The 54921-nt window shown below is 71.6% G+C and carries 60 protein-coding genes (2 of these 60 cut by a window edge); 31 read left to right on the top strand and 29 right to left on the bottom strand.

Translation table 11 applies throughout. The annotated features are described in order from the left end of the window. Positions 1-206: the final stretch of a hypothetical protein gene (locus BLW09_RS17645; RefSeq protein WP_089915842.1), read on the top strand. Its footprint begins 1471 nt before the window's first position; 206 of the gene's 1677 nt are visible here — the last part of the coding sequence; its start codon lies beyond the left edge, outside the window; the stop codon is at positions 204-206. A gap of 330 nt (positions 207-536) precedes the next feature. Continuing rightward, positions 537-1541: a hypothetical protein gene (locus BLW09_RS17640; RefSeq protein WP_231946937.1), complete on the top strand. Its 1005-nt coding sequence runs from the start codon at positions 537-539 to the stop codon at positions 1539-1541. Positions 1542-1573: 32 nt separating this feature from the next. Here BLW09_RS17640 and BLW09_RS17635 read toward each other — a convergent pair whose 3' ends face one another. Genes BLW09_RS17635 through BLW09_RS17620 form a run of 4 tightly spaced genes read right to left on the bottom strand, consistent with a single transcriptional unit; the run spans position 1574 to position 4012 of the window. Then, on the bottom strand, positions 1574-2230 hold the full coding sequence (locus tag BLW09_RS17635) for an NUDIX domain-containing protein (protein WP_089915836.1): 657 nt from the start codon (positions 2228-2230) through the stop codon (positions 1574-1576). 48 nt (positions 2231-2278) lie between these two features. Continuing rightward, complete coding sequence (locus tag BLW09_RS17630; RefSeq protein WP_089915834.1) at positions 2279-3319, bottom strand: YihY/virulence factor BrkB family protein; 1041 nt, start codon at positions 3317-3319, stop codon at positions 2279-2281. Continuing rightward, positions 3309-3587, bottom strand: a complete 279-nt coding sequence (locus tag BLW09_RS17625; RefSeq protein WP_089915832.1) for a hypothetical protein — start codon at positions 3585-3587, stop codon at positions 3309-3311. Before BLW09_RS17625 ends, BLW09_RS17630 begins: the two co-directional genes overlap by 11 nt. Next, a complete protein-coding gene (locus tag BLW09_RS17620) occupies positions 3584-4012 on the bottom strand; it encodes a phage holin family protein (protein ID WP_089915830.1) in 429 nt (142 codons plus the stop codon). The genes BLW09_RS17625 and BLW09_RS17620 overlap by 4 nt, the downstream gene beginning before the upstream one ends. Positions 4013-4098: 86 nt before the next feature. Here BLW09_RS17620 and BLW09_RS17615 point away from each other — a divergent pair, with 86 nt between their 5' ends. From BLW09_RS17615 to crcB, 3 genes are read left to right on the top strand one after another with little or no spacing between them, the layout of a single operon-like run. Beyond that, positions 4099-4623, top strand: a complete 525-nt coding sequence (locus tag BLW09_RS17615; RefSeq protein WP_089915827.1) for a universal stress protein — start codon at positions 4099-4101, stop codon at positions 4621-4623. Beyond that, positions 4623-5066 (top strand): fluoride efflux transporter FluC, encoded by a 444-nt coding sequence (locus BLW09_RS17610; protein WP_089915823.1) that lies wholly within the window; start codon positions 4623-4625, stop codon positions 5064-5066. The genes BLW09_RS17615 and BLW09_RS17610 overlap by 1 nt, the downstream gene beginning before the upstream one ends. Continuing rightward, positions 5063-5440: a fluoride efflux transporter CrcB gene (crcB, locus tag BLW09_RS17605; protein ID WP_089915819.1), complete on the top strand. Its 378-nt coding sequence runs from the start codon at positions 5063-5065 to the stop codon at positions 5438-5440. Before BLW09_RS17610 ends, crcB begins: the two co-directional genes overlap by 4 nt. Before the next feature lie 36 nt (positions 5441-5476). Here crcB and BLW09_RS17600 read toward each other — a convergent pair whose 3' ends face one another. Beyond that, on the bottom strand, positions 5477-5839 hold the full coding sequence (locus BLW09_RS17600; RefSeq protein ID WP_089915816.1) for a nuclear transport factor 2 family protein: 363 nt from the start codon (positions 5837-5839) through the stop codon (positions 5477-5479). Between the two features lie 46 nt (positions 5840-5885). Between BLW09_RS17600 and BLW09_RS17595 the strand changes: the two genes are divergently transcribed. Next, the gene (locus BLW09_RS17595; protein WP_089915813.1) at positions 5886-6389 is read left to right on the top strand and encodes a hypothetical protein; all 504 of its coding nucleotides are present in this window, start codon (positions 5886-5888) and stop codon (positions 6387-6389) included. Here the strand turns inward: BLW09_RS17595 and BLW09_RS17590 are convergent, their stop codons facing one another. Beyond that, complete coding sequence (locus BLW09_RS17590) at positions 6390-6842, bottom strand: MarR family winged helix-turn-helix transcriptional regulator (protein ID WP_089915810.1); 453 nt, start codon at positions 6840-6842, stop codon at positions 6390-6392. It lies immediately after the preceding gene. Between the two features lie 122 nt (positions 6843-6964). On the opposite strand from BLW09_RS17590, the gene BLW09_RS17585 reads away from it, so the two are divergent. The 3 genes from BLW09_RS17585 to BLW09_RS17575 all read left to right on the top strand — a co-directional run bounded on the left by BLW09_RS17585 (position 6965) and on the right by BLW09_RS17575 (position 10714). Further along, positions 6965-8170 (top strand): MFS transporter, encoded by a 1206-nt coding sequence (locus BLW09_RS17585; RefSeq protein ID WP_089915808.1) that lies wholly within the window; start codon positions 6965-6967, stop codon positions 8168-8170. A 48-nt stretch (positions 8171-8218) separates the two neighbouring features. After that, a complete protein-coding gene (locus tag BLW09_RS17580) occupies positions 8219-9154 on the top strand; it encodes a hypothetical protein (protein ID WP_089915804.1) in 936 nt (311 codons plus the stop codon). Positions 9155-9244: 90 nt separating this feature from the next. Next, entirely contained in the window at positions 9245-10714 is a 1470-nt protein-coding gene (locus BLW09_RS17575; RefSeq protein WP_231946935.1) for a chaplin family protein, read from the top strand. A 111-nt stretch (positions 10715-10825) separates the two neighbouring features. Here the strand turns inward: BLW09_RS17575 and BLW09_RS17570 are convergent, their stop codons facing one another. From BLW09_RS17570 to BLW09_RS17525, 10 genes are all read right to left on the bottom strand, one after another. Then, the gene (locus BLW09_RS17570) at positions 10826-11110 is read right to left on the bottom strand and encodes a ParB family protein (protein ID WP_089915798.1); all 285 of its coding nucleotides are present in this window, start codon (positions 11108-11110) and stop codon (positions 10826-10828) included. A gap of 137 nt (positions 11111-11247) precedes the next feature. Further along, complete coding sequence (locus tag BLW09_RS17565) at positions 11248-12288, bottom strand: NAD(P)/FAD-dependent oxidoreductase (RefSeq protein WP_089915796.1); 1041 nt, start codon at positions 12286-12288, stop codon at positions 11248-11250. Next, complete coding sequence (locus BLW09_RS17560; protein WP_089915793.1) at positions 12285-12812, bottom strand: isoprenylcysteine carboxyl methyltransferase family protein; 528 nt, start codon at positions 12810-12812, stop codon at positions 12285-12287. Before BLW09_RS17560 ends, BLW09_RS17565 begins: the two co-directional genes overlap by 4 nt. Beyond that, positions 12809-13999: a type III polyketide synthase gene (locus BLW09_RS17555; protein WP_089915790.1), complete on the bottom strand. Its 1191-nt coding sequence runs from the start codon at positions 13997-13999 to the stop codon at positions 12809-12811. The genes BLW09_RS17560 and BLW09_RS17555 overlap by 4 nt, the downstream gene beginning before the upstream one ends. Positions 14000-14098: 99 nt before the next feature. Then, positions 14099-15271: a mannitol-1-phosphate 5-dehydrogenase gene (locus tag BLW09_RS17550; protein WP_089915787.1), complete on the bottom strand. Its 1173-nt coding sequence runs from the start codon at positions 15269-15271 to the stop codon at positions 14099-14101. Continuing rightward, complete coding sequence (locus BLW09_RS17545; protein WP_089915784.1) at positions 15268-15705, bottom strand: PTS sugar transporter subunit IIA; 438 nt, start codon at positions 15703-15705, stop codon at positions 15268-15270. The genes BLW09_RS17550 and BLW09_RS17545 overlap by 4 nt, the downstream gene beginning before the upstream one ends. Next, the gene (locus tag BLW09_RS17540; protein ID WP_089915780.1) at positions 15702-17219 is read right to left on the bottom strand and encodes a PTS mannitol transporter subunit IICB; all 1518 of its coding nucleotides are present in this window, start codon (positions 17217-17219) and stop codon (positions 15702-15704) included. Before BLW09_RS17540 ends, BLW09_RS17545 begins: the two co-directional genes overlap by 4 nt. After that, entirely contained in the window at positions 17216-18925 is a 1710-nt protein-coding gene (gene ptsP, locus BLW09_RS17535) for a phosphoenolpyruvate--protein phosphotransferase (RefSeq protein WP_089915777.1), read from the bottom strand. Before ptsP ends, BLW09_RS17540 begins: the two co-directional genes overlap by 4 nt. A 16-nt stretch (positions 18926-18941) precedes the next feature. Continuing rightward, positions 18942-19208: an HPr family phosphocarrier protein gene (locus BLW09_RS17530; protein ID WP_089915774.1), complete on the bottom strand. Its 267-nt coding sequence runs from the start codon at positions 19206-19208 to the stop codon at positions 18942-18944. A 63-nt stretch (positions 19209-19271) separates the two neighbouring features. Further along, a complete protein-coding gene (locus tag BLW09_RS17525) occupies positions 19272-19580 on the bottom strand; it encodes a PTS sugar transporter subunit IIB (protein ID WP_018189133.1) in 309 nt (102 codons plus the stop codon). A 198-nt stretch (positions 19581-19778) separates the two neighbouring features. Here BLW09_RS17525 and BLW09_RS17520 point away from each other — a divergent pair, with 198 nt between their 5' ends. Next, complete coding sequence (locus tag BLW09_RS17520; RefSeq protein ID WP_089915771.1) at positions 19779-21683, top strand: BglG family transcription antiterminator; 1905 nt, start codon at positions 19779-19781, stop codon at positions 21681-21683. 127 nt (positions 21684-21810) lie between these two features. Here the strand turns inward: BLW09_RS17520 and BLW09_RS17515 are convergent, their stop codons facing one another. The 4 genes from BLW09_RS17515 to nucS form a co-directional block, all read right to left on the bottom strand. Beyond that, positions 21811-22248, bottom strand: coding sequence for a hypothetical protein (locus BLW09_RS17515; RefSeq protein ID WP_089915768.1), 438 nt, complete (start codon positions 22246-22248; stop codon positions 21811-21813). 103 nt (positions 22249-22351) lie between these two features. Next, positions 22352-23029: an HAD hydrolase-like protein gene (locus BLW09_RS17510; protein ID WP_089915765.1), complete on the bottom strand. Its 678-nt coding sequence runs from the start codon at positions 23027-23029 to the stop codon at positions 22352-22354. A gap of 37 nt (positions 23030-23066) precedes the next feature. After that, a complete protein-coding gene (locus BLW09_RS17505; RefSeq protein WP_089915762.1) occupies positions 23067-23492 on the bottom strand; it encodes an SseB family protein in 426 nt (141 codons plus the stop codon). Continuing rightward, on the bottom strand, positions 23492-24187 hold the full coding sequence (nucS, locus tag BLW09_RS17500) for an endonuclease NucS (RefSeq protein WP_089915759.1): 696 nt from the start codon (positions 24185-24187) through the stop codon (positions 23492-23494). Before nucS ends, BLW09_RS17505 begins: the two co-directional genes overlap by 1 nt. A gap of 45 nt (positions 24188-24232) precedes the next feature. On the opposite strand from nucS, the gene BLW09_RS17495 reads away from it, so the two are divergent. Further along, entirely contained in the window at positions 24233-25279 is a 1047-nt protein-coding gene (locus BLW09_RS17495) for a lactonase family protein (protein WP_089915755.1), read from the top strand. 134 nt (positions 25280-25413) lie between these two features. Here BLW09_RS17495 and BLW09_RS17490 read toward each other — a convergent pair whose 3' ends face one another. Further along, positions 25414-26676 carry an MFS transporter gene (locus tag BLW09_RS17490; protein ID WP_089915752.1) on the bottom strand — a complete coding sequence of 421 codons (1263 nt, stop codon included), beginning with the start codon at positions 26674-26676 and terminating at the stop codon, positions 25414-25416. Between the two features lie 69 nt (positions 26677-26745). Between BLW09_RS17490 and BLW09_RS17485 the strand changes: the two genes are divergently transcribed. Further along, the gene (locus tag BLW09_RS17485) at positions 26746-27837 is read left to right on the top strand and encodes a LacI family DNA-binding transcriptional regulator (protein ID WP_089915748.1); all 1092 of its coding nucleotides are present in this window, start codon (positions 26746-26748) and stop codon (positions 27835-27837) included. Between the two features lie 4 nt (positions 27838-27841). Next, positions 27842-29050 (top strand): amidohydrolase, encoded by a 1209-nt coding sequence (locus BLW09_RS17480; RefSeq protein ID WP_089915745.1) that lies wholly within the window; start codon positions 27842-27844, stop codon positions 29048-29050. Positions 29051-29159: 109 nt separating this feature from the next. Here the strand turns inward: BLW09_RS17480 and BLW09_RS17475 are convergent, their stop codons facing one another. Then, entirely contained in the window at positions 29160-30500 is a 1341-nt protein-coding gene (locus tag BLW09_RS17475) for an MATE family efflux transporter (protein ID WP_089915741.1), read from the bottom strand. Between the two features lie 69 nt (positions 30501-30569). Between BLW09_RS17475 and BLW09_RS17470 the strand changes: the two genes are divergently transcribed. The 5 genes from BLW09_RS17470 (at position 30570) to BLW09_RS17450 (ending at position 35403) form a co-directional block, all read left to right on the top strand. Continuing rightward, the gene (locus BLW09_RS17470) at positions 30570-31193 is read left to right on the top strand and encodes a hypothetical protein (RefSeq protein WP_089915738.1); all 624 of its coding nucleotides are present in this window, start codon (positions 30570-30572) and stop codon (positions 31191-31193) included. 104 nt (positions 31194-31297) lie between these two features. Further along, a complete protein-coding gene (locus BLW09_RS17465; RefSeq protein WP_157696994.1) occupies positions 31298-32233 on the top strand; it encodes a hypothetical protein in 936 nt (311 codons plus the stop codon). Positions 32234-32288: 55 nt separating this feature from the next. Continuing rightward, on the top strand, positions 32289-33224 hold the full coding sequence (locus tag BLW09_RS17460) for an ABC transporter ATP-binding protein (RefSeq protein ID WP_172824249.1): 936 nt from the start codon (positions 32289-32291) through the stop codon (positions 33222-33224). Continuing rightward, the gene (locus BLW09_RS17455) at positions 33221-34915 is read left to right on the top strand and encodes an ABC transporter permease (RefSeq protein ID WP_089915732.1); all 1695 of its coding nucleotides are present in this window, start codon (positions 33221-33223) and stop codon (positions 34913-34915) included. Before BLW09_RS17460 ends, BLW09_RS17455 begins: the two co-directional genes overlap by 4 nt. A 14-nt stretch (positions 34916-34929) precedes the next feature. Beyond that, positions 34930-35403 (top strand): GbsR/MarR family transcriptional regulator, encoded by a 474-nt coding sequence (locus BLW09_RS17450; protein WP_089915729.1) that lies wholly within the window; start codon positions 34930-34932, stop codon positions 35401-35403. 22 nt (positions 35404-35425) lie between these two features. Here the strand turns inward: BLW09_RS17450 and BLW09_RS17445 are convergent, their stop codons facing one another. The 3 genes from BLW09_RS17445 to BLW09_RS17435 form a co-directional block, all read right to left on the bottom strand. Then, positions 35426-36334: a serine hydrolase gene (locus BLW09_RS17445; protein ID WP_089915727.1), complete on the bottom strand. Its 909-nt coding sequence runs from the start codon at positions 36332-36334 to the stop codon at positions 35426-35428. A gap of 158 nt (positions 36335-36492) precedes the next feature. Next, positions 36493-38469 (bottom strand): M13 family metallopeptidase, encoded by a 1977-nt coding sequence (locus BLW09_RS17440; protein ID WP_089915724.1) that lies wholly within the window; start codon positions 38467-38469, stop codon positions 36493-36495. Between the two features lie 16 nt (positions 38470-38485). Beyond that, a complete protein-coding gene (locus BLW09_RS17435; protein WP_089915721.1) occupies positions 38486-38887 on the bottom strand; it encodes a hypothetical protein in 402 nt (133 codons plus the stop codon). 121 nt (positions 38888-39008) lie between these two features. Here BLW09_RS17435 and BLW09_RS17430 point away from each other — a divergent pair, with 121 nt between their 5' ends. From BLW09_RS17430 to BLW09_RS17425, 3 genes are all read left to right on the top strand, one after another. Then, entirely contained in the window at positions 39009-40058 is a 1050-nt protein-coding gene (locus BLW09_RS17430) for a PrsW family glutamic-type intramembrane protease (protein WP_231946934.1), read from the top strand. Between the two features lie 122 nt (positions 40059-40180). Further along, on the top strand, positions 40181-40339 hold the full coding sequence (locus tag BLW09_RS19000) for a hypothetical protein (protein ID WP_157696993.1): 159 nt from the start codon (positions 40181-40183) through the stop codon (positions 40337-40339). 57 nt (positions 40340-40396) lie between these two features. Further along, positions 40397-40888 carry a DUF7402 domain-containing protein gene (locus BLW09_RS17425; RefSeq protein WP_442911295.1) on the top strand — a complete coding sequence of 164 codons (492 nt, stop codon included), beginning with the start codon at positions 40397-40399 and terminating at the stop codon, positions 40886-40888. A gap of 77 nt (positions 40889-40965) precedes the next feature. On the opposite strand, the gene BLW09_RS17420 is transcribed toward BLW09_RS17425, so the two are convergent. The 4 genes from BLW09_RS17420 to BLW09_RS17405 form a co-directional block, all read right to left on the bottom strand. Continuing rightward, positions 40966-43530, bottom strand: a complete 2565-nt coding sequence (locus BLW09_RS17420) for a bifunctional lysylphosphatidylglycerol flippase/synthetase MprF (protein ID WP_089915715.1) — start codon at positions 43528-43530, stop codon at positions 40966-40968. Between the two features lie 64 nt (positions 43531-43594). Then, entirely contained in the window at positions 43595-44983 is a 1389-nt protein-coding gene (locus BLW09_RS17415; protein WP_089915712.1) for a glycine--tRNA ligase, read from the bottom strand. A 62-nt stretch (positions 44984-45045) separates the two neighbouring features. Then, positions 45046-45672 (bottom strand): GNAT family N-acetyltransferase, encoded by a 627-nt coding sequence (locus BLW09_RS17410; protein WP_089915709.1) that lies wholly within the window; start codon positions 45670-45672, stop codon positions 45046-45048. Between the two features lie 38 nt (positions 45673-45710). Continuing rightward, the gene (locus BLW09_RS17405; protein WP_089915706.1) at positions 45711-47015 is read right to left on the bottom strand and encodes a glutamyl-tRNA reductase; all 1305 of its coding nucleotides are present in this window, start codon (positions 47013-47015) and stop codon (positions 45711-45713) included. Between the two features lie 98 nt (positions 47016-47113). On the opposite strand from BLW09_RS17405, the gene hemE reads away from it, so the two are divergent. From hemE to hemB, 10 genes are all read left to right on the top strand, one after another. Next, complete coding sequence (gene hemE / locus BLW09_RS17400) at positions 47114-48265, top strand: uroporphyrinogen decarboxylase (RefSeq protein WP_089915703.1); 1152 nt, start codon at positions 47114-47116, stop codon at positions 48263-48265. Further along, a complete protein-coding gene (locus tag BLW09_RS17395; RefSeq protein ID WP_331712807.1) occupies positions 48250-49932 on the top strand; it encodes a protoporphyrinogen/coproporphyrinogen oxidase in 1683 nt (560 codons plus the stop codon). The genes hemE and BLW09_RS17395 overlap by 16 nt, the downstream gene beginning before the upstream one ends. An 8-nt stretch (positions 49933-49940) precedes the next feature. After that, a complete protein-coding gene (locus tag BLW09_RS17390) occupies positions 49941-50261 on the top strand; it encodes a hypothetical protein (protein WP_089915700.1) in 321 nt (106 codons plus the stop codon). A 51-nt stretch (positions 50262-50312) separates the two neighbouring features. Beyond that, positions 50313-50798: a phage holin family protein gene (locus tag BLW09_RS17385; RefSeq protein ID WP_089915697.1), complete on the top strand. Its 486-nt coding sequence runs from the start codon at positions 50313-50315 to the stop codon at positions 50796-50798. Then, positions 50788-51003, top strand: a complete 216-nt coding sequence (locus tag BLW09_RS17380) for a DUF3618 domain-containing protein (RefSeq protein WP_089915694.1) — start codon at positions 50788-50790, stop codon at positions 51001-51003. The genes BLW09_RS17385 and BLW09_RS17380 overlap by 11 nt, the downstream gene beginning before the upstream one ends. 49 nt (positions 51004-51052) lie before the next feature. Then, positions 51053-51784 carry a hydrogen peroxide-dependent heme synthase gene (hemQ, locus tag BLW09_RS17375; protein WP_089915691.1) on the top strand — a complete coding sequence of 244 codons (732 nt, stop codon included), beginning with the start codon at positions 51053-51055 and terminating at the stop codon, positions 51782-51784. Beyond that, positions 51781-52962 (top strand): ferrochelatase, encoded by a 1182-nt coding sequence (locus BLW09_RS17370; RefSeq protein WP_089915688.1) that lies wholly within the window; start codon positions 51781-51783, stop codon positions 52960-52962. The genes hemQ and BLW09_RS17370 overlap by 4 nt, the downstream gene beginning before the upstream one ends. Beyond that, positions 52959-53960, top strand: coding sequence for a hydroxymethylbilane synthase (gene hemC, locus BLW09_RS17365; protein WP_089915685.1), 1002 nt, complete (start codon positions 52959-52961; stop codon positions 53958-53960). The genes BLW09_RS17370 and hemC overlap by 4 nt, the downstream gene beginning before the upstream one ends. Then, on the top strand, positions 53957-54757 hold the full coding sequence (locus BLW09_RS17360) for a uroporphyrinogen-III synthase (RefSeq protein ID WP_089915682.1): 801 nt from the start codon (positions 53957-53959) through the stop codon (positions 54755-54757). The genes hemC and BLW09_RS17360 overlap by 4 nt, the downstream gene beginning before the upstream one ends. Before the next feature lie 98 nt (positions 54758-54855). Next, a protein-coding gene (gene hemB / locus BLW09_RS17355) for a porphobilinogen synthase (RefSeq protein WP_231947190.1) crosses the window boundary here: on the top strand, positions 54856-54921 show its beginning. 861 nt of this gene lie beyond the right edge of the window; the window shows 66 of its 927 coding nt (coding positions 1-66); its start codon is at positions 54856-54858; its stop codon lies beyond the right edge, outside the window.

Raw genomic sequence — 54921 nt, 5'->3', positions numbered from 1 at the left:
CGAACGCTGTGCGGCACGGCGACGGCTCGCCTGTCGCTCTGGAGCTGCGCCCGGCCGACCCCGGAGGCGTCGAGGTCGTCGTGCGCTCGGGCGGAGTGCTCGCCGCGTCGGAGGCCGGCATCGGCCTGAAGCAGCTCTCGGAGCGCGGGACGGTCGCGCTGCGCGAGCGGTCCGGGCGTGTCGAACTCGCTGTCGCCATCCCCTGACCGGATGCTGAACGGCCGGTCGTGCCAGCCGTATCCCGTGGCTGCGCGATCCCTTGCGGCGCCTAGGTTCTCAGAGGACGGACGACGTTGCCGACCCCGGTCCCGGATGGGGGCCCCTGCGTGACCCGAACGCGCGGGAACGGCCCCCGGCCGGGATCTATTCGTCTGCATTGATGGAACATCCAGCCGGAATCGGGTAGAAAGGATCGGTACGCTTTCGCGCCCCACCCCCCTGGCGCGAACATCCGTCCGTCTCGCCAAGGAAGTACCAGCAGCTTGCCCCATCCCACTCCCTCAGTGCGGCCTCGCCGCAGTCTCAGGGCACCCGTCGTGGTGGATGTGGAGCAGCAGCCCGACTTGTCGGACGACCCGGTCAGCGCGTTCACGACCGCCGAGGAACTGACGGCGACGCAGACCTTCCCCAGCCGCCGCGCACGCCTCGAGGCCGAGCGCAGCAAGCCGGCGAAGCGCGAGCGCGTCATCGTGCGGCCGACCCGCGACGGACGTGACGCCACGACCGTCGCCCGCGCAGAGCGTGCGGCCCGGCCTCCGCGCCGCACCCGTGCCGTGCGACCGGCGCGTCCGGCCCGCAACGAAGGCCGCCGCTGGGGCGTCCACGCCGTCGTCATGCTGGCGCTGGCCGCCTTCTTCGGCACCGCGGCGCTCCCGGCCTACGCGACGACGGGCGAGGGCTCGACGGTCGGCGCAGCGCGCACCGCACTGGCGGTGCAGACGCTGACCGGCGGCGGTGTGACCCAGGTGGTCGCCCGCGACGGCCTCGACATCCAGGAGAGCCCGCAGGCGCTCGACTCCACCACCAACTCGACGGTGTCTCCGACGGTCCAGGCGCTCGCCGTGCAGCTCATGGGTGCTGTCGCAGCCGGCCGGCTGGTCGGCTCGACGCCCAACCACATCCCCGAGATCGCCGACCTCGCCGAGGGCCGGGCGGTCCCCGGCTGCGGCGTCGACTACCGCGTGCTGCAGGCGATCTCGATCGCGCTGGACAACTTCAACCAGGTGGGCGTCAGCGACATCAACCGTCGCTGCACCGGCCAGATCGAGGGAGCGGGCACCGAGTCGGCCCACTACGCCGACGGCGGCGGTCACGCCCTCGACTTCTACCTGCTCAACGGTTCCCCGCTCACCGGCGGCGACGCGAAGTCGGTCCAGCTGATCAAGATCCTCGACCCACTCGTGCCGGACGGCACGGGCCTCGGTCAGATCGGCTGCCGCTCCTCGATGGACCTCACGAACTTCAAGCCGTTCGACGACACGTGCAACCACCTGCACATCGACTTCCTCAAGTCGGCCGGCTCCGCGCTCCGCTACGGCTGATCCCGGCCCCGACGGACCGACCCCCTCCGCGCTCAGCCGAAGAGGGTGAGCGCCGCCCACTGCAGCAGGATGACGGTCTTGCCGTCGACGATCCGGCCGTCCGCGACCAGCTGGAGGGCCTCGTCGTAGCCGATGACGACCGGCTCGATCTCCTCGCCCTCCTCCTCGACGCCTCCGCCGCCGGCGACGTCGGCGGGCACGTAGGGCGCGGCATAGAAGTGCACCCGCTCGGTGACCGACCCCGGGCTCATGTAGAGGTCGAAGAGGTGCGTCAGCTCGCCGATCCCCACGCCGAGCTCCTCGGCCGCCTCGCGACGAATGGCGTCCTCCGGTGAGTCGCCGTCGAGCAGACCGGCAGCCGACTCGATCAGCATCCCGTCGGAGTGCCCGTTGACGTAGGCCGGGAAGCGGAACTGCCGCGTCAGCAGGAGCGTGCGGCCGATCGGATCGTAGAGCAGCACGGTCGCGCCGTTGCCGCGGTCGTAGGTCTCGCGCGCCTGCGTCGTCCACTCGCCGTCGCGTCCGCGGTAGTCGAAGGTGGTGCGGCGGAGCACGTGCCAGCCGTCGGAGGTGACCTCGACGTCCTGCACGCGGACATCCGGGTTGCCGGAGAGGTCGAGGCCGGTCCGGTGGAGACCCGTGCGCCCTCGGCTGTCGGGCTGGTCGTGTCCGGGTCGTCGGTCGCTCATGCTCTCGAGACTAGCGACCGCTCCGGCCGCGACGGCCGTGTCCGGGCGTCAGCGGTAGCGGCGGCGGAGGTCCCGCGCGGCCAGGATGTCCCCGGCGTGCGCCTCGCGCGCCTTCAGGACCGCCTTGTCCGACTTGAGCGGAAGCCGCAGCACCTCGTCCGCCTCGATGCCCGCGACGAGCTCCCGTGCGCGCTCGACCTCCGAGTCGAGCTCCGCGCCCAGCAGGAGCGCGTTGTTCGCGATCCAGATCCACAGCAGGAAGACGATGATGCCGGCGAGGGCCCCGTAGGTGCGGTCGTAGTTGCCGAAGGTGCCGACGTAGAAGGCGAACAGCGCCGAGGCGATGCCGAGCACGACGATCGCAGCGAGCGAGCCGGGGGTCAGCCAGCGGAACCGCGGGTGCTTCACGTTCGGCGTCGCTGCGTAGAGCACAGCGAGGAGCAGCACGAGGACGATGACGACGATCGGCCAACGGAGGATCGACCACGCCACCTGGAAGGCCTCGTCGAGCCCGATCAGGCTGCCCAGGAAGGATGCGATCGGTCCTGACACCACCAGCAGCAGGGCGAGCAGCGAGATCAGCACGAGGGTGAGCAGGGTGACACCGAGCTGGACGGGTCGGAGCACGAGCGCCGTGCGACCCTCCGGGACCCCGTACACGCGGTTGAGAGCCCGGCCGAAACCTCCGACGTATCCCGACGCTGACCACACCGCGCCGACGATCCCGATGACGAGCGCCCAGCCCGTGGCGGGGGAGGACGCGAGGCTCTCGATCGGACCCTTCAGCACGTCGGTCATCCCGGGCGCCAGCTCGTTGACCATCCCGAACAGAGCGTCGATACCCGCCTGGCTCTGGCCGACGATGCCCAGCATGCTCACGAGCGCCAGGAGCGCCGGGAACAGCGACAGCACGGCGAAGTACGTCAGTCCGGCGGCGAGGTCGGTGCACTGGTCGGTGGTGAAGCTGCGCATCGTCCGCTTGAGGATGAACCCCCACGGCAGCCGGTACCAGGGCAGGCTGCGGTGATCCTCGATCCGCCTGACCGCCTTCGCCCGATCGCTCCCGACGCCGCCGTGGTCAGCCGGCACGCCCGCGTCTCCGCAGCAGGAGGGCGGCGATCCCGGCCGCGGTCCCGGTCAGAGCCAGGAAGAGACCGGCGAAGAAGGCGGGATGCGACCGGATCTGCACACGGATGTTGAAGGTGGCGAAGAGGTCGTCGAGCGTGCTCGCGAGCTCCTCCCTGGTCACCTCGAGGTCGAGTTTGAGCGAATTGATGCCCGCGCCCTTGGGCAGCGGTGGGCGTCCGGCAGGGCGCTGTCCCTGGCGGCTCACCGATGGCGTGGTGTCCGAGGTCACGGCTGCTCTCCCTTCAGTGCTTTGGCGTCGGCGCTCAGTTCGCTGCCCAGATCGTCCGGCACCGGCGGCACGCCCTTCTTGAGGCTGCGCCACCCGATGAGGCCGAGGACGACGCCGATCAGGAGCAGGATGGCCGCGACGATGAGTGCCGCCAGCCACGCGGGGAGGATGAGCGCGAAGCCGAGGACGGCGGCGGTCACCAGAACGGCGAACGCGAAGAACAGGAACAGCAGGGCTCCGACGAGCAGGCCGGCGCCGATCCCGGCCGCCTTCGCCTTGGCGGCCATCTCCGCCTTGAAGAGGGCGATCTCCGACGCGACGAGGCGGCGCAGCTGGGCGACGAGATCCTTCGTCAGCTCAGGGAGCGGACGGAGTCCGCGAGTGGTGCGGCGGCGCTCGCGCGGCAGCGGTGGCGTATGGGCCATCGGATCGGGCTCCCTTCAGACGCTGTATGGCCGAACGTACCCCACCCCTCGGTACGAGTGAACCCGCGATGGTGCACACTAGGGACATGAACGGCAATGCGCTCTCCGGCCAGGGAGGCATCCTGGTCGCCGTCGTCCCCGGTCAGCCGGTCGCTGTGCTGGAGGAGGCCGCTCGTCTCGCGGACGATCTGGACGTTCCGCTCGTCTGCGCCAACGTCGATACCGACCGGTATCTGGTCTCGAGCTATGTCGACGGGACGGTCGTCGCGCTGCCGTACGACCCGGACCTCCCCGAGACGGAGGAGGCCCGGTTCGACCCGGACCTGGAGGCGCACATCCGCCGGTTCCTGGACGGCCGCGGCATCCCGTACGTCTTGCAGCAGCTGGCCGGAGACCCCGCGTGGTCGCTGTCGCGGCTGGCGGACGACATGGAGGCGCGGTACATCGTCGTCGGGACGCGCGAAGCGGGCCTGCGCGGCAGCCTGCGCGAGTTCTTCAACGGGTCCGTCGGCGTGCATCTGGCGCATCGCCAGCATCGGCCGGTCGTCGTCGTCCCGCTGAATCCGGTGCCGGGGGCCCAGAAGCTCCCGTGGGAAGAGTCCCCGGCCTAGTGGCGGCCCGCGGCCCCGCGCCCGTGCACCTGCACTGGCGCTCGATCCTGCTCGTGTTCGTGGGCGGCGCCCTGGGCGCGGCCGTCCGCTATTTGCTCACGCTGTCGGTGCCGCCGATCGCGGGCGTGCCGCTGATCACCTTCCTCATCAACGTGACGGGCGCCTTCGTGCTCGGCTGGCTGCTGCAGTCGCTCGCCCTCCGCGGGCCGGATGAGGGCCGCCGCCGCGACCTCCGGCTGTTCGTCGGCACCGGCATCCTCGGCGGGTACACCACGTACAGCTCGCTCGCGGTGGACACGGACGGGCTGATCGCCGCGCAGAGCGTCGGCCTCAGCATCCTGTACGCCGTCGCAACGGTCGCCGTCGGCGCCCTGGCGTCTGTCGCGGGCATCGCCGTGGCGTCCGGCGTCGCGCGCCGCCGGGCCGGGAGGAGCGGCCGATGACCGCGCTGCTCGTCGTTGCCGTCGCGGCGGCCGGAGGACTGGGGGCCGTCGCCCGGCTGGTGCTCGACGGCGTCCTCAAGGCGCGGGTGCGGGTCTCGTTCCCGCTCGGCACGACGGTGATCAACGTCACCGGGTCGTTCCTGCTCGGGCTGGTGACCGGGCTCGCCCTCGCCCACGGCCTGCCGCCGGAATGGCGCGCCGTGCTCGGGACGGGGTTCCTCGGCGGCTACACGACGTTCAGCACCGCGAGCTACGAGACGGTCCGCCTGGCGCAGCAGCGACGGTACCGTGCCGCGCTGTTCAACGGCGTCGGGATGCTCGTGCTGGCGCTCGCCGCTGCCGGGCTCGGCCTGTGGCTGGGCCAGCTCGCCTGACGCCCATCGGCTCCGGCTCCGGCTCCGGCTGGAGCGTCAGTCCTGGTCGGGCTCCTGCTCCATCCACCACTCGGTGAACTCCTCGGCCCGTCCGTCCTCCGCCAGCCGGATGATCCACAGGTTGCTGTAGATCGGTCCGTCGCGGTAGTCGGTCACGCCCTCGACGAAGTACACCGGGCCGTCCTGGCCGAGGAGCCGCCACTCGAAGGTCGCCGCACCCGGATCGTCCTGGGCGTCGAGCCAGCCCTCCACGATCTCGATGTGGCCGTCCCAGGGCTCGGCGAAGGGTTCGGTGCGGTAGCTCGCGTCCTCGGTGAACAGCGCGCGGATGTCGTCGGGCCCGTTGCTCTCCCATGCGCGTCGGTAGCGGTCGATCCAGGTGGTGAGCGCGTCGGCCATGTCCCCGTTATACGCCCTGCCCGGAGGGCACCGCTACGCTGGCGCCATGGAGGAGCCGTTCGCGTCGTGGTCGGAGTTCAACGTCGCGGTCGCCGGGGCGGGGGCCGCCCTCGGCGGATTGCTGATCGTCGCGCTCTCGGTCAACATCACGACCATCGCGGAGTCCCGCGGCCTTGCGGCGCGCGCCGGGGCATCCATCGCCGGCCTGATCCTGGGGGTCGCGCTGTCGTGCGCCGCGCTGATCCCGGGCCAGGGAGCGGTCGGCTACGGCATCCAGGTGCTGATCGGCACGGCCCTGTGTGCCGTCGTGGTCGTGCGCTCGGCGCTCGCGGTGCAGCGGGATGCGGCCCAGACCGGATTTCGCCGGTACACCGCCGAGCGGGTCGCGCTGTTCGCGATCCCGCCCGCGATCTATGCCGTGGCCGGGGTCGTGCTCGTGCTGGCGCCGGCGCTTCCGCTCGGGCTCATCCTCGTGGCCGTCGGCACCATCCTGGCCATCGTCACGACCGTGCTGTTCTCGTGGGTCGCGCTGGTGGAGGTGCTGCGCTGATCAGGCCGGCTGCGCGCTGAGCTGGGGGAGGGCATCCACCAGCGGGGCGAGCTCCGGCACCTCGCGGGCGCCGTCGAGGGCGCGGGACAGCGCGGCGTCGTGCACCGGGCGAGCGGTGTCAAGCAGACGGTGCCCGTCCGACGTGAGCTCGGTGTAGATGCCCCGGCGATCGTCGTCGCACAGGATGCGGGTGAGCAGTCCGCGATCCTCGAGGCGGTTCACCAGCCGAGTGGTCGCGCTCGGGCTGAGGGCGCTCGCGCGGGCGAGCTGCTGCATGCGCATGTGCCAGCCGTCCTGGCGGGCGAGGGCGTCGAGGACGGTGTACTCGACGACGGAGAGCTGCACGCCCTTGCTGAGCTCGCGTTCCAGCTCGGCCTCGATGTACCCGTGCAGGGCCGCCAGCGTGCGCCAGCCGTGTGCGCGCACCTCCACGGCGTCGTCGGCGATGCCCATCGCGCACCCCTTTCCGGTCGTCTGCACACGCGGACTTGCGTCAAGTAGTTGCACGTGCAACTATTTATAGCGCGTCTGCAACTAACAGACTAGCGCACCACCCCATCCCGAAGGAGACATCCATGCCCGCTGGCCTGATCGCCCTCGCACTCGGAGGGTTCGGCATCGGACTCACGGAGTTCGTGATCGCCGGCCTCCTGCCCGAGGTCGCCGCCGACTTCCACGTCGACGAGGCGACCGCCGGATGGCTCATCTCGGGCTACGCGCTCGCGGTGGTCGTCGGGGCGCTGGGGCTCACCGCCGCGGCCACGCGCATCCCGCGCAAGGCTGCGCTGCTCGGGCTGATGGTCCTGTTCGTCGTGGGCAACCTGCTCTCGGCCATCGCGCCGGACTACGGGGTCATGCTCGCCGGGCGCATCCTCGCGGCGCTCTGCCACGGTGCCTTCTTCGGCATCGGGTCCGTGGTCGCCGCCGGCCTCGTCGCACCCGAGAAGCAGGCGCGCGCCATCGCCGTCATGTTCACCGGGCTCACCGCGGCCAACGTCCTCGGCGTGCCGTTCGGCACCCTGCTCGGCCAGGCCTTCGGCTGGCGGTCGACCTTCTGGGCCATCACGGTGATCGGGGTGGTCGCGATGATCGGCGTGGCCCTGCTGGTGCCACGCGATGCGGCAGACCGGCCCGCGGCCGGTCTGCGCGGAGAGCTGTCCGCGTTCCGCTCCGGGCAGGTCTGGTTCTCGCTGATCGCGACCGTGCTCGGCTTCGGCGGGATGTTCGGCGCGTTCACCTACATCGCCTACACGCTCACCGGCGTCTCGGGGTTCCCCTCGTCCGCCGTGCCGTGGCTCCTCATCCTGTTCGGCCTCGGCCTGTTCGCGGGCAACTGGGTCGGCGGCCGCCTCGCCGACCGGTCCATCGACGGGACGCTGCTCTGGCTGCTCGGCGCCCTGGCCGTCGTCCTGGTGGGCTTCGCGCTGGTGGCGGGGATGCCGGTCGGCGCCGTGATCGCGCTCGTGCTCATGGGGGCGTTCGGCTTCGCGACGGTGCCGGCGCTCCAGCTGCGCGTCCTCTCCTACGCGTCCCACGCGCCGACCCTGGCCTCCGGCGGCAACATCGCGGCCTTCAACCTGGGGAACGCTCTGGGCGCGTGGCTGGGCGGGCTCACCATCGCTGCGGGCCTGGGCTACACCTCGCCGCTGTGGGTGGGCGCCGCGATGACGATCGGAGCTCTCGTCGTCGTCGCGATCGCGGCCGCCGCATCCCGGCGTCGGCCGTCGCCCGCAGAGAGCGCGGATCGCGCGAACTCCGAGGCATCGCTTCCGTTCTCGTAGACAGGGGAGTACAGTCCACTCTGTCTCGAACGGTCAGGGGGTGATCGTATGCCGGATGCTGCTCCGCAGCTGCACCCGCGCCACGTCTCCCCTGCGCGCGTGCTGATCGGCTCCTTGATCGCCGGCGCCGGACTGACCGTCCTCGGCTTCCTGATGGGCGGATCACCCGCCTCCGCGGCCGAACCCGCACCGCCGTCGACACCCGTCTCCACGGTCGTGTCGAACACGACCGGCGCCGTGGGCGACCTGCTCGGCTCGGTGACATCGGCCGTCGCGCCGGCTGTGCCGGAGCCGGTCCAGCAGGTCGTCTCCGCCGTGGTGACCCCGGTCACCGACACCGTCGACCGGGTGGTCGACCAGGCGCCGGTGTCGAGCACCGTCGATCCGGTGGTCGAGGCCGTCGACCAGGTGGTCGCACAGGTGCCGATCGTCGGCGACGTGCTGCCGCCCGCCCCCGTCTCCTCGGTCACGCAGCCGGTCACCGGCGGCGTCGACCAGGCGGTGTCGGATGTCGTCGGCGTGGTCGACACGGCCGTGGCGCCGCTGACACCGGCCGCCGCAGTGCTTCCCGTACCCGACCCGGGCGCCACGGTGTCCGCCGGTGCGGACCTCCTCGCCTCGCTTCTCACGCCCGGACAGGCGGCCACCCCGGCCGCCGCCGTTGCGGTGGTCGGGGGCTCTTGGCTCCTCGCCGCCGTCTCTTCCTCGGCCGCGGGCGGACTCGGCGTCGGCCTGTCCGGCGCGGGCTCCGGCGGAGCGCCGGGAGGCGTGCCCGGAGGTGCGCCCGGCGGTGGACTGCCCGGTGGCGGGACCGCCGGCACGACCGGTGGTTCCGGCGGCCAGGGCGGAGCCGCGCCCGGCGCGGCCGCAACGGCCGACGGCTTCTTCCTGCCCGGCTCCGCGTGGAGCGGGCGCATCGGCGCTGTCGCGGACGACCGCATCCCCGCGGCTCCCGTCGCCGATCACGACATCAGCCCCGACTGAGTGGGTCGCCGCTGCCTGCGAGGCAGCACGCGACCATTCGCCCCGGCATTCCCCTGCCCGGGCGCAGACACTCATTCGAAAGGCTCGATCATGAACAAGTACGTATCCAGAGGGATGTGGTTCACCCTCTGCGTCGGCGGCCTGTGGCTCGCCGGAACGGCCGCGGCCAACGCGGCCGAGGCTCCCAGCGACGGTGTCGCGAGCGGCGACCAGGCGGTCGTCGGCGTCACGGTTCCTGTGTCCATCGCGGGCAACGGGATCTCGGTCCTCGGCGACTCGACCAGCACCGGCTCGACGGCAGCGGCCCCGGCCGCGCCGACGGCTCCGTCCGTCTCCATCTCGCCCGACGCGATCGGCGGGGTTCTCAGCGGTGACCAGGCGGCCGCCTCGGTCAGCGTGCCGGTGACGGTGGCGGGGAACGCGGTGAGCGTTCTCGGCGACACGACCAGCTCGGGCTCCGAATCGACGGCCGCGCCTGCTGCATCCGATCCGGCGGCGAGCGCGACCTCGGCCGGTGCCGATGGCGTCGCGTCCGGCATCCAGGCGCCCGTCGCCGTGGACGTCCCGGTGACCGCCGGCGGCAACGCCATCTCGGTCCTCGGCGACGCCGCCTCCAGCGGCTCGTCGGCCACGGCGCCCGCCGCGGGCTCCGGCTCGTCGGCCACGGCGTCCGGCTCCGGATCGGGTGGCGGACTGCTCTCCGACATCCAGGCTCCCATCGGGGCCGCCGTGCCGGTGACGGCTGGCGGTAACGCGATCTCGGTGATCGGCGACTCCCAGACCTCCGGTTCGGAGACAACGGCTCCTGCCGCGGGAACGGGCACCACGGCGACCTCGGGTTCGGGGTCGGATGGTGGCCTCCTGTCGGGGGTTCAGGCTCCGATCGATGCTGCGGTTCCGGTGACCGCGGGTGGCAACGCTGTCTCGGTGGTCGGTGACTCGACCACGTCGGGTTCGGACACGGCGGCTCCGGCTGCCGGGAACGGCACCACGGCGACCTCGGGTTCGGGGTCGGATGGTGGCCTGCTGTCGGGCGTTCAGGCTCCGATCGATGCTGCTGTTCCGGTGACCGCGGGTGGCAACGCCATCTCGGTGGTCGGTGACTCGACGTCGACGGAGTCCTCCGCCAGCGCTCCGGCGACCGGCGGCGGCAGCGCGGACGGGGGCAGCACGGACGGCGGCATCGGGGTCGGCGGCATCGACCTCCCGGTCGGTGTGGATGTGCCGGTGACCGTCGGCGGCAACGCGATCAGCGTCGTCGGCGACAGCACCACGACCGGCTCCACCACGACGCCGACGACTCCGACCGGCCCGACCGATCCGACCACCCCGACGACGCCGACCACCCCGACGACGGGTGGCACCGGCGCCGGAACGGTGACGGCATCCGTGGGCGGGGCGATGTCCCTGGCCGCCGGCAGCGGGTCGGGAGCTGCGGCTCTCGCCTCCACCGGTTCCGACGAGCTGGGCCTGGGTGCCGTGGGTGCCCTGCTCGCCCTCCTCGGAGTGATGCTGGCGTTCGTGTCCGCCACCCGGACGCGCCGCCACCACACCCGGTGATCGACGCCCGCTGACCGCGGGTACGACGCTTCCCGGCACGACGACACTCCCCAGCCGTCGTCGTGCCGGGAGCTCGTCGTGTGCGGAAACAGTGGTGCGTGCCCTGCGGGGTCAGAAGCCGATCGGTCGCCCGGGCGTCAGGGGATCGTCGTTGCCCACGAACGCCTTGCCCTCGTTGTAGGCGATCTCGCGACGCTCGACCTCGGCCAGCAGGGCCTTGTTCAGCATCTCCGACCAGCTGGAGTCGCGCTCGTCGAACGAGGTCTGACGGTAGGCGGCCCGCGCGCGGTTGCGCATGGCGTCGGTCAGATAGAAGGTCACCGTCGTGCGCTTCCTGACCCCCTGCTGTCCCGGAGCGGTCGCGTCGTCCACGGGGCCAGATGCGGAGGAGTTCATGTCTCACCTTTCGGCATATCCGATGTCGATGCTCGATTCCAGATACTAATCGGTCTACCCACGCGCAGACCACTGTCCACAGGTGTTACGCATGCTTTAAATGCCCGAGTATGCAGGCATGAGGTCGCAAAACCCGATCAGTGGGAGAGGCGCTCCACGATGGAGCCGAACAGCTCAGGACGCCGGGCAGCGGTCGGCACGATCCGCGGGCGGAAGCGCGAGCGCGCCGCCACGACCAGAGCCGAGGTGAGCACCCGGAAATCGCGCGTGGTCGTGCGCCAGGCCCGCTCGTACTGCTCCGTGCTCCCCATCGTCACCGCAGCGACGGCGGCCCGCGCCTGAGCGAAGCCGACGCGCATCCCCTCGCCGGTGAGGGCGTCCACATAGCCGGAGGCGTCGCCCGCCAGCAGCACACGCCCGGAGGCCCGCGACCGCGCCCGCTGGAGCAGGGGGCCCGCCCCGCGAGGGTCGGTCACCACGGCGGCGCCCTGCAGGCGCTCGGCGAGCTCCGGGATGCCGGCGATCACCTCATCCACATCGAGGGGCCGTGAGCCCAGCACGGCGACGCCGACCAGCTTCTCGTCGACCGGTGTCACGTAGGCCTCGGCGCCCGCCGACCAGTGCACCTCCACCAGCGAGGTCCACGGCTCGACGGCGAAGTGCTTCCTCAGCCCGAACCTCCGCCGTGTGCCCGGCTGCGCACGCCCGTCCAGCCGGAGCATCCGGCGGACCGGGGAGTGGAGGCCGTCGGCGGCGATCACCCACGGAGCGCGCAGGGTCTCGCCGTCGCTCAGGGTCAGCTCGACGCCGTCCGCATCCTGGCTGAGGCCGGTGACCTTCGCGTGGATGCGGTGGGCGCCCAGCTCGGACGCCCGCTCGGCCAGCGCCTGATGCAGCACGGTGCGCCGCACGCCGCGGCCAGGGCGCTCCGCGAAGCGGTGCTCGACTCGCGATCCCGCGTCGATGTACGCGACCCCGTCCAGCCGTCGTCCCGCCGGATCGACGCCGATCCGGTGCAGTGCGGCCAGCGCGCCCGGCATCAGGCCCTCGCCGCACGCCTTGTCGATCGGCCCGACCCGCGGCTCCACCACGACGACCTCCAGGCCGTCCACACGGGCCTCGATGGCGCAGGCGAGCCCGATGGGTCCGCCCCCGACCACGACGACCTGAGCGTTCATGCGCGTGCGGGGGAAGCGAGTACGGTCGCGAGCGCCCGGTTCTCGCAGCGGATGCGCACGACGAGCAGCCAGGCGTTCAGCACGGTGAACACGAGAGCCGTGATCCAGGCCGTGTGGACGAGCGGCAGGGCGAACCCCTCGACGACAACGGCGACGTAGTTCGGGTGCTTCAGCCAGCGGTAGGGGCCGCCCGTCACGAGCGGCAGGTCGCGGACGACGATCACGCGCGTGTTCCAGCGGGGGCCGAGGGTGGCGATGCACCACCAGCGCAGCGCCTGGCTGGCCAGCACCAGCACGAGCATCGGCCAGCCGAGCCAGGGCAGGAAGGGCCGGCCGGCGAACCAGACCTCCGCCAGGCAGGCCAGCAGCAGCCCGGTGTGCAGGGCCACCATCGGCGGGAAGTGGCCTCTGCCGAACTCGACGCCGCCCCGGGCGAACGACCACTTCGCGTTGCGGGTGGAGACCACCAGCTCGGCGATGCGTTCGGCGCCCGTCGCGAGGACAAGCACGGTGTACCAGATCACGGGACCGGGTCGATCATGGCGGCCGCGGGCAGCGCGGCGGGCGCGGTGGATGCGGCGGGTGCGGCGGGGACGGCCGCCTCGACGGCGGCGGGCACGGCTGCGACGGAGTCGGCGCGGTTCGCCCCGTCCGCCCAGCGCAGCAGGACGAGCTCGCTCGTCACCCCCGGCCCGAGCGCGAACAGGAGCCCGACGGTCCCGGCGGGGTGCGCATCCAGCTGTTCGGCCAGCACGTGCAGCACCGCGGCCGAGGACAGGTTGCCGACGTTCGCCAGTGAGCGCCAGCTGGCGTCGAGCGCGCCGTCGGGGAGGTCGAGCGCCTGCGAGAACGCCTCGAGCACCTTGGGTCCGCCGGGATGCGCGGCCCACGCGCCCACGTCGGACACCTCGAGATCGTGGGCGGCGAGGATGCCGCGGGCGTCTCCGGCGAAGTTGCGCTCGATGACCTCGGGCACGCCGGCGCTCAACACGATGCGGAACCCGGTGCCGCCGATGTCCCAGCCGATCACATCGGCGGTGTCGGGGTAGATGTGGCTGCGCGAGTCGACGACGTCGGGGCCGGCGAGGCCCAGCCGCTCGGCACGCCGGTCGCCGACCATGACCACGGCCGCGGCGCCGTCGCCGAACAGACCGCTCGCGACGATGTTCGCCATCGAGTCGTCGCTCGCCTGCACGGTCAGCGAGCACAGCTCCACGGACAGCAGGATGGCGACCTCGTCCGGGTGGCCCGCGAGATAGTCGTTGACGCGGGCGATCCCGGCGGCGCCGGCGACGCATCCCAGCCCGAAGCTCGGGAGGCGCTTGACGTCGGTGCGCAGGCCCAGCCGCGACACCAGCTGTGCGTCGATGGAGGGTGCGGCGATGCCGGTCACCGACGTGAAGAGCAGGAAGTCCACGTCGGTGGGCGCGAGACCGGCGGAGGCGAGGGCCGCCGTCACCGCGCGCTCGGCGAGGGTCGTGCCCTCGGCGATGAAGAAGTCGTTCGACTCCTGGAACGACGCCAGCGAGCTGTACCGCTCGAGGGGCATCACGAGACTGCGCGTCTGCACCCCGGAGGAGGCGTGGATGCGGCGCATCACCTGCTGCCTGGCAGGGTCCGACGTGATCATCGCGAGCAGCGCCGCGGTGATCTCCCCCTGGCTGTAGCTCCGGGCGGGGAGCACCGGGGCCACCGACACGATTCGGCTCACATGCGAAACGTACCACCCGCTCCGCACGCTGTGATCTGCGGGTGGCGGATACCCAGGAGGGGCGGCCGGGCGGCGGGGGAAGCCGCCCGGCCGCAGCTCTCAGAGCGCCGCGTCCAGGCGCTCGCGCTGGGCCGCGGCGACCGTCTCCACGAGCGCGTCGTGGAGCGGTTCGCCTGGCCCGACGCCCATGACCTCTTCGACGATCGCGGCGGGCTCCGCCTCGTCCAGCAGCTTGAGGAGTTCGACGCTCTGGGTGTCCTCGGGCACGTCGAAACGCAGGGCGGCGCCGACGGCGGCGATCAGGGCGGTGGGGATGCCGCCGACGTGCTCCGCGTAGTCGGACGCCGGGCCGATGAAGCGGTCGTTCCTGCCGAGCTTGCGGATCGGCTCGCGCCCGACCCGGGTGACCTCGTCGACCAGGTAGGGGTTGGCGAACCGGCCGAGGATCTTCGCGCGGTAGGCGGCGAGCTCCTCCTCCGGCAGCCCGTGCTTCGCGGTCAGCGCCGCGGAGGTCTCGCGCAGGGCGGCCTCGGCGGCCTCCCGAACGGCGGGGATCGCGATCGCCTCGCTGATCGTCGTCGCCCCCTGCAGGAAGCCCGTGTACGCGACCGTCGCGTGGCCCGTGTTGACCGTGAACAGCTTGCGCTCGATGTACGGGCCGAGCGAATCGACGAAGTGGGCGCCGGGGATCTCCGGCGCGTGCCCGCCGAACGGCGAGCGGTCGACGACCCACTCGTAGAACGTCTCGACCGTGACGTCGATGCCGGCGTCCGCGGCCTGCGCCGGCACGATGCGGTCGACGGCGGTGTTCGCGAACACCGCGCGCGCGGCCAGCTCTTCGCGGGTGTCGTCGTCCGGGAGCCCGTCCATGAGCTCCGCCGCGAGCAGGTCGGAGGCGCCGATCGCGTTCTCGCACGCCATCACGGCGAGCCGCGGGGCGTCGTCCGACCGGGCTGCCAGGCCGCGGGCGATCACGGGGGCGACGAAACGGAGGATGCGCGGACCGACCGCCGTCGTCACCACGTCGGCGGAGGCGATCTCGGCGACCAGCGCGTCCTCGTCCGTCGCGCTGTTGATCGCCCGGAACCCGGTGACGGTCTTCGTCTCCGAGTCCTCACCCACCAGGTGCACCCGGTACGAGTCGGCCGCCGCGAGGGCGTCGATCAGCTCGGCGTTGACGTCCGCGAACACGACCTCGTACCCGGCTTCGTGGAGCAGGAGCCCCACGAAGCCGCGTCCGATGTTGCCCGCGCCGAAGTGGACGGCCTTCACTCGTTCACATCCCCCAGCAGCGCGAACAGCGCGTCGGCGTCCGGGGCGTCGAGCAGCCGCTGCACGTCGTCCTCCTCCGAGAAGAGGATGGCGATCTTCGACAGGATCTCGAGGTGCTCGTTGTTCTGGCCGGCGATGCCGACCACGAACCGCACCTCCTCGCCGCCCCAGTCGAGGGGCGAGGAGTAGCGGAGGAAGGAGAGCGCGGACCGCTTGATCTCGTCCTTGGACTCGTTGGTGCCGTGCGGGATGGCCAGGCCGTTCCCCATGAAGGTGGAGACGGTGTTCTCGCGCTCCTGCATCGAGTCGACGTAACCCGGTTCGACGGCGCCCGCTGCGACGAGCAGCGCACCCGCCTCCCGGATCGCGTCCTCCCGTGTGGTCGCGGTGCCCGCGGCCACGACGTTCGCCCGGTCGAGAATCGTGTCGGTCATTTGCTGGCGTCCTCCGTGGTTCGCTGGTTCTTGACGAGGTCGACGACCTCGTCGTACTTGGGGCTGTTCATGAAGTTGTCGACCGAGACGTGGATGGAGTCGGGCGACTGGCCCTTGGCGCGGTCGGTCAGCTGCTGCTGGGTGATGACGAGATCGGCCGTGCCGTCGAGGTTGCTGATCGCCTGGTTCGTGACGGTGACCCCCTCCACTCCGGCCTTCTTCATCTTGTTGCGGAGGACCGATGCTCCCATGGCGCTCGAGCCCATGCCAGCGTCGCACGCGAACACGATGTTGCGCACCAGTCGATCGGTGGCGTCGCCCTGCGCGTCGCCGGTGTCGTGCTCGGCCTCGTCGACGAGGCTCCCCAGCACGGAGGACGACTTGCCCTTGTTGGCCTCGGTCTGGGCGACGGCGGCCGAGAGGTCGCCCGCGTTGCCCGCGAGGAGGTCGCGCTTGCGGCTCGACCGGAGCACGATCGCCGTGAACGTGAACGAGACCGCGGCGGCCGCGACGATCGCCAGTGCGATACCGAGCATGTCGGGCACGGGGGCTTGGGCGAAGATCGCGAACACCGATCCTGGAGCGGCCGGCGCCCGCAGACCCGTCTGGAAGGCAACGTTCACCGCGACGCCGGTCATGCCGCCGAGGATGGCGCCGATGATGAGGATCGGCTTCATCAGCACGTACGGGAAGTAGATCTCGTGGATGCCGCCGAAGAACTGGATGATGAACGCGCCGGGAGCGGCCGCACGCGCCGCACCGAGGCCGAAGATCGCCCAGGCGAGCAGGATGCCGGCACCGGGGCCGGGGTTCGTCTCGATGAGGAACAGGATCGACTTCCCGGCCTGCTGCGACTCGAGCGTGCCGATCGGGGTGAACACGCCGTGGTTGATCGCGTTGTTGAGAAACAGCACCTTGCCCGGCTCGACCAGGATGCTGACCAGCGGGAGGAGGTGGACCGACACCAGCCAGTCCACGCCGGCTTCGAGCGCCTTGCTCAGGCCCTGCACCAGCGGGGCGATGCCGAAGAAGGCGCCGATCGCCAGGAGGAACCCGAGGATTCCGGCGGAGAAGTTGTTGACGAGCATCTCGAAGCCCGCCTTGATCTTCCCCTCCCAGATGCGGTCGATGACCTTCATGAGGTAGCCGCCGAGCGGGCCCATGATCATCGCCCCGATGAACATCGGGATGTCGGTGCCGACGATGACGCCCATGGCCGCGATGGTGCCAACGACGCCGCCGCGTACGCCGTAGACCAGGCGACCGCCGGTGTTGGCGAGGAGGAGGGGGAGCAGGTAGGTGATCATCGGGCCGACGAGGCTGGCGATGTCCTTGTTGGGGAACGGTCCCTTTTCGATGAAGAGCGCCGTGACGATGCCCCACGCGATGAATGCCGCGATGTTCGGCATGACCATGTTCGAGAGGAACGTGCCGAAGCGCTGCACGTGGACACGCGCTCCTGCGGACTTCTTGGGGGCCGACGCCGTCGTCGACGTCTGTGTCGCCGATGTCATTGTGGTGCCTCGTTTCTGTTGTCGGGGGCTGGTGAGGTGAATCGGTCGGCGGCCTCGCGGACCGCCGCCCGGGCTTCGGCCGCGCCATCGGCGGCCAGGGCTGTCTCGGCCAGGGAGCGGGCCTGGCCGAGGGTGTAGCGCTTGAGGGAGAGCCGCACGTCGGCGATCGCCGCGGGCGACATCGAGAGCGTCGTCGCGCCGAGGCCGACGAGCACGACGGCGAGCAGGGGGTCCGCCGCCGCCTCTCCGCAGATGCCGACCGGCTTGCCCGAAGCCGCGCCCGCCGCGCCGACCTCGCCGATGAGGCGGAGGACGGCCGGATGCCACGGGTCCTGGAAGCCGGCGACCGAGCCGAGCAGGCGGTCGGCCGCGAGCGTGTACTGCGTGAGGTCGTTGGTGCCGATCGACGCGAAGTCCGCGATCTGCAGGATGCGGTCGGCGAGCAGGGCCGCGGACGGGACCTCGACCATCACACCGACGGTCTTCAGGCCGTACTCCCGGCCGAGCTCGGTGAAGTAGCGGGTCTCCTCGACGGTCGACACCATCGGGGCCATCACCCAGAGGTCGGCGTCGGTCTGCGCGTCCGCCTCGGCGAGTGCGGTGAGCTGCTCGCGGAGGATGTCCTCGTTGGCGCGCAGCGAGCGGAGCCCGCGCAGGCCGAGGGCCGGGTTGTCCTCGTGCGCGTCGTTGAGGAACTCGAGCGGCTTGTCGGCTCCGGCGTCCAGCACCCGGACGACCACCTTGCGGCCGCCGCCGAAGGCGCTGAGCAGCTTCACGTACTGCTCGCGCTGCTGGGCGACGTCGGGTGCCAGGCGCTGGTCGAGGAAGAGGAACTCCGTGCGGAACAGTCCGACGCCCTCGGCACCTGCGGCCAGCGCGTCCTCCGCGCCTGCGGCCGAGCCGAGGTTGGCGAGCAGCGGGACCGGCGTTCCGTCGGCCAGCGCACCCGGCTCGACGCCGCCGGCGAGGGCGGCGGCGCGCTCCTCGATGCGACGGAGCGCGTCGGCGCGCTGGGCGTCGGTCGGCGAGACGGTGACCGTGCCGGCCGCCGCATCCACGACGACCTCGTCTCCGTCGGCCAGGCGACCGGCCTCGGCCGCGCCGACGACGGCGACGATCGACTTCTCCCGCGCGAGGATGGCGGTGTGCGAGGTCGGACCGCCCTCGACGGTGACGAGCCCGAGAACCTTGGTCAGGTCGAGCAGGGCCGTGTCGGCGGGGGCGAGGTCGTGCGCGACCAGGACGAACGGGGTGTCCGACTGCGGGACTCCGGGCGCCGGCTTGCCCTCGAGCGCCGCGACCACGCGCTGGGAGACGTCGTCGAGGTCGCCGGCGCGCTCGCCCATGTAGCCGCCGAGCTCTTTGAGCATGTCGCGGAAGACGGCGAAGCCCTCAAACACGGCCCGCTCTGCGGTCTTGCCTCCGTCGATGCGCGTGGCGACGTCATCGGCGAGGGTCGAGTCCTCCGCCATCATCGACTGCGCCTCCAGCACGTCCGCCGCGGTGCCCTGGACCGTGGATGCGCGCTCGCGCAGGTCCGCGGCGACCGTGGCGACGGCCTGCTGCACCCGGGCCTTCTCCTCGTCGGGGGTGCGGGTGCTCGGCTGGTCGGACGGCTCGGGCAGCGGGGCCGACATCCGGAGGACGGGCCCGACGGCGACGCCCTGGCCGATGCCGGCGCCGGTGAGGATGTTCGTGTCGCTCATGATGGGTCCGCCGCGCTCAGGCGTCGTGGTCCGTGGCCAGGATCACCGCGAGGTCGTCCAGGACCGCCTCGCCGTTGTCCGCGTCGGTGGTGAGCACGATCTTGTCGCCGTGATCGATGCCCAGCGAGATCACGCCGAGGATGCTGCCGGCGTCGACGGTCTTGCCGCCCTCCTTCGTCAGCTTCACCGTCGCGCCCGAGCTGTTGACCGCCTCCACGAAGAGCTTCGCCGGGCGGGCGTGCAGCCCGTGCGTCGATCCGACCGTGATGATCCGTTCAGCCATGGTTGTGGTCTCCTTCGTTCCGTGATGGCCTGGTGGCCGCCGCCAGTGCGTATGGGGCTCTGCTCATAGTGCCGCCGCCTTGGCGTCGAGAGCCAGGTCCAGCGCGCGCTCGCCGTCGAGAGCGGCCGGTGAGACGGGGGGCAGGACGGCGACGGCGGTTCCGGTCGCCGCTGCGCGCTCACGGATGGCGGGGACCGCCGACTCCAGGTGCGCACCGACGAGGACGACATCCACTCCGGCGAGGGACTCCAGCTGGCTCGCACTCCCCGGCTGGACCTCGATGATCGCCCCGCGCTCACGGGCGGCACTGCGCAGCTTGACGGCCACGAAGGTGCTGGACGCACCGGCGCCGCAGACGACCACGATCTTCATCGATCCTTGCCTTTCGGGGTGTTTCCGTCCTCGCACGGGGTGCGGGGGCCTGCTGGTGGAACTCATGGAACGTCAGCAATGGTCGTCCGCCGTCCGCGCGGGCTCCAGCAGCGTTTCTTCCGGGGGTGCGGAAAGTTGGCCGGAAGCGCACGGTGGCACCGTATGGGGTGGTTGACTCGTCGGGAAAGGTGGTCGCTGGTGGCGCTCTCGGCGAAGCAGACGAGGATGCTCGACATCCTCGCGCGTCGTGCTGCCTGGGTGACGGCGGCCGAGCTGGCGCACGACATCGGCGTGACGACCCGGAGCATCCGCAGCTACGCCGCGGCGCTCGGCGACGTCGTCGAGTCGGGGTCGAACGGCTACCGGGTGAAGCCCGATGCCTACGCCGCCTACCTGGCGGGCGACGGCAGCTCGGACACCGGGACGGCCGGCTCCCCGCAGGAGCGGCTCGTCTTCCTGGCGAGGCGGCTGCTGGACGAGCCGGACGGCATCGACGTCTACGAGACCGCCGAGAGCCTGTTCGTCAGCGACTCCACGATCGAGTCGGACCTGACGAGGATGCGTGGCCTCCTCTCGGGCACGGAGCTCGCCCTCGAGCGGCACGGCGCCATCGTGCAGCTGCTCGGCCCCGAGATCGCGCGACGGAAGCTGCTCAGCCGGCTGTTCCGCGACGAGATGCGGCAGAGCGTCGTCGACGTCGCGCGCATCCAGGAGGCCTTCGGGTCGAGCGGACTGGTCGACTTCAAATCGGACCTCGTCGCGATGCTCGACGCGCGCGGCTTCTTCGTCAACGAGTACGGCATCAACGATGTCCTCCTGCACATGGCGGTCGCGCTCGACCGGGTCGCGAAGGACCGCGTGCTCCCCGCTGTCGAGGAGCCGGAGGCGAGCGAGACCATCCGCTCGCTGGCGCACGACCTCGGGGAGCTGATCGAGCGGCACTTCGGAACCCCGCTCGACACCACGGAGCTGCGCTACCTGGCGATCCTCATGCGCACGCGCGTGATCGCGCCGGGCGCGGGGCGCGACACCGTCGAGGAGTTCGTCAGCCCGGCCGACCTGGCGGTGGTGCGCGGCATCGTGGACCGCGCATCCACCGAGTACCTCGTCGACCTTCACGACGAGAACTTCATCGTGCGGCTCACTCTGCACGTGCAGAACCTCATCGCCCGCGCGCACGAGAACACGTACTCGCGCAATCCGCTCACGCGCTCGATCAAGAGCTCGTACCCGATGATCTACGAACTCGCCGTCTACATCGCCAGCCGCCTGCAGTCGGCCGAGGGCATCGAGGTCAACGACGACGAGATCGCCTACATCGCGATGCACGTCGGCGCCTACCTCGAGCAGCAGTCGCGCCGGCGGGATGCGGTCACCTGCGCGGTGGTCTGCCCCAACTACTACGACATGCACATCCTGCTTCGCGATCGGCTGGAGAGCGCCCTCGGCGACGAGCTCGACATCACCAGCGTCATCACGTCGACCGACGCGGACTGGGACGCGATCGACGCCGACCTCGTGCTGACCACCATCGACCCGCGCGGACGGCGCGAGAACACGGTCATCGTGCAGCCGTTCCTCACCGAGACGGACGTCGAGCACATCCGCCAGGCCGCCTCCCGCATCCGCCGCCAGCGCCACCGGGCGCGCATCAAGAGCGAGCTCCTGGAGTACTTCGACGAGAGCCTGTTCCTGCGGAACTTCTACGCCCGCGATCCGATCACGATGATCCGGGCCCTCGGCGACCGGATGATCGCGACCGGCGCGATCGACCAGGAGTACGTCGACCAGACGGTCGAACGCGAGCAGATGTCATCCACCGCGTTCACCGACTCCCTCGCCGTGCCGCACGCCATGACGATGAGCGCCCACCGCACGGCGATCGCGATCGTCGTCAACGACACCGCTATCGACTGGGGCGACGCCCGGGTCAATGTGATCGCGTTCATCGCCTTCTCCGCGGCGGGACGCGCGTCCTTCCAGACGGTCTTCGACCAGTTCGTCGAGGTGTTCTCCGACCGCGACACGGTCCTGAACCTGATCCGCCGTGCCGATACCTTCACCGCGTTCATCGACGAGCTCGTCCGAATCATCGACGCGTGACCTTCCCTCGCCCCCGCCCCTACGCACAACCGCCCACCGTCGAGTCCGCAATAACTGACCGGGAATCGCGCGATTCCGTGCAGTTTTCGCGTACTCGACGGTGGGCGGCGGGTGCGAGAGGGAGGTGCTACTGGTTGGCGGTGACGTTGTACGTCACGGAGACGCCGGGCGTCTTCACCGCGACGGTGTAGGCGTCGCTGACGTAGACGGCGGACGAGTCGGTGGCGCCGGGCTGCTGCGTGAAGCCCTTGCCCTCGAGAGCGGTCTTCGCGTCCGCGAAGCCCTCCTTGCCCGACGGCTGGACGGTGACGGACCAGCCGTTCTCCTTGTCGCCGCGGGCGACGACGACCGTGCCATCGACGATCGGGACGTCACTCTTCGGGAAGTCGGAGGGCAGCTCCTCGGACTTCGTGTCGTCGGACGATCCGGCCGACGACGAAGACGACGCCGCGGGCGTGTGCGAGGTGACGTAGTTGGTGTTGCCGCCGCTGGAGCAGGCCGCCAGCGAGCCGATGGTGAGGGCCGCCACGATGGCAGCCGGGACGAACGGATTACGTGTGCGCATATGAATTCCTAGTGCTGTATGAGATGCGGTTTCGCAACACATCAGCCTACCCGCGAGCACACGCTGCCGCCTAGTCCGCTCCGGTGAACGGCGGGGAAAGCGGTCAGCCGAGCAGGAGGGCGCTCAGCTGGTCGGCGGAATGCACGACGGCGATGGCGCCGGCGGCCTCGGCGGGCGAACCGTAGCCCCACTCCACGAGGATGGTCGGAAGGCCGTGCGCGCCGGCGCCCTCGACGTCGTACTGGCGGTCGCCGACCATGACGGTCTGATCGAGGTCGACGCCGCGCTCGCCCAGGCGGCGCAGGGCCTCGGCCACCACATCCGCCTTGGCGCTGCGGCTCTCGTCGTCGGTGGCACCGGTGATGACGTCGAAGTACTCGGCCAGACCGAAGTGCTCCAGGATCCGCGTCGCCTGCGCCTCCGGCTTGCTGGTGGCGATGGCGAGCGGGATGCCGGCCGCGTGCAGTCGCTGCAGCAGTCCGCGCACGCCCGGGAAGACGGCGGAGTCGAACGCTCCGTGGGCGGCGTAGTCCTCGCGGTAGACGGCGAGGGCGTGGCGCGCGGCGGGCTCGGTCATCCCGCCCAGGCTCTGCAGCGAGTCGAGCAGCGGAGGGCCGACGTACTCGAGAAGCTGGGCGGGGGAGGGAACCGGCTGACCGATCGTCGCGAACATGCGGGCGAGCGATGAGGTGATGCCGGGGGCGGAGTCGGTGAGGGTGCCGTCGAGGTCGAACAGGACGCAGGTCCAGGTCCGCGTGACGGTGGTGGTCGGGTTGGTCATGGCTGTCCTATGGTATGTGACGTATCTGGGCGGCCGGTCAGTGCTCGCTGAGGGCGGATTCGATGTGCGAGCGCGCGACGACCATGGTGTGCGCGGCTCCCGGGTCGAACTGCACGGCGACGAAGTCGGCGGTGCGGATGAAGCCCAGCGCCTCGACCGCAGGCACGATGACCGCCTGCACGCGCGCGCCCTCGCCCTCCGCCGACTGCGCGACGGCCGCCCGCAGCGCGTTCATCGAGGTGAAGAGGGGGAGCACCGCCTCGCCGGTGGTGGAGCTGATGGTGCGCAGCCGGGTGTCCTGCGGGGTCGAGCCGGTCACATCCACCACCAGGCCGCCCTTCGCCGCCGCGGCGAGGAGCGCATCCAGGTGCTCCAGCGTCGGCTCGGCGGCGAGGGTGGTCAGCGCCCTCTTGACGGGGACGTTCTCGTAGCTCTGCGGGAAGCGCGGCTTCGGCTGCGCCATCAGAACAGCCTGCTGTCGCTGTCGTCGAGGCCGCGCATGGCGTCGTAGTCGAGCACCAGACAGCGGATGCCGCGGTCCTCCGCCAGCGTGCGCGCCTGCGGCTTGATCTCCTGGGCGGCGAACACGCCTCGGACCGGGGCCAGATGCGGGTCGCGGTTCATCAGTTCCAGGTAGCGCGTCAGCTGCTCCACGCCGTCGATGTCGCCGCGGCGCTTCAGCTCGACCGCGACGGCCGCCCCCGCAGCGTCCCGGGCGAGGATGTCGACCGGGCCGATTGCGGTCATGTACTCCCGGCGGACCAGCACGTGCCCGTCGCCCAGGAGGTGGATCTGCTCGGCGAGCAGCTTCTGCAGGTGCGCCTCCACGCCGTCCTTCTGCAGCCCGGGGTCGATGCCGAGGTCATGCGAGGTGTCGCTGATGATCTCGTGGATGGACACGACGAGCATGTCGGCCGTCTTCGCCTGGGTGACGCGCCAGACCTCGCGGATCCCGGCCGCGCGCTGCAGCTCGTCGGGCTCGTCGACGGTCAGCGTGCAGGGCGGGCTCATCCAGTTGAGCGGCTTGTACGATCCGCCGTCGGAGTGGACGAGGAGGCTGCCGTCGGCCTTCAGCATCAGCAGCCGCGTCGCCAGGGGCAGGTGCGCGCTGAGCCGTCCCGCATAGTCGACGGAGCAGTTGGCAATGACGAGGCGCACCGCAACATCCTAAGTGCAGGCGGCGTCGGTGGTTGGATGGTCGGCATGGCCAACGAGCTCCTCATCGGCACCTACACCGAACGCCTCCCGCACGTCGACGGTCACGCCCAGGGCGTGCTCACCGCCCGGTTCGACGGGTCGGCGGTGACCGACGTGACCGTGGCGGCCCGGGTCGAGAACCCGTCGTGGGTGACGGCCGCACCTGGCGGCGCCCACGTGTACGCGGTGAGCGAGACGGAGCCGGACGGCGGTGTCGTCGCCTTCGCCCGGGGCGCCGACGGCGTGCTCACGGAGCTCGGCTCCGCATCGAGCGGCGGCCCGTCCCCTGCGCACGCGGTGGTGCACCCGAGCGGACGCTTCCTCATCGCGGGCACCTACGGCGGAGGGACGGTCTCGGTGTTCGCGCTCGCCGACGACGGATCGCTCGGCGAGCGGACGGCGTTCGTCCGGCACGAGGGCCGCGGGCCCGATCCCGAGCGGCAGGATGCGCCCCACGTGCACCAGCTGAGCGTGGACCCGGTGAGCGGGGACGTCGTCGTCGTGGACCTCGGCATCGGCGAGGTGCGCTGGTACGCGTTCTCGGAGGAGGGCGCGCTGACCCTCTGCCCGGAGGCCACGGTGGTGCTCGGCTCGGCGGGCCCGCGGCACCTGGTGTTCCATCCCGGCGGCCGCCACGTGGTGCTGGTGAACGAGCTCGACTCCAGCGTCGACGTGCTGCGGCGCGATGGCGACCGGTTCGTGCGGGTGCAGAGCACGACGACGCGGGCCGACGGCGCGGAAGGCGACAACCTCCCGGCCGCGGTGTGCGTCAGCGACTCCGGCCGCACCGTGCTCGTGAGCAACCGGGGGGATGACACGGTCGCGGTCTTCGCGTTCGACGCGGAGGCGTCGCGGCTGACCCTGGTGGACTCCGTCGCGGTCGGCGGCCGCGCGCCGCGCGACCTCGTGATCGCGCCAGGCGGCGACCGGGTGCTGGCGGCCTGCCAGGACAGCGACGAGGTCACCGTGCTTGCCTTCGACGACGCGACCCGCAGCCTCCGCCTGCTCGGCACGTCCCCGGTCCCGACCCCCGTCTGCCTCCGCTTCGTCTGACCCCGTCCCGTCCCGTCCCGTCCCACTCGCCGAGTCGTGACTCGTGAGTTGAGAGTCGTTGCCGTTTTCCGCGCCGAGCTGCGACATGATGTCGCAACTCGGCGGGATGGGGCGGGTCGGGGGAGCGGGGCGGGTCAGGCCGGGTCGGGGGAGGCGGCGCGGCGCTCCGCGGGCGCGGCGACCGGGCGCACGGCCGGCGCGGCCAGGAAGGCGGCGATCAGCAGTGCGAGCACGAGGAACAGCGCGTTCAGGAGGCCGAAGTGCTGGCCGAGGAAGCCGATCAGCGGGGGTCCGGCGAGGAAGGCGCAGTATCCGATGATCGCGACGGCGGAGACCCGCGCGGCCGGGTTCGCGGCGCCGTCCGCCGCGGCCGACATCCCGAGCGGGAAGCCCAGGGAGACGCCGAAGCCCCACAGGACGGTCCCGACGACGACCAGCCACATCGGGCCGCCCACGATGAACAGCACCAGCCCGACGGCGCCCATCCCGGCGGTGATCCGGATGGCGTTGACCCGGCCGATGCGGTCGACGATCGGGCCGCCGACCACCCGGCCGACCGTCATCGCGACCACGAAGAAGCCGAAGACGAGTGCTCCGACGGAGTTCGCCTGGCCGTGACCGTCGACGACGGCGAGCGAGATCCAGTCGTTGGCCGAGCCCTCGCCGAACGCCATTCCGAGCATCACGACGCCGATCAGGATGAGCCGCCAGTCGGCCCAGACGGCGAGGGACGTGCGCATCCGCTCGCCGAACGGGATGCGCTCCTGCTCTCCCTGCTCGTCGCCCAGCTCGGCCTCGCGCGGGATGAACCGGACGGCGACGATCGCGATGACGACGACCACGACGCCGATGCCGAGCAGATGCCAGACGACCGCGATCCCGAGGGCTGCTGCTGCGGCCCCGATCCCGGCGCCGAGAACGGTCCCGAGGCTGAAGCACGCGTGCATGAGCGGGAGCAGCGTCTTGCCGATCTCGCGCTCGACGGCGGTGGCCTCGACGTTCATCATCACGTCGACCATCCCGTTGCCGAACCCGAGCAGGATCAGCCCGACGGCGACAGAGGGGACGGAGTGGAAGACCGTCGACCCGAACCCGATGAGCAGGATGCCGACGGCGACGATCACGAGCCCGCCGACCATCCCGCGATGCGGACCGAAGCGCACCAGGATGGGGGAGGAGACGGTGAGGCCGAGGATCGCGCCCACCGACATTCCGAGGATGAGCAGTCCGACCGCCGACGGGTCCTTGCCCAGCCCCAGGTCGTCGCGGATGCCCGGGATGCGGGCCACCCAGGTCGCCAGCGCGAGGCCGGAGAGGATGAAGATGACGAAGACCGCGTTGCGCCAGGCGGTGAGCTCGCGACGGGAGCGCGCGGCGGTCGAGATCGGCTGTGACATCGGGGCGGTTCCTGGGGGTTCGTCGGCTCGAATCGTTTCGATCGAAACGATTCGACTAAGCTAGCACACGTGAACGAACCCAGCACAGCCCCGGCGGGCGCGCGGCCGACTCTCGCCGCGGTCGCCCGTCTGGCCGGCGTGTCGAATTCCACGGCCTCGCTCGCCTTCTCCGGCACCGGACCCGTCTCAGACGCCACCCGCGAGCGCGTGCTCGCCGCGGCGAAGCGTCTCAACTACGCCGGTCCCGACCCGCGGGCGCGCTCGCTGCGCCGCGGCCGCTCCGGGATCGTCGGCGTCGTGATGGAGGAGCGCGTGCGCGACGCCTTCCGCGACCCGATCAAGATCGCGCTGCTCGACGGCATCACGGAGGAGATCGGCGCGATCGACGCGGGCCTGCTCATCCTCACGGACGCCGGCGAGGCCGCGCAGCGCATCGAGGACGCCCCGATGGATGCGGTGGTGCTGGTGGGCTGCAGCCCGCGGCTGGACGAGTCGGTCGCCATGCTGCGCCGGCGCGGCATCCCGCTCGTCGCCATCGAGGGCGACCCGGCCGACGGCGTCCCGACGATCGGGCAGGACAACCGGGAGGCCACCCGGGTCGCCGCCCAGCACCTGTACGACCTCGGCCACCGCGACGTCGCGGTGGTGGCTCTCTCGCTCACCCGCGACCGCGCCCGCGGGCCGCTCACCCCGGACCGCCTCGCCGCGGCCAGCTCCACCACGGCTCTCGACCGGCTGGCCGGCGCCCGCGACGTCTTCCCGGACGCACCCGGCTGGGTGACCCGCGGGTCGTTCGTGGAGGAAGGCCGAGCGGCTGGTCGTGCGCTCCTCGCCGACGCGCGCCATCGTCCGACCGCCGTGATCGCCCAGAGCGACCTGCTCGCGGCGGGCGTCATCCGCGCCGCCGAGGAGCTGGGGCTCGAAGTCCCGGGGGATGTCAGCGTCGTCGGCTTCGACGGCGTGCGCGTCGACGGCCTCTGGCCGTACGACCTCACGACCCTCGTGCAGCCCGCCGTCGACAAGGGCAGGGCGGCCGGACGTGCGGTCGTCGAGATGCTGGAGGGCGGGGAACCGATTCCCTCCACATTCACGAGCGTTTTCCACCTGGGCAACACAACCGCCGCCCCGCGGGTCTCCCCGGGGGCGCCGGCCGTAGGCTGACGGCATGGATCTCGAAGCCGTCTACCGCGACCTGCACGCCCACCCCGAACTCGCCTTCACCGAGCACAGAACCGCCGGCATCGTCGCCGAACGGCTCACCGAGCTGGGGCTCGAGGTGCACACCGGCATCGCCACGACCGGGGTCGTCGGCGTGCTGCGCAACGGCGACGGGCCGACCGTGCTTCTCCGGGCGGACATGGATGCGCTCCCGGTTCGCGAGCAGACCGGGCTCGCGTGGGCCTCGACCGAGACGGTGTCCGACGACGACGGCAACGCGGTGCCGCTGATGCACGCGTGCGGTCACGACATCCACATCACGTGCCTGCTCGGTGCCGTCGGGGCGCTGAGCGGCTCCCGCGGTGAGTGGTCCGGAACCCTGGTCGCGCTGTTCCAGCCGGCCGAGGAGCACGGCGGCGGGGCCCAGGTGATGGTCGACGACGGCCTGTATGAGAAGGTGCCGGTTCCGGATGTCGTGCTCGGGCAGCACGTGGTGCCGTACCCGGCGGGGATGGTCGGCGCGCATCCTGGCGCGGCCATGGCGGCGGTCGACACCATGGAGGTGACGCTGCACGGGCGCGGCGGTCACGGTTCGCGGCCCGAGACCACGATCGACCCGGTCGTGATGGCGGCGGCGACCGTCATGCGGCTGCAGACGGTCGTGTCGCGCGAGATCGCGCCGCAGGAGACCGCCGTCGTCACCGTCGGCAGCCTGCACGCGGGCACGAAGAACAACATCATCGCGGCCGAGGCGAGGCTGGGCATCAGCGTGCGCAGCTTCAACGAGGAGGTGCGTCAGCGCGTGCTGAGCGGAGTGAACCGGGTGATCGAGGCGGAGTCCCAGGCGTCCGGAGCCCCGAAGGCTCCCGACCTGGAGTGGGGCGAGCGCTACCCGGTCACCGTGAACGACCCTGCGTCGACCGAGCGGGTGAACGCCGCGTTCGCGGCCGAGTTCGGCGTCGACAGCGTGCTGCATCCCGGCGCGCTCTCCGGCAGCGAGGATGTCGGCAACCTCGCCACGGCCGCGGGCGCTCCGCTCGTGTACTGGATGCTCGGAGGGGCCGATCCGGAGACGGTGCGTGCCGCGATGGCCGCGGGCACGGTGGAGACCGACATCCCGACCAACCACTCGCCGTTCTTCGCGCCGCTGCCGCAGCCGACGATCGACACCGGGGTGCGGGCACTGGTCGTCGCGGCGCGGGAGTGGCTGGCGTAGAGCTTCCGGCGGAGGCGCCGGCGGGCGTTCGCGCGGGCGTACCCGCGGTGCGTTCCCGCGGCGGTTCGCAGAGCGGCCCGCGCGTCGGTCCCTGCGGCTCGGCGACAGGTCAGACCGTCGCGCCCGCGCGCATCCACGTGCGCCCTCGTGCGCGAAGGCCGAGAGTGACCGCCCGGGCGCCGAGGTAGCCGAAGGCGAACGCAGCGGTCAGCGCGGCGAGACCCGCGGCGTCGTGGCCGCCCCAGACGGCGGCCGCGACGGCGAGGGGGACGAACACGGCGACGTTCGCGAGGCCGGTGAGGGCCAGATAGCGCGCGTCGCCGGCGCCGATGAGCACCCCGTCGAGCACGAACACGTACCCGCCGAGCGGGGCGCCGGCGCCCACGATGGCGAGCGAGACGGGCAGCAGTGCGGCGACCGACGCGTCGCTCGTGAAGAGGGCCGCGGCGACGGGGCTCAGCGCGATCGTCCCCAGCCCGAGTACCGCGCCGGCGCCGATGCCCCACTGCACGCACCGCCGCAGCACCGCGCGCACGCTCTCGAGGTCGCCGGCGCCGAGGCCCTTCCCGATGAGTGCCTGCGCGGCGATGGCGAGCGCATCCAGCGCGAAGGCGAGCGTCGCGAGCACGGTCATCGCGACCTGGAAGGCGGCCAGCTCGTCCGGGCCCAGCCGCGTCGCCACGAAGACGGCCAGCAGCATAGCGGCGCGCAGGCTCGCCGTGCGGAGGAACAGCCAGCCGCCGGAGCGCGCGGTCCGCCCGATGCCCGCGTGATGCGGGAGGAGGGAGGCGCCGACGCGCCGGGCGTGCCGAGCGACGATGACCGCGTATACCAGCACCATCGCCCACTGCGCCGCGACGGTCCCGAGCGCCGACCCGCGGATCCCCAGCCCGGCGAGGTAGATGAACGCATAGTTCAGCACGATGTTCGCTGCGAAGCCGGCGACCGCGACGGCGAGCGGCGTGCGGGTGTCCTGAAGCCCGCGCAGCAGCCCGGTCGCCGCGTAGACGAGCAGCATGGCCGGGAGCCCGAGCATCGAGATGCTCAGATACTGCGACGCCTGCTCGCTCACGTCGGCGGACGCCCCGAACAGGCCGACGAGGAAGGGCGAGGCCGCCCACCCGGCGGCGGCGAGGACGACTCCGAGGGCGAGCGCGAGCCAGCAGCCGTCCACGCCCGCCGCGACGGCGCCGCGTTCGTCGCCCGCGCCCAGCCGTCGCGCGACCGCGGGCGTCGTGCTGTAGGCGAGGAACACCATCAGCCCCACGATGGTCTGGAGCACGGCGCTCGCGATGCCGAGGCCGGCGAGGGGTGCGACGCCGAGATGACCGACCATCGCCGAGTCGGCGAGGAGGAAGACCGGCTCCGCCACGAGCGCCCCGAGGGCGGGTACGGCGAGGCGCAGGATCTCGCGGTCGACCGGGCGGCGGAGAAGGATGCTCACGACCATCCACGCTAGCCCGCGCCGCCGACGTCGTGTCGGGGTCCCGATGTCGGTGGCCCTTCCTACAGTGGACGCATGAGCCACCTGATGCCGGAACCTCTCGCGACCTGGACCTGGCGGCTCGAGCGCGTGCGCAACGGCCGCACCGTGCTCACCCGGGCGCAGGCGACGACCGCCCGCGCCGACCTCATGAACGACCGCGCCGCGCATCCGGCCGACTACGCCGACTACGACGAGGAGTACACGACGGCTCTCGACGAGCTGGATGTGCTGTCGCGTCAGGCCAACCGGCACGACGACCTCCTGTCGGTCATGGCGGCAGACCGGCGCGCGGCCGAGCGTGAGGCCGCAGCGGCCGGAACGGCCCGCGCAGGCGCGCCGGGGGCGCGTTCCCGCACCTCCCTGGCGACCGAGCACGACCGGGTTCCCGCCGGCCTGCCCGAGCCGCTGGACCAGTGGGTGCACCGGCTGATCCGGTACCGCGCCGGCGTCAAGATCATCACGCCCATCGAAGCCGCCCGCGCCGAGATCCGCCTGCGCAATGAGGCCGACCTGCAGCCCGCCGCGTATCGCACAGGCGTCGCGGCGGCCTACTACGCCCGTGTCATCCGCGAGCTCGGGGAGATCGCGACGGCGGAGCGCCCCGGCCGACGGGATGCTCCCGGGCTGGCGCGCGGGCTCGGCGCGGCCCTCGTCTGACGGCTCTGCGGGCGGGCCGGCCTGCCCCCGCGTTCGCGGGCAGCGCGCATCGCGCGGTGCCCCACTACGATCGACGCAGACGCGTGAGGTGAACGGGGGGCGCGGTGAGTCCTGACGAGGCAGCGGAACTGCTGGGGGTGTCGCCCTCGGCGACACGCGATGACGTGGAGCGCAGCTATCAGGCGCGACTGGCGGAGGCCGGCGGCGATACGCAGCGGCGTGACGCCCTGACCGCGGCACGGGATGCGCTCGTCGCGGCATCCACGTGGCAACCGCCCTCCGCGCAGAACGCGCCGACGCAGCCGTACCCGCCGCAGGGCGCGCCGACGCAGTCGTACCCGCCGCAGGGTGCGCCGACGTCGCCGTACCCGCCGCAGGGCGCTCCGACGCAGTCGTACCCGCCATACGGCGCTCCGCCTCAGCCGCACGCATCCCAGCCGCAGCCTCCCTTCGCAGGCCCCCCACCGTACGGCGCGCCGGGCCACGCCGCGACCGGGGGCCCCTACCCGGGCGCGTACCAGGGCTATCCGCCTCCGCCGCCGCGCAATCGGATGTCGACCGGCGCGATCGTGGGCATCACGGTCGGCGGCATCGTGGGCGGCCTGGCCATCCTGCTGGTCGCGGTGCTCGTCATGGTCTCGATCGGCGCAGGCGCGAGCCGGATCGCCCAGGCGGGCAGCACGGCCAGCGCCTCCCCCTACGAGAGCGACCCGGGCGGCGGCTCGTCCGGCGACCCGTCGGATGAGCCGACGCAGGAGCCGTCCGACCCGGGCTCCGGGGATGCCGTCGACGACTACGACGTCGACGGCGTGCACGTCCACTACGTCGACGGCTGGACCTTCGAGCTGACGCCCGGCCAGACCTGCGCGGGCGCAACGGTCATGGCCACCTTCGCCGACACCCCCGACGGCGAGACCCTCGACTCGTGGAGCGCCACGGTCGATCTCGAGGCGGGCGTCCCCTACGAGCTGACCATCCCGGACGACGCGTCCGACTACGACTACGTGGGCATCGAATCGGTCCAGTGCGGTCAGGCCTGACACGCCGGAAAACACAACTTTCACAAATTACTGAAAAAGGCGTAGCATCCCGCCCATGGATGCCGTGATCGACGTCGCCGGCCTCGAGAAGAGGTTCGGCCGCGTACATGCTCTCGATGGCCTCGACCTGACGGTGACGCCGGGAGAGGTCCACGGCTTCCTCGGCCCGAACGGCGCGGGGAAGTCCACCACGATCCGAGTCCTCCTGGGCCTTGCCCGGGCCGATGGCGGGCACGCTGCCGTCTTCGGTGGCGACCCCTGGAAGGACGCGGTCGCCCTCCACCAGCGGCTCGCCTACGTACCCGGCGATGTCACCCTCTGGCCCAACCTCTCCGGCGGCGAGGCGATCGACCTGCTCGCACGCCTGCGCGGCGGCACGGCCGACCACGCGCAGTACGCAGCCCGCAAGAAGCGTCTGATGGACGTGTTCCAGCTCGACCCGACCAAGAAGGGCCGCGCGTACTCGAAAGGCAACCGGCAGAAGGTCGCTCTGGTCGCCGCCTTCGCGACACCGGCGGACCTGTACATCCTGGACGAGCCGACCAGCGGCCTCGACCCGCTCATGGAGGCGGTGTTCAACGCCGAGATCCAGCGCGTCGCCGCCGCGGGAGCGACGGTCCTGCTGTCGAGCCACATCCTCTCGGAGGTCGAGCAGCTCTGCGACCGTGTCAGCATCATCCGAGCCGGCCGGACGGTCGAGACGGGAACGCTCGACGAGCTCCGCCACCTCACCCGGACCGAGTTCTCGTTCAGCGCGGAGGGCGTCTCCCAGGATGCGGTCACAGCGCTCGCCGGCACGCACGACCTGAGGGTGGTCAACGGCCGGGTGCGGTTCACGGCAGACAGCGACGCCGTCCCGGCGCTGCTCGGGTCGCTCTCGCGGCTGGAGGTGCGCGGCCTCACCGTCGCGCCTCCCTCGCTGGAGGAGCTGTTCCTCCGCCATTACGGCGACGACGTGACGGCCGATGAACGCATCGGAGCGTCACGATGACCACGACCACCGCACCGGTGCGTCCCGCGCGGACGGGCGAAGCCATCCCGCGTCCGGGTGCCGGCACGACCCTCCTCGTGCTGATGCGGCAGCGACTGCGCCGAGACCGCTGGCAGCTGCTCATCTGGCTCGTCTGCATCGCGTTGCTCGCCCTGTTCTCGGCGTCCGCCATCGATCAGACCTACGGCGACGCGACCGGGCGCCTGCAGTTGATCCGCCTGGCGATCGCCGACCCGACCATCCTGGTCCTGCGCGGACTCCCGCAGGGCACGTCGCTCCCGGCGGTCACCTTCTTCGAGATCTACACGTTCCTCGCTCTGCTGGCCGGGCTCATGAACACCTTCCTCGCGGTCCGGCACTCGCGCGCGGAGGAGGAGTCCGGCCGGGCGGAACTGGTCGGCTCGACTCCCGCCGCGCGTCTGCTGCCGACCACGGCGACCGTGCTGCACGCGGTCCTGGTGAACATCGTCCTCGCCGTCGCCACCGCGGTCGGCTTCATCGGCGGCGGCCTCCCGGCCTACGGCTCGCTCGTCGCGGGCGCCGCGACCGCGGGTGCAGGGTTTGCCTTCTTCGCCGTCGGGCTTCTGCTCGCCCAGCTGCTCAGCACGTCGCGCGGGGCCAACGGGTTCGCGGCGGCCGTCGTGGTCCTCGCCTACGTGGTCCGGGGGATCGGCGATGCGATGGGCACGCCGTTCGGCGACGGCACGCACCTGCGCTCCGCGTGGCCCACCTGGCTCAGCCCGATCGGATGGGGCGAGCAGTTCGCGCCGTACACCGCCGACGACTGGCGGCCGCTCCTGCTGCAACTCGGCCTCGCCGCCGTGCTGATCGCCGCGGTGTACGGCCTGCAGTCCGTCCGCGATACCGGGGCCGGCCTCATCCCGGAGCGGGCGGGCCGGGCGAACGCGCGCCCGAACCTCGGAGGCATCTTCGGCCTGGCCTGGCGGCTGCAGTGGCCGACCGTGCTCGGCTGGACGGTCGGCGGCGCGCTCGGCGGACTGCTCGCCGGTGCGCTCGGCAACCTGATCAACAGTTCGATCGCCGAGAACCCGGCCCTGTCGGGCATCCGGCTCGCGATCGGCCGCATCGGGGGCGGCGGGTCCGGCCCGCTCGCCCAGCTGTTCATCTCGGCGATCTTCTCGATCATCGGCGTGCTGGCGGCGGCCTGCGCGGTGCAGGCGGTGATCCGGCTCCGCCAGGAGGAGGCGTCGGGGGCGGCCGAGCTGGTGATGTCCGCGCCGCTGACCCGCACGCGGTGGCTGTTCTCGTACGTCGCGGTCGGCGTCATCGCGGTGCTGGCCGTGCTGCTCGCGGGCGCCGTCGCGTCCGGCCTGTCGGCGGTCGCCGCCGGCGAGGACGTGTCGACGATCGGCGACTCGTTCTCCGCCGCCGCGGCACAGGTGCCCGTCGCGCTCGTCTACCTCGGGGTCCTCACGCTGGTGTTCGTGCTGGTCCCGAGCTGGACGGCGCCGGTCGGCTGGGCGGCGCTCGGTCTCGGCGCCTTCATCGGCATCTTCGGCGGGCTGATCAAGCTGCCGGAGGGCGTGCGGCACCTCTCGCCGTTCGCCGATGCACCGGTCGTGGTCGGCGACGTCGACTGGACCGGTGGATACTGGATGCTCGGCATCACGGTCGTCGCGCTCGCGGGCGCGGCGGTCCTGATCCGCCGCCGGGATTTCGCGATCGGATAGACGGGACGGTGCCCATGGCCCAGGACGAGGCGGCGCTCGCCGAGGTGATGGAGCACTCCGCTGCCGTGCTGACGGCGGCCGGATTCCCGAAGATGCCGGCCCGGGTGCTGATGGCGCTCACCGTGACCGAGACGCCGGGACTGACCGCTGCCGAGCTCGCCGAGCGGCTCGAGGTGAGCCCGGCGGCCATCTCGGGAGCCGTCCGCTACCTGCAGACGCTCGGCATCATCCGCCGCCTCTCGCAGACCGGCAGCCGGCGCGACCGGTACGAGATCCCGAGCGACTGGTACGCGCTCATGGTGCGCAACAGCCCGATCTACGGCGTGCTCGCCGATCAGGCGGAGGCGGGTCTCGCCGCCGTCGGCGACCCCGACTCGCCGGCGACCGAACGGCTGCGCGACATGGCCGGGTTCTACCGGTTCGTGCAGGGACGCCTTCCGGGCCTCATCGCCGAGTGGGAGCAGGTGCGCAGCGCGCGCGAGCCGTGACGCCGCGGCCGTCGGCCGGCGGTCAGAACACGTACTCCAGCAGGTCCAACCCCACCGCGCGCATCCCCTCGATGACGGCGAGGCGCTCGGGAAGGCTGGTGTCGTCGAAGTACGTCGAGACCGCGTAGGTCACGCCGGCGCGCGGGCCGCGGAGAACGCCGACCTCGCTGCGCACGCCCTCGTCCGTCCCCGTCTTGTTGACGAGCAGGATGCCGTGCTCCGGGTGGCGATGCGAGTGCGGGTCGAGGCCGAACGCGCTGGACACGAGCGAGAAGTCGCTGTTGAGCGACAGCCACGAGATGACGCGCTGGCTGGTGGCCGGATTGACGATCTCGCCGCGGGCCAGCGCCGAGAACAGCCAGGTCAGCTCGTTCGCGCTTCCGACCGAGAGCTGCGGGGCGTCGTCCGGACCGCGGTGGTCGCGCACCAGGTCGAGGAGCGCGGTGCGGGTCAGACCGAGCGATTCCGTGCGTGCGCTGACGGCCTCCAGCCCCACGCGGCGCAGGAGCACGTTCGTCGCGAGGTTGTCGCTGGTCGCGCCGACGAGCGCGGCCAGGTCGGCGACGGGCAGGGACGGGACGTGCAGGTGCTGCCAGATGCCGGACTCGCCCGCGATGTCGCGGGTGTCGCGGTCGAGGTGCGCGAGGGGACTCAGCTGGCCGGACTGCAGGCGCGCCGCCACCTCCACCAGCAGAAGCACCTTGCCGATGCTCGCGGTCGGCATGACCACGTGGTCGTCGACCGAGAACAGCACGGCACCGGTGGAGAGATCCGTCGCCCGCGCAGAGACCTGCACGCCCGAGACGGCGAGCCGTCCCAGGGCGTCGAACCCGCGGCTGAAGGTCTCGGTCGATCCGGGAGCGCGGTGGCGCCCGCGGCGGGTGGTCGCCTGCCGGGCCCGCCGTGCGGACTCTTGCGCCTGGATCGTCACTGTGTCGCTGGGTCTTTCATCCGAGTGCGGTGTACCGGAACTGCGGCGACCTCTCTGTGGCCCCGCGGTCGGGGCCGCAGGGGTGCCCGCGGCGACGACAGGGTCGATGTTACCCCGTGATCGGGGGCCAGGGAGCGCGGACATCGGCGGCCGCCGACTCACCAGATGGTGACGCGCTCCGCCGGGGGGAGCCAGAGCCGGTCGCCGTCTCCGACCTGGAAGGTGTCGTAGAAGGCGTCGATGTTGCGGACGATCTGGTTGCAGCGGAACTCGTTCGGCGCGTGCGGGTCGATCGCCAGCAGACGGATGACCTCCTCGTCGCGGCCCTTCTGCTGCCAGGCCTGCGCCCAGGAGAGGAAGAACCGCTCCGCTCCGGTGAGCCCGTCGATCACGGGAGGCTCTTCGCCGTTCAGGGAGAGCAGGTACGCCTTCCAGGCGATGCCGAGACCGCCGAGGTCGCCGATGTTCTCGCCGATGGTGAGGGCGCCGTTCACGTGGTGCTCGGGCACCTGAGCGGGAGCGAGGGCGTTGTACTGCTCGATCAGGCTCGCGGTCCGATTCTCGAAGGCCGCGCGGTCCGCCTCGGTCCACCAGTCCTCGAGCCGCCCGTCGCCGTCGAACTTGGAGCCCTGGTCGTCGAAGCCGTGACCGATCTCGTGCCCGATGACCGCGCCGATGGCGCCGTAGTTGGCCGCCGCATCCCGGTCGGGGTCGAAGAACGGGAACTGCAGGATGGCCGCGGGGAAGACGATCTCGTTGAAGCCGGGGTTGTAGTACGCGTTGATGGTCTGCGGCGTCATGAACCACTCGTCGCGGTCGATCGGCGAGCCGATCTTGCCGAGCTCGCGCTGGAACTCGAACAGCGCGGCGGCGCGCACGTTGCCGACGAGGTCCGTCGGGTCGATCTCGAGGCGGGAGTAGTCCCGCCACTTCACCGGGTATCCGATCTTCGGGGTGAACTTCTCGAGCTTGTCGAGCGCCCGCTCCTTGGTCTCCTCGCCCATCCAGTCGAGGGTGCGGATGCTCTGCCGGTACGCCTCGATCAGGTTGGCGACCAGCTCGTCCATCTGCTGCTTGGCAGCCGGCGGGAAGTGCTGCTCGACGTAGATGCGGCCGACCGCCTCGCCCATGGCCCCCTCGACCAGCGAGACGCCGCGCTTCCAGCGCACGCGCATCTGCGGGGTCCCGGTCAGCGTGCGGCCGTAGAAGTCGAAGTTGGCCTCGACGAAGTCGCCGGAGAGGTAGGGGGCGGCGCCGTGGATGACCTGCCAGGTCAGCCAGTCGCGCCACGACTCGAGGCGGTCCTCCGTGAGAAGGGACGCCAGCCCGGCGGTGAACGACGGCTGGCGGAGGACGACCTCGGCCAGCGCTCCCTGCGGCGCGTCCAGGCCCTCGGCCCAGACGTCGAGGTCGGCGGCCTGACCGTCGGCGGCGCCGCCGGTGAACACGGCCTTCGCATCCGCCCAGTCGTACAGGTTGTAGGTCTTCTCCGAGTCGCGGGAGGCCACGTTGTCCCAGTGCTTCCCGGCGATCTGGGTCTCCAGGTCGAACACGCGCTGGGCGCGCTCGGGGGCGTCGTCGTAACCGGCGAGCTCGAACATCTTCTGGATGTGGTCGACGTACGCCGCGCGGACGGGAGCGAACCGCTCCTCGCGGAAGTACGACTCGTCCGGCAGCGAGATGCCCGACTGCTCGAGGAAGACGAGGTAGCGCTCCGGGTCGCCCGGGTCGTTGTCGACGAACAGCTGGTAGAAGCCGCCGAGGCCGCGGCGCTCCAGCTTCGCGACGGTCTTCAGCAGGCTCGGGATGCTGTCGACGCCCTCGGCGAAGGTCAGCTCGTCCCGGATCGCCTCCACACCGAGGGCGTCGATGCGCTCCTCGTCCATGAAGCTCGTGAAGAGGTCGCCGAACTTCCGCTCCTCGGTGCCCTCGGCTGCGCTCTGGGCCTTCTCGACGATCTCGTGGACCGCCGCCTCCGACTCCTCCGCGAGGATCATGAACGAGCCCCAGCGCGCCTTGTCGGCGGGGATCTCGGTGGCCTCGAGCCACTTCCCGTTAACGTGGCGGAAGAGGTCGTCCTGCGGACGGACGGCCGGGTCGAGTTCGTCGGTGCGGATGCCGGAGTCGAGCGTCATGCGCCCAGCCTACGGGTCAGGCGGCGGCGTGGGCCAGCGCGGACAGCCGGCGGTACGACAGCGCGAACAGGGCGCCGAGCACGAGTTCTGCGACGATGGACATCGTCCCGGACGCGCTCCCGAATCCCGCGAACGAGAAGCCGATGTTGACGACGGCGAGCAGCCCGTACACCGCGGCGAACACGCCGCTCAGCAGCGGCCGGTTCGTCATGCGCCACCAGGGTCGTGCGGCGGCGACCGGCTCGCCCGGGCCGCGGAACACCCGCGTGACCAGGTACCACCCGAGTGTCTGCAGCACGGTCAGGACGATGGATGCGGGCTCCGAGTGGAGTGCGTCGAAGAGCAGCGCGAGCACCGCGTTCACCGCGAGCAGGACGACGATCACGACCGTCTTCTCGCGGACTGTGGTGAAGCGCATGCTGACTCTCCTGGTGCTCGGCAACCAGGATGTCAGGGCCGCTCGCCGCGCCTCCGCAGGCTCGCCGTGTCGCCCGGACGCGGGATGCGTGCGCGGGCGGCGGAGTTCGTATGCTTGCCCGGTGACCATCGCACCGTCCGCCACTCCGCCTCCCGGCTGGTATGGAGACCCGTACGACGCCGGCACGCTGCGGTGGTGGAGCGGCGCGGAATGGACCGCGTACACGCACCCGGTCCCCTCCGTCCAGCCGTCGCAGCCGGTTGCGAAGCCAAAACCCCCGCGCAAGTGGATGGGGCGGTTCGGCGGGTGGATCCTCGTCGGCTCGAGCGTCTTCATCTGGCTCTGGCTGTTCGGCTTCAGCCTTCTGATCCAGGCGATCGCGCCGCACGCGGACGACGACGGACCCGCGGTGCTCTCGCCGTACCTCCTGGTGACGGGCGCGGCGACCGTCGCAGCTGCCATCCTGTACACGATGGCGTACCGGCTGAGGCCGGCCGACGGCCTCACCGCCTCCCGGCTCGTCATCATCGCCGGTGTCGGCGGACTCGCCGCGACGCTGGTCGCTGCGCCGGTCAACACGCTGATCAACGTGCTCAGCGGCGGGACGGCGTCGCATCCGAGCGGCCTGCCCCTGGTGCTCGCCGGGGTGGTGGAGGAGCTCGTCAAGGTGACCGCGGCCGTGCTCCTCGCGCTGCGGCTCCCGGTCAAGAACGCCAGGATCGGCCTGTTCGTCGGTGGCGCGGTCGGCCTCGGGTTCAGCGTCATCGAGAACCTGAGCTACCTGCAGGAGGCCTTCGCGCGGGGGCAGGACGACCCGCTGGGCTTCGGCCTGTTCGTCGGCACGGCGATCGGGAGGGAGCTGACCGGGCCGTTCCTGCATCCGGTGTTCACCGCTCTCCTCGCGGCGGCGGTCTTCGGTGCGACGCGGAACGGCCGCTTCCGGCTGACCTTCCGCGTCGTCGCGGCCTACCTCGGCGTCGCAGCCGCGCACGGGATCTTCAACGGAGCGGCGTGGCTGGCCCAGAACGCGCCGTGGCCGGCGGCGGCGCGCGGGGGCGCCATCCTGCTGTTCGACCTCGTGTTCGTGGTGGCCAGCGGACTGACCTGGCTCCTGATCGCGCGGAGGATCCGGCGCGACTCCGAGCGTGGCCGGCCGGGTCCGGACGTCTGACTGCCGGATAACGATTCCCGGATGCCGCGTCATGGATCCGCTGCGTCGCACTCCGTAAGAGATGGAGGCTACGAGACTCACCGTCTCGATCCGTCCATCCATCTTCGGAGAAGGAGAACGACATGAAGATCCTGCGCACCGGGGGAGTTGCGGCCGCATCCGCCCTCCTGCTCGCGTCGCTGGCGGTCGGCGCGACCGCACCGGCCGTGGCGGCCGATCCCCCGGACACCACTCCGACCTCGCCGATCGACTGGTGGCCGTTCTGGGTCCGCAACGCGTAGTATGCGCCCGGAGACAGGGTCGCGTGGTCGTCGACGAAATGGGCCGAGGACGCGAAGCTGTATCGCGCGCTCGAGTGGAACCACAACACGACGCCTGCGGACCCCCGGAGCTGGGCCCTCATCGACAACCCGTCGGAGGACCCGGACAAGAACCTGGCCCGGGAGGCGACCGTGTCGGCTTCGTCGGAGTTCGACGGCAGGTACGGTGCGTCGAAGGCCGTCGACGGCATCGTCGGTACGAGCGGCTCGGGGGAGTGGGCGTCCGCGGGCGACCTCACCCCGTACATCAGACTCGAGTGGAGTTCCAGTCAGACCATCGACGAGATCAGGCTGTCGGACCGGCCGAACGGCACGGACTGGACCCGGAGCGGCACGCTGCACATGAGTGACGGCTCGAAGATCTTCGTCGACTTCCTGGAGAACAACGGAGCGAGCCGGACGATCTCCTTCCTTCCGCGCCATGTGACCTGGGTCGTGTTCACGGTCGATGAGGGGTACGGCGCGAACAACGGGCTCTCGGAGATCGAGGTGTACCACCGCGGCACGTAACCAATTGGTCGAGATCGATGCTGTCGCCGCTCTGGCAGCGGGATCGACGACCGACCCTGCACCTGGCGGCGGCGACGCTACCGGATGAGCGTGCGGGCGAGCGCGACGTACTCGCGCGCGTTGGCGTCCGGCAGGTACGCCTTGCCGATCGCGTTGCCGATGGCCGGGAGCGCGACCGGGTCGGGGTAGGCCATGTAGATGGTCTCGTAGGTGGGGTTGAACTTGCTCTTGAAGGAGAACAGCGACGCGAACCCGTATGCGGGCTCGAGCGTCCGCGCGAGGAAGGCGAGGAGCCGGTCCATCGCCGTCGGCTCGTCCGCGTCGCCCTCGTCGATCGGCTTCGTCGCGAGCGGCGCACCCGACAGGCTGAGCACCTCGATGCCCTCGTCGCGCATGTGCTGGGCGGCCGAGGCGATGACGAACTCCATGATCCCGGACATCGAGCCGTCCGCACGGCGCATGAAGTCGATCGTGTAACCGACCACCCGCTCGTCACGCCAGCTCGGCAGCCAGCTGGTCACGGTCTGCAGTCCGCCGTCGGGGTCGAACGCCAGGTACAGCCGCACGTCCGGGTCCTTGAGCTCGTCGATGCCGCCGAGGGTGAAGCCCATCTCGGGCAGCTCCTTCTCGGAGACCCACTGCTCGCTGACCGCGGCGATCTGGGTCTGGATGAGCGGGGACAGGTCGTCCCAGGTCGTCCACAGCGTCGAGATGCGCGCCTTCACTCCGCGGTTGTGCGCCTGCCGCACCTTCTGCCAGGGCTTTCCGACGAGGTCGAAGGTCTGCGGGTGCATCAGCGTCTCCTCGCCGACGGACATCGTCGGCCAGCCGAGGGCGTGGAACACCGGGAGGTACGCACCGTGGATGCTGTAGAAGACCGGCGTCCAGCTGTTGGCGTCGCAGAACTGCACGAACTCGGCGATGGTGCGCTCCGCGCGCTCCGGACGGCACACCGGGTCCGAGAGCGTGATGGCGATCCCGTTGATGACGCGGTAGGCGATCGCCGACTCGCCGTCGGAGCTGAACCAGTACACGTTGCCCGGCCAGGTGCCCATGAAGCCAAGCGTGCCTCCGCCGCCCTGGCGGAGCAGCGACCGGAAGTGCTCCTCGTCGGCGAGGGTGCGCCCGGTGAACGTCGCACGGTACAGCTGCAGCGTGGCGAAGATGAACACGATCCAGAACACGGGCCCGATCCAGTGGTAGAGCACCACGACGATCGGCGCGGTGGGGACGATCGGCGTGCCGAGAAGCGACAGGAAGCCGGCGGGGACGAACCGGCGCACCGTCGAGGAGAACACGTCGGCGACCGTCGCGTCCGGCACGAACTCGGTGAGGGAGGCCAGGCCGGCGATCAGGTACGCGAGGGCGAGCAGCGCGAAGGTGCAGAACACGATGATCGCGAAGCGGACGGCCGCCTCGCGCGGCGACCGGATCTGGAACTGCCGGCGTGTGGCGATCAGCAGGGCGATCGACGCGATGGGCACCAGCAGGGCCGCCAGGAGCCACAGCAGCACCTCGATCGCGGGGGTGAGGGACTCGATGCTCTGCACCTGCAGGTCGATGTCGCCGCCGAGCGCGGTGAACGGCAGGAGCAGCATCGCTGCATTGACGGCGATGCCGAGGATGAGCGCGAAGCGGCGTCCGCGACGCAGCCCGATGGCGGTCAGGAGGAGCAGGGCGAGCGGGAGCACAGACAGGAGCAGTGGACCGGCGCCCTGCACCGACACCATGAGCAGCTGGCTGCGGCAGTTGCTCGTGTACGACACGTCGCAGCGCGCCATCACCGCGGCGACGTCGACGTCCGGCCGCTCGAACAGCGAGGCCACGAACGAGAGCGGGCCGAACCCGCCGGGAGGGAGCAGCGCCAGCAGCGGACCGAACGCCGTGATGGCGATGACCGCCGCGACCAGGGTGCGGGTCTCGGCGTGCGAACTGCGATGCAGCCGCCGCAGGCCGCCACGGCGCAGCAGCGCGCCGAGGGCCAGGCCGAGCAGGGCCGCGATCAGGCGGTAGACGTTGTTCTGGTCGCCGTTGTAGAGCACGAAGACGAGCACGACCGCGAAGGTGAGAAGCCGGATGCGCCTCCGCCACAGCGCGCTGGCGAACGCGCTCGCCGTGATGAGCGTTCCCACGATCCCGACCGTCGGGTCGAGCGTGAAGTCGAACTCGGTCACCGTCGCCCACAGCTCGCCGATGCTCGCCGCGCCCCACTGCAGGAGCACCCCGATGGTGACGCCGAGCACCCCGGTCACCAGGAAGGCGAGAACGGTCCGGGCGGTGCCGAGCAGACGTTCCGCCGCGGCCATCACGGTGAGCGCGAGCACGACCACGACGATCGTCTGCGCGAGGTCCTCCGGCACGAAGAGCGCCGTGACCGGGGTCCACCAGAAGCCGGCCCGGATGGTCGTGGTGACGCCGGCCGCCCAGACGAGCGCATCGCCGCCGACGGTCGCCGCGCTCCAGAGTGTCCCGGTGGCGATGGACGTGGCGAGCACCACGACGGCCAGCGCGATGCTCGCGGGAGCGACCTGCGCGTAGCGCGCCAGCATCCGGCCGAAGCCCTCGCCGCGCTGCCCGGAGGCCCCGGACGCCGGTGCGTCCGGGGACGCCGACGTCGTCCGGTCGGTCTCTGCGTCGCTCATTCGGGCCTCCGTCGCGGTGGGCTCGGTCCGAGGACAGGCTAGAGGATGCCGGGGCCCGCGCGCGTCAGATCTCGCGGAGCCGTTCGGCGAGGTAGCGGTCGAGACCCTCGAGCGGGATGCGCTCCTGCTGCATCGTGTCGCGGTCGCGGACCGTCACGGCGTCGTCCTCGAGCGAGTCGAAGTCGACCGTCACCGCGAGCGGCGTGCCGATCTCGTCCTGCCGGCGGTAGCGGCGGCCGATCGCGCCCGAGTCGTCGAAGTCGACGTTGCGGCGCTTGCGCAGCCGGTCGGCGAGGCCGCGGGCGAGGGGCGACAGCGCCTCGTTGCGCGAGAGCGGGAGGACGGCGACCTTGACCGGGGCGAGGCGCGGGTCGAGCCGCAGCACGGTGCGCTTGTCGGTGCCGCCCTTGGCGTTCGGCACCTGCTCCTCGTCGTACGCGTCGACCAGGAACGCCATGAGCGCGCGGGTCAGACCGAACGACGGCTCGATCACGAACGGCACGTAGCGCTCGTTCTTGTTCTGGTCGAAGTAGCTCAGGTCTTTGCCGGAGTGCTCGATGTGGGTCTTCAGATCGAAGTCGGTGCGGTTGGCGACGCCCATCAGCTCGCCCCACTCGCTTCCGACGAAGTCGAAGCGGTACTCGATGTCGATGGTCCGCTTCGAGTAGTGGGCGAGCGACTCCTTCGGGTGCTCGAACCGGCGGATGTTCTCCGGCTTGATTCCGAGCTCGGTGAACCACTCCCAGGCGAGGTCGATCCAGGTGTCGAACCACTCCTCGTCGGTGCCGGGCTCGACGAAGTACTCGATCTCCATCTGCTCGAACTCGCGGGTGCGGAAGATGAAGTTGCCCGGCGTGATCTCGTTGCGGAACGCCTTGCCGATCTGGCCGATGCCGAACGGCGGCTTCTTGCGCGAGGTCTGCAGCACCGACGCGAAGTCGGTGAAGATGCCCTGCGCGGTCTCCGGGCGCATGTAGTGCAGGCCGGATTCGTCGTCGACGACGCCGAGGTAGGTCTTCATGAGGCCCGAGAACTGCCGGATCGGCGTCCACTGGCCGACCTTGTCCGGGTGGTCCGGGTCCGGGATGTCGTCGAGGCCGTTCGCCGGCGGGTGGCCGTGCTCGGCCTCGTACGCCTCGAACAGGTGGTCGGCGCGATAGCGCTTGTGGGTGATGAGCGACTCGGTCAGCGGGTCGCTGAACACCTGGACGTGCCCGGAGGCCTCCCACACGGCGGTCGGCAGGATGATGGCGGAGTCGAGGCCCACCATGTCGCCGCGGCCGCGCACGAACGCGTTCCACCACTCGCGCTTGATGTTCTCCTTCAGCTCGACGCCGAGGGGACCGTAGTCCCACGCCGACCGGGTGCCGCCGTAGATCTCTCCGGAGGGGAAGACGAATCCACGGTGCTGAGCCAGCGTGATGACGGAATCCAGTCTCGACGGTGCGGCCATGGTGCTCCCTGTGCGGTGCGGGTGTGTGGGGACCCGTCCATCCTACTGAGGAAGCCGCACCGTCACCGCGCCGAGCGGAACTCCTGCTCCAGGATGGCGTAGACGGCGGTGTCCGACCACTCGCCCTTGAAGATCTCGGTCTCGCGCAGCAGAGCCTCCTGGCGCATCCCGAGCCGTTCGCACAGGCGGGCCGAGGCGTCGTTGCGCGCGTCGAGCTGGGCGAAGACGCGGTGGGCTCCGAGGGCGTCGAAGCACAGCTCCAGCACCCGTTGGACCGCCTCCGTCGCGTAGCCGGCGCCGTGCACGGCCGGGTGGAAGACCCAGCCCATCTCGAACTTGCCCCAGGTCGCGTTCTTCAGGAACAGGCTGATGTCGCCGATCACGCGGCCGGCGCCGCCCTCTGCGTCCGCCAGCTCGACGGCGAAGACGATGCCGTCGCCGTTCTCGGCGAGCCGGTTCATCGCGATCCGCTTGCGCAGGTGCTCCGCGGACTCGTCGTGGTCGTGCACCTCCCAGTAGAGGTAGCGGACGACGTCCTTCAGCTTCTGGTAGGCGTGCTCGTCCTCCAGGTCGCCCGTGTTCAGCGGGCGCAGCAGCAGGCGCTCTGTGCGCAGCTGCTCGGCGGCGTATGGCAGGCCGCTCGCGCCGTGCGGCGGGATGACGGCGGTCGTGGTGGCTTCGTCGCTCACGGTCGCTCCTCGTGCTGTGTGGTGCGGGATGCTGCGGTTCAGGATGCCGCGGACTCGTCGTCCACGGCGGTGAGGCGGGGGCGTGCGCGCTCGGCGTCGACGTCGACGCCGAACACGGCCGCTGCCCCGGCGATGAACGACTCCGCGTCGCCCTCGCGGGCCAGCTCGCGGGCGCGGACGGACGGGGTGTGCAGCAGGACGCCGGCCAGGTGGCGCAGGGCCGCCTCGGTCTGCTCGCTGCCGTCTCCCCGGCGCCGTGCGCGCTCGATCTCGGCGTCCAGGATGTCGAAGACGTGCGTGCGGAGGGCGACGAGGGCCGGGGTGACCTCCTGCTCGGCGGTCCGCGCGCGGTACTCGGCGGCGGCGGCATCCACGATGGTGCGCGCGTCGTCGGCGGCCTGCAGCTCGGTCAGCGGCGCATGGATGCTGATGGTCTCGAGGTCGAGCAGCTCCACCCCGGCGAGCTCGCCGACGGCCGGGTCGACGTTGCGGGGCAGGCCGAGGTCGACGACGAGACGGCGCTCGGCCGCGTCGGGGCGGCCGACCGCCTCGGCCAGGAGCGGCCGGGTGAGGACGTAGTCGGTGACCGCGGAGCAGGTGACGACGAGGTCGCTCTCCGCCAGCGCGTCCAGCAGGCCGTCGGCCTCGACCGGAGCGATGTCGTGCGAGAGGGCGAACTTGGCCGCGCGCCCCGACGGCGAGTACACCCGGACGTCGGTGACGCCGCGGTCGCGGAGGGCGGCGAGGCTGGCGCCCGCGTACTTGCCGGTGCCGACGAGCAGCACGCGCGTCCTCGCCCAGTCGGTCACCCGGCTCTCGGCGAGATCGAGCGCGAGGCGGACGAGGGAGCGGCCGGCCGTCATGATCCCGGTGCGGTTCTTCACGCCGCGTGAGGTGCGCGAGGCGACCTGGAACAGACGCTCCAGCTCGCTCGTCACCGAGCCGTCGCGGCGAGCCGCGTCGAGCGCGCGGCGCACCTGGCCGGCGATCTCGCCCTCGCCGACGACGACCGACTCGAGGCCGCTGGTCACGGCGAAGAGGTGCTCGGCGACCGCGTGGTCGCTGTACACGGCGCTCGCGCCGCGGAGCAGGTCCGGGTCGATGCCCGCTGCGGTGCTCACCGCGTCCAGCACGGCCTCGGTGGAGACGGCGCGGGCGGCCGGGAGCGGCTCGTCGATGTCGAGATAGGCCTCGAAGCGGTTGCAGGTCGCGAGGACGACAGAGCCCGAGACGATGTCGCTGTGCTCCGAGAGTGCGGCGGTGATGGCCGGAGCATGACGCTCGAGCCGTTCCAGGAGGTCGAAGTCAGCCGTCCGGTGACTCGACGAGAAGCACAGAAGCACGGAGGAAAGCCTACGCTCGCGTCGGAGCAACCTCGAATCGGGCCCCAGCTTCCGCTCAGCCGGGCGTTCTCGCGGGATGGCCCTGGCACAATCGTGTAGTGACCACCCTCGCCTCCGACCATCCCCTCGCCGCCGGCCTCACCGCCTCCAGCCCCCTCGTCCGGGCCTACCAGGGCGAACGGCAGGAGGTGACCCCGGTCTGGTTCATGCGCCAGGCGGGACGCTCGCTGCCGGAGTACCGCGAACTGCGCGTCGGCACGCGGATGCTCGACGCGTGCCTCGACCCGGCGATGGCGAGCGAGATCACCCTGCAGCCGGTGCGGCGCCACGGGGTGGACGCCGGCATCTTCTTCAGCGACATCGTCGTCCCGCTCAAGCTCGCCGGTGTCGAAGTGGAGATCCAGCCGGGCAAGGGCCCGGTGTTCGCGCAGGCCGTCCGCACGGCGGCGGACGTCGAGCGCCTGACCGCGATCGACCCGGCGTCGCTCGACGACCGCGTCTTCGCGCCCATCCAGGAGGCCGTCCGGCTGACGGTGGCCGAGCTCGGCAGCACCCCCCTGATCGGCTTCGCCGGCGCTCCGTTCACGCTGGCCGCCTACCTCGTCGAGGGCGGCCCGTCGAAGGATCACATCCGCGCGAGGACCCTCATGCACGCCGACCCGGAGGCGTGGGCGCGCCTGATGGAGTGGACGGCCGACATCTCGGGCGCCTTCCTGCGCGCACAGGTGCTCGCCGGGGCGAGCGCCGCCCAGCTCTTCGACTCGTGGGCGGGGTCGCTGTCGCTCCACGACTACGTGACGCACGTCGCCCCCGCCTCGGCGCGGGCGCTGTCGCACGTCCGCGACCTGGCGTACGAGCTGCCGCGCGCCGCGACCGCCGCGGGCGACGCCGAGCCCTCGCTCGACGATGTCGTCCGCAACGTCCCGCTCGTGCACTTCGGCGTCGGCACCGGCGAGCTGCTCAAGGCCATGCACGAGGTGGGAGCGGACGCGGTCGGCGTCGACTACCGCATCCCGCTCGACGAGGCCAGCCGTCGCCTCGGGCACGTCGTCCCGGTGCAGGGCAACGTCGACCCGGCGATGCTGGATGCGCCGTGGCCGGTGCTCGAAGCGCACGTCCGCGGCGTGCTCGACCGCGGCCGGGAGGCTCCGGCGCACATCCTCAACCTGGGCCACGGCGTCCCGCCGGAGACCGACCCCACCGTCCTGACCCGCGTCGTCGAGCTCGTGCACGGGTGGCGACCGGAGTGAGCGGCGAGGGCACGACGCCCGGCGGTTCCACCGAGCCGGGCGCCGACATCGGCGAGGAGATCCGGCACGCGGTCGAGGCGCCGCCCACCCGCATCGTCGTCGTCGGCGGCGGCATGGCCGGCCTGGTCGCCGCGCGCGAGTGCGCCCGGCCGGGATTCGAGGTGACGGTCCTCGAGGCGTCGGACCGCGTCGGCGGCAGTGTCGCGCCGCTTCCGCTGGCGGGGATGACGCTCGACGCGGGAGCCGAGAGCTTCGCCACGCGCGGCGGTCACGTCGCCGAGCTCCTCGCCGACCTCGGCCTCGGCGACGACATCGTGCAGCCCAACCCCTCCGGCGCCTGGGTGCGCCACGGGAGCCGTTCCGTTCCGCTTCCGAAGGCGGGGCTGCTCGGCATCCCGAGCTCGCCCCTGGCGAAGGATGTCGTCGCGGCGATCGGCTGGCCTGGCGCCCTGCGTGCCTACCTCGACCGCCTGATGCCCGTGCTCAAGATCGGCACGGAGCGCCGTCTCGGCACCCTCGTCCGCAAGCGCATGGGCAGCGCGGTGCTCGACCTCCTCGTCGCGCCGGTCGTGACCGGGGTGTACTCGGCGGCCCCGGACGACCTGGACGTCGAGGTCGTCGCCCCCGGGCTCAACTCGGCACTCACCCGTCTCGGCTCGCTGTCCGGCGCGGTCGGCGAGCTGCGGTCGGCGTCGAAGGCCGGCAGCGCCGTCGGCGGCATCCGGGGAGGGATGTGGCGGCTGCCCGAGACGCTCGCCGCGGACATCCGCGCGCGCGGCGGCGTCGTGCGCACGGGCGCGCCGGTGCAGACCATCGAGCCGTGGAGCGCGCCGGACGCCGAGGACACGGCGCGGGCGGTCATCGAGGCGGTGCTGGCCGAGTCGCTGGAGGGCCGCGAGCCGACGGCGCCGGCGCAGACGGCTGCTGACGCGGAGGCTGCTCGCCCGGCCCGATGGATCGTGCGGACGGCCGACGGGGACACGCTCCCGGCCGACGTCGTCGTGCTCGCCTCTCCGGCCGACGACTCGCTCCGTCTGCTCTCCTCGCTCGATCCGGCGCTCGCCGGGCTGGGAGAGTTCGACTGGCCCGCGGCCTCCAGCGTCGAACTGGTGACGCTGGTCGTCGCCGACGACCGCCTCGCCGCCTCCCCGGTCGGCACGGGCGTGCTCGTCGCCGATGTGCCGGGGACGGACGTGCGCGCGAAGGCGATGACCCACTCCAGCGCGAAGTGGGCGTGGGTCGCGGAGGCGGTGGGAGACGGGCGCCACGTCGTCCGGCTCTCCTACGGCCGAGCCGGACGGCCCGCCGAGACCCGGGAGCTCGACGACGCGGCACTGCGTGCCGCCGCGGTCGCCGACGCCTCCCGGCTGCTCAATATTCCGATCGCGGAATCCAGCGTGACCGCATTCGCCAGGACCCCCTGGACGAACGCCCTCCCGTATGCGACAGTGGGGCAGCGGGAACGCATCCAGCGGGTCCGCACCGAGGTCGACGGCGTCGAGGGTCTCGAGGTCACCGGCTCCTGGCTGACCGGTACAGGCCTCGCCTCCGTCATCCCGGATGCGCGCCGGGCAGCCGAGCGCGCGAGAGGACTACGCTGGAAGGCCCTGACGGCCGCCCTCCAGGCGGACGACAACTCGGCCACCGAACAGGGACTCGACACTTAGGAGACGGAATGCGCGGCAAACTCCTCTTCGTCGCCGGAGCGGCGGTGGGCTACGTGCTCGGCGCCCGAGCCGGACGCGAACGCTATGACCAGCTGAAGGCCGCGGCCGCGAAGGCCTGGGAGTCGCCTGCGGTGCAGAAGCAGGTGCACGCGGCGGAGGACTTCGTGTCACGGAAGGTCGGGGAGTTCCCGGAGACCGTGTACATCACCGTCAAGAAACTCGTGGTGCAGGCGAACAGCCGGCGTCGTGAGGCGCGGGCTCCGTATCCGTCGCCTGCCGCCGAGGCGGCCATCCGCGCGGGCGACGGGCGCAGCGACACGTCGTCCTGACCGGAGTGTCCTGACCGGAGTACTGTACGGAAGCGACGAGGGGAGACGCCGATGACCGACCGTGAGCGGGGAGCCGCAGGCGCTGCCGGCGCGTCCGGACCGCGGCCCGTTCCGACCCCGGGAGAGCGAGCTCGCGCCGACCGTGCGAAGGCGCGACCACTGGTGCAGCTGATCTCCGATCTTCCGCGCCTGATCGTCGAGCTGCTGAAGGCGGAGCTGGCGCACCTCAAGGCCGAGTTCGCCGAGAAGGCGAAGTATGCCGGCATCGGCATAGGGCTGCTGGCCGGCGCCGCCTTCTTCCTCTTCTTCGCGTTCGCGACGCTGGTCGCCGCGGCCATCCTGGGCATCGCGGTCGCGCTTCCGGGGTGGGCCGCCGCGCTCATCGTCTTCGGCGCCCTGGTCGTGCTCGCCGTCCTTCTGGCGCTGGTCGGCGTCCGGTCGTTCAAGAAGATGGACGGCGTCGCGCCATCGCAGACCATCGCCAGCATCAAGGAAGACGCCGACGCGCTGAAGGGACTGGGGAAGTATGACAACTGACCGCAGCGACGTCGACCGGGCGCGGGCCGAGCTCGCCGCCACGGTCGAGGCGATCGAATACAAGCTCAACGTGCCGAAGCGCACCGCCGAGAGGCTCGCGCGTCTCCGGCAGGACAACCCGCTCGCGCTCGTCGGGATGTCGGTCGCCGTGGCCCTCGTGACCGCCGGAACGGTCTGGGGCGTCGTCCGTCTCCTCCGCCGGTGAGCGCCCCCGCGTTTTTGGCCTTCTCAGGTTTGAGAGGGAGACTGTGGGTATGAGTACCCCGGCTGCCGTTCCGGCAGAGTCGACCACCCCCGATACCCCCAGCGACACCCCGACCGGATTCACCCTCTGGGCTGTGCTGCGCCGCGATCCCGCCCGACCGGACGACCTCGACGGCACCGACGTGCCGACCGCCGTCTCCGAGCTCGAAGGGGTGATCGCCGACCTCGAACTCCAGAACGTCACCACGCGCGGCCTCTACGACGTCTCGGGCCTCCGCGCCGACGCCGACGTGATGATCTGGCTGCACGGCCCCGAGGCGGAGGCGCTGCAGTGGGGACTCCGCCAGCTGCGCCGCACGCGCCTGCTGAAGGCGCTGCTCCCGACCTGGAACGCGATGGGCGTGCACCGCGACGCCGAGTTCAACAAGGCCCACGTTCCCGGCTTCCTCCGGGGCAAGGAGCCGAGGGAGTGGCTCTGCGTGTACCCGTTCGTGCGCAGCTACGAGTGGTACCTGCTGCCCGACGAGGAGCGCTCGAAGATGCTCGCGGAGCATGGCCGGAAGGGCGCCGCCTTCCGGTCGGTGCTCGCGAACACCGTCGCCTCGTTCGCGCTCGGCGACTACGAGTGGATCCTGCCGCTCGAGGCCGACGAGCTCACCGACCTCGTCGACATGATGCGCGAGCTCCGCTACACCGAGGCCCGACGCCACGTGCGCGAAGAGGTCCCGTTCTTCACCGGTCGCCGCATCCAGCCGGCCGAGGTCGTGGAGGTCCTGCAGTGACGGACGCGCAGACCGACCAGCGGGTGCTGGGGGCCACTCCGGCCGCGGCCGCCGGCCCCGAGCACGTGACGGAGCCCACCGCCTACGACGCCATCCTGCTCGCCGGCTTCGGCGGCCCGGAGGGGCAGGACGACGTCATCCCGTTCCTCCGCAACGTCACGCGCGGCCGCGGCATCCCGGAGGAGCGTCTCGAAGAGGTCGCACACCACTACCGCCACTTCGGAGGCGTCAGCCCCATCAACGACCAGAACCGCGAGCTCAAGGCCGCGCTGGAGGCGGAGCTCGCCGAGCGCGGCATCGACCTGCCGGTGCTCTGGGGCAACCGCAACTGGGACCCGTATCTCGCCGACGCGCTCCGCGAGGCCGATGAGCGCGGCTTCACCAAGCTGATCGCCATCGCGACGAGCGCCTACTCGTCGTACTCCAGCTGCCGCCAGTACCGCGAGGACTTCGCGGGCGCTCTGGAGGCGACGGGCCTGGAGGGGCGCATCCAGATCGACAAGGTGCGCCAGTTCTTCGACCACCCCGGCTTCGTCGAGCCGTTCATCGAGGGCGTGAAGAACGCCATCGGCGAGCTGCAGCAGAAGCTTCCGGGCATCGACCCGGCGACCGAGGTGCGCATCCTGTTCTCGACGCACTCCATCCCGTCGACCGACGCGGCGAAGTCCGGTCCGGCCGAGCGCGGCTTCGGCGAGGGCGGCGCCTACGCGGCCCAGCACCTCGCGGTCGCCGAGGTCGTCTCGCATGCCGCCACCGGCGGAACCGTCGGCTGGGATCTGGTCTACCAGTCCCGGTCGGGCCCTCCGTCGATGCCGTGGCTGGAGCCCGACATCAACGACCGCATCGCCGAGCTCCCCTCGCTCGGGATCAAGGCCGTCGTCATCGTGCCGCTCGGCTTCGTGAGCGACCACATGGAGGTCCTCTGGGACCTCGACAACGAGGCCATGGAGACGAGCGACGAGAACGGCCTGGTCGCCGTCCGCGTCCCGACCCCCGGCACCCACGCGGCGTACGTGAAGGGCCTGGTCGACCTGGTCCTCGAGCGTCGCGACGCCGTCCCGGTGGACCAGCGCCCGGCGATGACCTCGCTCGGCCCCTGGTACGACGTGTGCCGGCCGGGCTGTTGCGAGAACGTCCGGCTCGGCTTCAAGCCCGCCGCTGCGGGGCTCGCGCCGTGAGCGGGACCGTGACGAGGGTCGACGGCGCCGCCGAGCGCCGCGACGGGGTGCTGCGCATCGGCACCCGCGGCAGCGCGCTGGCGGTCGCGCAGACGACGGCGGTCGCCGAGTCGATCGCGCGCGCCACCGGCGTGGATGTCGAACTCGTCACGGTGACCACCCACGGCGACACGTCGCGCGAGTCGCTTGCGCAGCTCGGCGGCACCGGGGTGTTCGCGACCGCTCTGCGCGACGCCCTGCGCGCCGGTGAGGTCGATCTCGTCGTGCACTCCCTGAAGGACCTCCCGACGGCTCCGGCTCCCGGGCTCGTCCTCGGCGCGGTGCCGAAGCGCGCGGACGCCCGCGACGCCCTGGCCGCGCGCGACGGACTGACGCTCGACGACCTCCCGGAGGGCGCTCGCGTCGGCACCGGATCGCCCCGCCGGGTCGCCCAGCTGAAGTCGCAGCGCCCCGACCTCGACGTCGTCGACCTGCGCGGCAACGTCGACACGCGCCTGCGCATGGTCTCCGACGGCGAGCTGGACGCCGTGGTGCTCGCGGCCGCCGGCCTCACCCGGCTCGGCCGCCTCGACGCCGTGACCGACTACTTCCCGCTCTCCCTCGTCCCCACCGCTCCGGGTCAGGGCGCCCTCGCGCTCGAGGTCCGCGCCGGAGACGAGAAGGGCCGCGGCCCGATCGCGCGCGCCCTCTCCGCCGTCGACCACGTCACGACGCACGCCTCGGTGGTCGCCGAGCGGCACGTGCTCGCCGGGCTCGAGGCGGGATGCGCCGCTCCGATCGGCGCGACGGCACTCGTCGACGACGGCCTGCTCTTCCTCACCGCGACCGTGTACCGCCCGGACGGCTCGGAGAAGCTCACCGCATCCCACGCCGCCACCCCGGACTCGCTGAGCGCCGCTCACCTCGCGGAGGCCGCGGAGGATGTGGGCGCCCGCGTCGTCGCCGAGCTGCTGGAGGCCGGGGCCGCGTCGCTGGCACCGCTCGGGAGCGACCGATGACGAACACCGCCCCGACTCCGAAACCGCTCGCCGGCTGGCGCGTGCTCGTGCCGCGCGGCGGCCCGTGGGGCGACTCCGTCGCCGCCGACCTGCGTGCGAAGGGTGCGTCGCCGGTCGTCGCCGCGATGATCAACTTCGCGCCGACGGCGGATGCCCCGGCGCTCGAGGCGGCGCTCGCCCGGCTGGCAGACGGCGGGTTCGACTGGATGACGGTCACGAGCGCCACCACGGTGGATGTGCTCAGCGCCCAGCGTGCCGTCGTCCCGCCCTCGACGCGGGTCGCCGCAGTGGGCGAGACGACCGCCGCAGCGCTCGCCGCCGCCGGGTACCACGTCGACCTCGTGCCGTCGGAGGACAACTCGGCCCGCGGCCTGCTCGCCGAGTGGGAGGCCGCGACCCAGGGTGCCTTCCCGCTCCGCATCCTCACCCTCCGCTCGGAGATCGCGAAGCCCCTCCTCACCGAGGGGCTGCGCCGCATCGGCCACGATGTCGAGTCGGTCGTCGCCTACCGCACCGTCGGCGTCCCCGTGCCGGAGAACGTCGTGAGCGACGTGCGCGACGGGCTGGTGCAGGCGATCCTGGTGACCAGCGGATCGGTCGCCGAGCAGGTGCAGAAGCAGCTCGGCCCCATCCCCGAGTCGACTCTGATCGCCGCGATCGGTCCGCAGACCGCTCGCGACGCCCGCTCGTTCGGTCTGCGGGTGGATGTGGTCGCCGCCGAGCGCACGGCCGCCTCCCTGATCGACGCCGTCGTGCAGGTCGCGCAGTCGCGGACCGCAGAGGCCGACGACTACTGAGCTTCTGGGAGGACGCTCAGTCCGGCGGGCGTAGGCTCGTGTGAGTGAGTGAACTGCATCCCGTCATCCGCCCCCGACGGCTGCGGCAGTCGCAGGCGATGCGCCGGCTGACAGCCGAGACCCGCCTCCACCCCGCCGAGCTGATCCTCCCGCTCTTCGTGCGC

It is taken from the genome of Leifsonia sp. 21MFCrub1.1, from assembly GCF_900107895.1.
GTDB lineage: Bacteria > Actinomycetota > Actinomycetes > Actinomycetales > Microbacteriaceae > Leifsonia > Leifsonia soli.
Note: the sequence above shows the minus strand (reverse complement) of the source record. Positions and strands in the feature narration are given on the sequence as shown.

Excerpts from the sequence above, each read along its gene's own strand:
- BLW09_RS17635 (WP_089915836.1), bottom strand. The coding sequence starts at position 2,230 with ATGAGCGACCGACGACCCGGACACGACCAGCCCGACAGCCGAGGGCGC.
- BLW09_RS17620 (WP_089915830.1), bottom strand. The coding sequence starts at position 4,012 with ATGGCCCATACGCCACCGCTGCCGCGCGAGCGCCGCCGCACCACTCGC.
- BLW09_RS17615 (WP_089915827.1), top strand. The coding sequence starts at position 4,099 with ATGAACGGCAATGCGCTCTCCGGCCAGGGAGGCATCCTGGTCGCCGTC.
- crcB (WP_089915819.1), top strand. The coding sequence starts at position 5,063 with ATGACCGCGCTGCTCGTCGTTGCCGTCGCGGCGGCCGGAGGACTGGGG.
- BLW09_RS17600 (WP_089915816.1), bottom strand. The coding sequence starts at position 5,839 with ATGGCCGACGCGCTCACCACCTGGATCGACCGCTACCGACGCGCATGG.
- BLW09_RS17595 (WP_089915813.1), top strand. The coding sequence starts at position 5,886 with ATGGAGGAGCCGTTCGCGTCGTGGTCGGAGTTCAACGTCGCGGTCGCC.
- BLW09_RS17590 (WP_089915810.1), bottom strand. The coding sequence starts at position 6,842 with ATGGGCATCGCCGACGACGCCGTGGAGGTGCGCGCACACGGCTGGCGC.
- BLW09_RS17585 (WP_089915808.1), top strand. The coding sequence starts at position 6,965 with ATGCCCGCTGGCCTGATCGCCCTCGCACTCGGAGGGTTCGGCATCGGA.
- BLW09_RS17580 (WP_089915804.1), top strand. The coding sequence starts at position 8,219 with ATGCCGGATGCTGCTCCGCAGCTGCACCCGCGCCACGTCTCCCCTGCG.
- BLW09_RS17575 (WP_231946935.1), top strand. The coding sequence starts at position 9,245 with ATGAACAAGTACGTATCCAGAGGGATGTGGTTCACCCTCTGCGTCGGC.
- BLW09_RS17570 (WP_089915798.1), bottom strand. The coding sequence starts at position 11,110 with ATGAACTCCTCCGCATCTGGCCCCGTGGACGACGCGACCGCTCCGGGA.
- BLW09_RS17565 (WP_089915796.1), bottom strand. The coding sequence starts at position 12,288 with ATGAACGCTCAGGTCGTCGTGGTCGGGGGCGGACCCATCGGGCTCGCC.
- BLW09_RS17545 (WP_089915784.1), bottom strand. The coding sequence starts at position 15,705 with ATGACCGACACGATTCTCGACCGGGCGAACGTCGTGGCCGCGGGCACC.
- BLW09_RS17540 (WP_089915780.1), bottom strand. The coding sequence starts at position 17,219 with ATGACATCGGCGACACAGACGTCGACGACGGCGTCGGCCCCCAAGAAG.
- ptsP (WP_089915777.1), bottom strand. The coding sequence starts at position 18,925 with ATGAGCGACACGAACATCCTCACCGGCGCCGGCATCGGCCAGGGCGTC.
- BLW09_RS17530 (WP_089915774.1), bottom strand. The coding sequence starts at position 19,208 with ATGGCTGAACGGATCATCACGGTCGGATCGACGCACGGGCTGCACGCC.
- BLW09_RS17525 (WP_018189133.1), bottom strand. The coding sequence starts at position 19,580 with ATGAAGATCGTGGTCGTCTGCGGCGCCGGTGCGTCCAGCACCTTCGTG.
- BLW09_RS17515 (WP_089915768.1), bottom strand. The coding sequence starts at position 22,248 with ATGCGCACACGTAATCCGTTCGTCCCGGCTGCCATCGTGGCGGCCCTC.
- BLW09_RS17510 (WP_089915765.1), bottom strand. The coding sequence starts at position 23,029 with ATGACCAACCCGACCACCACCGTCACGCGGACCTGGACCTGCGTCCTG.
- BLW09_RS17505 (WP_089915762.1), bottom strand. The coding sequence starts at position 23,492 with ATGGCGCAGCCGAAGCCGCGCTTCCCGCAGAGCTACGAGAACGTCCCC.
- BLW09_RS17495 (WP_089915755.1), top strand. The coding sequence starts at position 24,233 with ATGGCCAACGAGCTCCTCATCGGCACCTACACCGAACGCCTCCCGCAC.
- BLW09_RS17490 (WP_089915752.1), bottom strand. The coding sequence starts at position 26,676 with ATGTCACAGCCGATCTCGACCGCCGCGCGCTCCCGTCGCGAGCTCACC.
- BLW09_RS17480 (WP_089915745.1), top strand. The coding sequence starts at position 27,842 with ATGGATCTCGAAGCCGTCTACCGCGACCTGCACGCCCACCCCGAACTC.
- BLW09_RS17475 (WP_089915741.1), bottom strand. The coding sequence starts at position 30,500 with ATGGTCGTGAGCATCCTTCTCCGCCGCCCGGTCGACCGCGAGATCCTG.
- BLW09_RS17470 (WP_089915738.1), top strand. The coding sequence starts at position 30,570 with ATGAGCCACCTGATGCCGGAACCTCTCGCGACCTGGACCTGGCGGCTC.
- BLW09_RS17460 (WP_172824249.1), top strand. The coding sequence starts at position 32,289 with ATGGATGCCGTGATCGACGTCGCCGGCCTCGAGAAGAGGTTCGGCCGC.
- BLW09_RS17455 (WP_089915732.1), top strand. The coding sequence starts at position 33,221 with ATGACCACGACCACCGCACCGGTGCGTCCCGCGCGGACGGGCGAAGCC.
- BLW09_RS17450 (WP_089915729.1), top strand. The coding sequence starts at position 34,930 with ATGGCCCAGGACGAGGCGGCGCTCGCCGAGGTGATGGAGCACTCCGCT.
- BLW09_RS17440 (WP_089915724.1), bottom strand. The coding sequence starts at position 38,469 with ATGACGCTCGACTCCGGCATCCGCACCGACGAACTCGACCCGGCCGTC.
- BLW09_RS17435 (WP_089915721.1), bottom strand. The coding sequence starts at position 38,887 with ATGCGCTTCACCACAGTCCGCGAGAAGACGGTCGTGATCGTCGTCCTG.
- BLW09_RS19000 (WP_157696993.1), top strand. The coding sequence starts at position 40,181 with ATGAAGATCCTGCGCACCGGGGGAGTTGCGGCCGCATCCGCCCTCCTG.
- BLW09_RS17420 (WP_089915715.1), bottom strand. The coding sequence starts at position 43,530 with ATGAGCGACGCAGAGACCGACCGGACGACGTCGGCGTCCCCGGACGCA.
- BLW09_RS17415 (WP_089915712.1), bottom strand. The coding sequence starts at position 44,983 with ATGGCCGCACCGTCGAGACTGGATTCCGTCATCACGCTGGCTCAGCAC.
- BLW09_RS17390 (WP_089915700.1), top strand. The coding sequence starts at position 49,941 with ATGCGCGGCAAACTCCTCTTCGTCGCCGGAGCGGCGGTGGGCTACGTG.
- BLW09_RS17385 (WP_089915697.1), top strand. The coding sequence starts at position 50,313 with ATGACCGACCGTGAGCGGGGAGCCGCAGGCGCTGCCGGCGCGTCCGGA.
- BLW09_RS17380 (WP_089915694.1), top strand. The coding sequence starts at position 50,788 with ATGACAACTGACCGCAGCGACGTCGACCGGGCGCGGGCCGAGCTCGCC.
- hemQ (WP_089915691.1), top strand. The coding sequence starts at position 51,053 with ATGAGTACCCCGGCTGCCGTTCCGGCAGAGTCGACCACCCCCGATACC.
- BLW09_RS17360 (WP_089915682.1), top strand. The coding sequence starts at position 53,957 with ATGACGAACACCGCCCCGACTCCGAAACCGCTCGCCGGCTGGCGCGTG.